The organism is Rhodococcus sp. T7 (genome assembly GCF_009872365.1).
Taxonomy (GTDB): Bacteria; Actinomycetota; Actinomycetes; order Mycobacteriales; family Mycobacteriaceae; genus Rhodococcus_F.
The window spans coordinates 1-55,814 of record NZ_WXYH01000327.1; the positions used below are offsets into that span (position 1 = coordinate 1).

Here is a 55,814-nt window from a genome sequence, read left to right on the forward strand (position 1 = left end):
AGGACACCGCCGAACATCCGTTACCGAAAGCCCCCCAACACTTGTTGGGGGGCTTTCGGCATTTCACAACAGTTTTGCCGATGGCGCAGCGAAAACCGTTGCGGCACGATCCTTGTCGACCGTGCCGCGCGTTCGTCAGTAGTTGCCGCAGGTGTCGGCGATCGTCAGCGCCTTCGCGCGCCACTCGACAGCCGGACCCTCGGTCGGGACGGTCTCCAGCCGGCTCCTCAGCTGCGGGTGCGCGTCGAGGACGGCCTGACGATCGGCAGGAGACTTCGAGAAGAAGTCCGCTAGCTGAGCCTTGCGCTCGGGTGCCTGATCCAGGCGCGCGGCGAGCTGCGGGGTCACGTCGTGCATCGCCGCATCGATCTGGGCGAAGCTGCAGGTGCTGTTCACGAGGCGGGCGGAGTCTGAGTCGGCCGGACCCGCGGAGGCGATCCCCGGTACCAGCACGGCGGCGGCGAGGGCGCCGGCCGCCGCGATGCCGAGGTGCAGACGTGCTCGTGAAACGTTCATGACGAGTCCTCCAATGTCGGTGGGTATGCCGGGACACGTTAGGGGCACGAGTTGTGATTCTTCTGAGGACCGTCTGAGAATTGGGGCCCGCCGTCACGTCGGGGCGGGTGAAATCATGGACACCACCGGACCCGTTGCGCGTCCGCGGTCGTCCAGGATGTGCCCGAGGTGTTTGCCGATCTGCATGACCACCGAGCGGTCCGCCACCCGCGACCCGGGCAGGAGTTTCTCCAGGAGCAGTTCGAACCGGTGGACGTCGTTGAGGGTGCGTAACCAGACGGCCATGATCAGGTTGTATTCGCTGGCTACGAGTACCGCCAATCGCACTTCCTCGATCTTGCCCAGCGAGCTCCTCAGTCGCTCGACGAGGGGTGCGGGAACCTGCATGAAGTACCAGGCGTAGATCGGCCACTCCGAGTAGCTCCGGGCGATATCGGTGCGCAGCCGGATTGAGCCGTCCCGCCGCATCGTCGCGATCGCGTCGGTGATGCGCTGATTGCTGACACCTGCACGTTCCGCGATCGCCGTGGTCGGTGCGCGGCCGTCGATGCCCAGTTGGTGATGGATCAGTCGCTTGAGGCCGGGCGCGACCGTCCGCGCTGCGCGGGGCCGCGGCGGACGGGCTGCGGGCACTTTGGCGACCTGCTCCGCGGACAGCGTCCGCAGCCGCCAGTTCCCGGCCTCGAAGAGCACCTCCGTGATGAGGTGCGTCCGGGCTCGCCGGATCGCCGGATACTCCCCGAGACGGTGGAGCAGGAATCGTGACGTGTCCGCCGAATCCTCGGCCATCAGGGTGAGCAGCAGGTCGCGTCCGCCCGCCGTGAAATCGATGCTCGCAACCATCGGGTCTTCGGAGATGGCCTCGGCGGTGGCGACGGATTGTCCGGGTGCGCATTCGATTTCGATCAGCGCACCACGCCCGGGCGTCCCGGCGTCGTACCCGGTGATCCAGATCAGGCCGGCGTCGCGGAGCCGCTGGTACCGCCTCGACAATGTCACGGGGTCGACGGCCAGTGCGGGCGCGAGCGCCTTCCACGATGCCCGCGGCTCGATCTGCAGTGCATGTATGAGTGCGAAGTCGACGTCATCTGGCTCGTAATCCTGCATGGGTCGCCCTTCAATGCCGAGAATGCTGCAAATTTACACGACGGAATTCACGCGGCGGCACTCTTCGATGAGTCACTTTCCACTCGTCCTCTTGGAGTCGACATGAGTTCTTCGCCCCACATCCGGGGAGGCGACGCTGCCACCGCAGCGGTCGGGTTCCTCGTGGTCATGGAGTTCGCGAGCGGGCTGCTGCAGGGGTGGTTCTCGCCGTTGCTGCCCGCGATCGGCGAGCGCTTCGACGCGTCGTCCGCCGCATTGAACTGGGTGAGCGCCATGTACCTGCTGGGAACGGCCGCCTGCGTGCCCCTGATCGCCAAACTCGGGGACCTCTACGGGCACAAACGCCTTCTCGTTCTCGCCACCACCTCCGTCGCGCTCGGCTCGTACCTCGTCGCGTTCGCGCCGTCCTACGAACTGCTGCTCGTCGGCCGGGCGCTGCAGGCACCGCTCGCGGCGTTCCTGCCGCTCGAATTCGCGATCGTGAGGGACCGCAACGCGGCCACGGCCGGCCGGAGCATCGGCCGGCTCGTCGGGTCGCTGACGCTGGGCGCCGCCGTCGGTGGCCTGCTCTCAGGCTTCCTCCTCGACTCCGTCGTCGACAATGTCGGGTTGGTCCTGCTCGTACCCGCCGTGCTCATGACGCTCTGCCTGCCCGTCGTCTATTTCCTCGTCCCGGAGACGACTGTGCGGAAGGAAGGAACCGTCGACTGGGCCGGTGCGGTCCTGCTCACGGTGGGCCTGCTCGGCGTGCTCGGCGGTGTGTCCAATGCGAGCACCTGGGGTTGGACGAGCGCGCTGACGTGGTCGGCCATCGGCGTCGGGGCCGCGGTTCTTCTCGTGTGGGTGTGCGTGGAGCGACGCGTCCGGCACCCCCTCGTGGACCTCGACGTCATCGGGCGAGGGATGCGGGTACCGATGCTGATGGCGTTGCTGTTCGGCGCACAGCTGTTCGGTGTCCAGACCCCGTGCGCCCTCTTCCTGCGTGCCGTGCCGGAGACGAACGGCTACGGGATGGGTGTCACCGCGTCGGTGACCGGACTGATCCTGGCGCTGTTCGCGCTCGCGATGTTCGTCGGCGCGTCCGTGAGCGACCGGCTCGCCCGATCCGCCCTCACCGTCCCCGGATCCCTCGCCCTGGGTGCGCTGCTCTCGGCGGCGGCCTACGGACTGATGATCGTCGTTCCGGGCAGCGCCCCGCTGTTCGCCCTGTGGCTCGTCGTCGCGGGCCTCGGCGGCGGAGTGGTGGTCGGGGTGCTGCCCACCGTCATCGTGCAGCAGGCACCGCCGGATTCGGTCGGCATCGCGTCCGGCCTCTACAACACGTCCCGCACCGCGGCGGGGGCGGTGTCCGGTGCCGTGTTCGCGCTCGTGATGTCGACGATGGTCACCCCGGCACTGACCGCCGGCGGCAAGCAGATCCCCTCCGCGAGCGCCTATCACGTGGTCTGGGCAGTCTGCGCGGCACTGTGCGTCCTCACGGCCCTCCTGGCGCGCAAACTCCGGTCTTCCTCTTCGACCCCCGCTATCGACAAGCCCACGCTCGCCGACGGCGAGCAAGTACACGCCTGACAACCCGTGACACCGAACGAAAGGACATCGAAGTGTCTGTCGATCCACAACTCCTCGGCACCATCGACGAGCTCGGCCCGCAGTACGCCGCGTTGAGTGATGCCATCTGGGACAACCCCGAATTGCGTTGGGAAGAGCACGCGTCCGTCGATGCGCAGATCGCTGCTGCCGAGGCAGAGGGCTTCACCGTCACCCGGTCGGTGGCGGGAATCCCGACCGCATTCAGCGCCGAAGCGGGAAGCGGGCAGCCGGTGATCGCGATCGTCGGCGAGTACGACGCCCTCGCCGGGCTGAGCCAGAAGTCGGGAAGTGCCGTGCCGGAACCGGAACCCGGCAACGAGTCCGGTAACGGACAGGGCTGCGGCCACCACCTGCTGGGCGGCGGTTCACTCCTCGCCGCGACCGCCGTCAAGCGCTACCTCGACGCGAACGGCCTGCCCGGAACCGTCCGCTACTACGGCTGTCCCGCCGAAGAGGCCGCCGCCGGAAAGACGTTCATGGTCAAGGAAGGTGCCTTCGACGACGTCGACGCCGCCGTGTCCTGGCACCCCGGCGACACCACCACCGTGCAACGGATCCGGACCCTCGCCTACGTCCAGGCGTACGTCCGGTTCACCGGCATCGCCGCGCACGCCGGAGTGTCCCCCGAACGCGGACGCAGCGCACTCGACGCACTCGAACTGATGAACGTGGGCACGAACTTCCTGCGTGAACACATGCCGTCGGACTGCCGGATCCACTACGCGATCCTCGACACCGGCGGCCGCTCGCCGAACGTCGTGCAGGCGTCCGCCGAGGCCTACTACCTGGTGCGCTCGCCCGACGTGGCCGGCATGCGCGAGCTGTTCGCCCGCGTGACGAAGATCGCCGAGGGCGCCGCCCTGATGACGGAAACGACGGTCGAGATCGAGATCGACGGCGGATGCTCGGACATCCTGCCCAACGTCGTCCTCGAGGATTCGATGCAGGAACGGCTCCGCGAGCTCGGGCCGGTGCCGTTCGACGACACCGATCTCGCGTCCGCGGAGGCGTTCACCACCAAGACGGCGTCGGGACGCACGGCGAGCACGCTCGGTGGTGAATTCGACGGCGACGGAAGCGCTCTGCACACCGGGATCGTCACGTTCGACGCGCGCTCGGCGCGGCCGACGATGACCGGCTCCAGCGACCTCGGCGACGTCAGCTGGGTGACACCGCTCGTGCAGTGCGCCACCGCGTGCGTCTGCGTCGGCACCGCCGCCCACTCGTGGCAGATGGTCGCGCAGGGCAAACTGCCCGCCGCGCACAAGGGAATGATCCACGCCGCCAAGATCATGGCCTCGACCGCCGTGGATCTCCTGACGGACGCCGAACTGCTGGCGTCGGCGCGTAAGGAGTTCAGCACCCGCACAGCGCAAACCCCCTACGACTCACCGCTTCCCGACGGGATCGTCGCGCCGCCTCTGCGCGAAATCGTCGCTGTCGCGCAGTGACCGTCGCTCACATCTACCAGGAAGGCACCCGCTCATGACTCTCGCCACCCCTGTAGGCGACACCACCGACGCACGCACGGTCGCGCTGAAGGACGCTGCAGCGCAGATCATCCGGAACAACGAGCAGGAGCTGCTCGAGCTCAGCCATCGTATTCACGATACCCCCGAGATCGCGTTCGAGGAGCACCGCGCGGCCGCGCTCGTCGGGGACGCGCTCCGGAACGCCGGCTTCGACACCACCGTCGGCGTCTACGGACTCGACACGGCAGTCGAGGCGACCTACGGCAGCGGCGACCTCACCGTCGCGATCTGCGCCGAATACGACGCACTGCCCGAGGTCGGGCACGCGTGCGGGCACAACATGATCGCGGCCGCCGGGGTCGGCACCGCCCTCGCGCTCGCGGCCGTCGCCGACGAGGCAGGGCTTCGGATCAAGCTGCTGGGCACACCCGCCGAGGAGCACGGCGGCGGCAAGATTCCCATGCTCGAAGCCGGCGCGTGGGAGGACGCGGCGCTGTCGCTGATGGTCCACGGCACGTCGGGCACGGACATGCCCTGTGCCTCACTGTGGATGCAGGCGGTCGACCGGTTCGAGGTCACGTTCACCGGCCGCGCCGCACACGCTGCCGGCGCACCCGAGCACGGGATCAACGCCGGGGCCGCTGCGACAATCGCGCTGAACGCCATCGGGCTGGTCCGCCAGCAGTTCCGGGCGAAGACCCGCGTCAACGCGTTCGTCTCGCACGGCGGCGACGTCACCAACATCATCCCGGCCAGGACGGTCGTGCAGGTCGAGGTGCGGGCACCGGAGATCGACGAGTGGCGTGAGGTGAAGGCGCGCGTGCTCGGCTGCTTCGAAGCGGGTGCAATCGCGACGGGATGCGAGTGGGCTTACGCGGCAACGGAACCGCCGTACGCGCCGATGGTGCAGAACCCGGTGCTTGCGGACATCTGGGACCGGAACCTGCAGGCCACCGGTCGCGAACTGACATCCGCCGCACTGGGCGGCGGGTCCAGCGATATGGGCAACGTGTCCCAGGTCGTGCCGTCCATCCACCCCGGGATCGCCGTCCTCGGGAGCACCGCGATCCCGCACAACGCCGACTTCGCGGACGCCGCGGCGACTGCCGCCGCCGACACGGCGATCATCGACGGTGCGACGGCGCTGGCATGGACCGTCCTCGACGCCGCGCTGGACGCCGGGGTTCGCGGCGAACTGCTCCGGCTGCAGGCGGAACGCCCGGAGGGATACACCCGGACCGCGAACTGGGCCTGAAAGCGTTGTGCCAGGGCTTCGCTGCGGAGATCGGCAACGACGCTCAGCTGCGCGAGGTAACGACGATGCCCACCGCCGAGATCGGGTGGTGGGCATCGTCGTGAAACGGTGGGGTGTCTAGTAGAACTGGGCGCCGGGCACGGCGGCCGGATCGTTGCGGACCTCGGCGGTATTGGTCTCGCGGAGCTTCCACGCGCACAGGAACGTGACCAGCCCCATCAGCGCGACGAAGACCGCGACGAACGTGGTGGTTCCGGTCTTGGCGATCAGCGCGGTCATGATGAACGGGGTGCCGCCGCTCACCGTGATCGCGGCCAGCTGGTACGCCAGCGAGGCGGCGGAGTACCGGACGTTGGGAGCGAACAACTCTCCCATGTAGGCGGCGATCGGCCCGTACGTCATGGACTGGAAGACGCTACCGACCGTGACGGCGACGAAGAACAGCACCAGGTTCCGGGTGTTGATCAGCCAGAAGTACGGAAACGCCCACACGATGATCATCGCCGCACCGATCAGGATCATCGGCCTGCGGCCGATCTTGTCGGACATGTGCCCGGACCACAGCACCACCCCGACCGTGAGTGCCGCGCTGAGCAACGAGATCGCGAGCAGGTCGTTGCGTTTCATTCCCAGTTCCGCGGTGCCATAGCTGAGCACCCCGGCGATGGAGATGTAGAACAGGGAGTTGGTGGCCGCGAGCAGTCCGCAGCCGAGCAGGATCTTGCGCCAGTGGTCCCTGATCGCCTGGGTCAGCGGTGCGCGGACGACGGTCTCGTTCTTCTTCTGCGCCTGGTCCTGCAGGTCCCGGAACTCAGGGGTGTCCTCGACCTTGGTCTGGATGTAGAGCACCACCGGGAACAGCAGTGCGCTGGCGAGGAACGGGATCCGCCAGCCCCAGCTGAGGAACGCCTCGTTCGAGATCGCGGCGGTGGCGCCGAGGAACACGAGGTTGCCGAGCAGCACACCGAACGAGACACCCATCTGCCCGAACGTGCCGGAGAATCCCCGGCGCTTGGGACTGGCCGATTCGGTCAGCAGCAGCACGATCCCACCCCACTGACCACCGCACGCGAGGCCCTGGACGAACCGCAGGACCACCAGCAGGATCGGAGCCGCTATCCCGATGGTCGCGGCGCCGGGCAGGCAGCCGATGAGGAACGTCGCCAGTCCCATGAACAGCAGGCAGGTCACGACCGCCGGTTTGCGGCCGTACTTGTCGCCGAAGTGACCGGCGACGAGGCCCCCGAGCGGGCGGGCGAGGAAGCCGGCCCAGAACGTGCTGAACGAGAGCAGGGTGCCCACCAACGCCGACGCGCCGGGGAAGAAGACGTGGGGAAAGACCAGTGCCGCAGCGGTTCCGTACAGGAAGAAGTCGTACCACTCGATCGAGCTGCCGACCAGTCCCGCCGCAAGCAGTTTCCGATGTGCACGCGTGCGTGAGACGGCTGTGTCCTTACTCGGCTGCACCGCGGATGAAGTCATCCGATCACTCCTCGAGGTAGGTCTCCGCTGGACTAGAACATGACGCCAACTTCAAGTTGTCGCGTGCCGGTTAGTGTCTTCGATCGGTGATGTGATGTCAATCACTTCCCGATGATTGGCTGGTTGCCGCCACTCCGGGCGTATCGGCCGAAACGGGCATATCGGGAGTGGCGGCTGAGCCTAGACTCCGAAGATGGAACGCAGTGCGAAGGCTGCGCGCGAGCAGCGCACCGATCAACGGTCGACGTTCGACAAGTTCGTCGAGCAGATCGAACTCCGGGTCAGCCAGGCGCCGTTCTTCGGGATCTGCGCCGGCGTCGTGGTCCTGTGGGTCGTCAGCATTCCGCTGTGGAAGGACCTCCACGAGTGGCAGATCGCCATCCATACTGTCGGCGCCGTGTTCACGCTGCTGCTCGTGGTTTTGCTCGAGAACGCGGCCAGGCGATCGGCCGAGGCGCTGCAGGAGAAACTCAACGTCATCGCCGAGGCCCTCGCCGCGCTGCTCGACTCCTCTGCCCAGGACGACCCCGAACTGAGGAAGGCGGAGGAAAAGCTGCGGGAGGCGGTCGGGCTCGAGGAGCGGCACTGATCCATCCGCCCTGTGACTCAGCCCACCGAACGGGTAAGTTATGTGTAACCGCGAAAACTACTAACCAGTAGGGGTACGAAATGCCTGTTCCGACCGCCGCCACGTTCGCGCGGCTCGCCGACCTCATCGCCATCCCGGACGCCGCGGATCGCCCGACGCGGTCCGTCGTCGAGGCGTTCACGGGCAAGGAACTGGCCACCGTCCCCGTCGGCACCGCCCAGGACGCCCAGGACGCCATTGCGCGGGCCCGGGTGGCGCAGAAGCAATGGGCCGCCCGCCCGGTCACCGAACGCGCCGCGATCTTCCACCGCTACCGCGACCTGGTGCTCGAGAACCGCGACGCCCTGATGGACATGGCGCAGGCCGAGACGGGCAAGTCCCGCGCCGCCGCGCAGGAAGAGGTCCTCGACATCTCGATGACCGCCCGCCACTACGCGCGCGTCGCCCCCAAGCTGCTGCGTCCCCGTCGCATCTCCGGCATGCTGCCCGGCCTCACCAAGACGGTGGTGCGGTACCAGCCGAAGGGCGTCGTCGGCGTCATCTCGCCGTGGAACTACCCCATGACGCTCGCGGTGTCGGACGCCGTCGCCGCGCTCCTCGCCGGCAACGCCGTCGTCCTCAAGCCCGACAGTCAGACCCCGTACTGCGCCCTGGCCTGCGTCGATCTGCTGTACCAGGCCGGGCTGCCGCGCGATCTGTTCGCCGTCGTCCCCGGGCCGGGCTCGGTGGTCGGCACCGCCCTCGTCGAGAACACCGAATACCTGATGTTCACCGGGTCCTCGGCGACGGGGCAGCTCCTCGCCGAGCAGGCCGGTCGTCGTCTCATCGGCTTCTCCGCCGAACTCGGCGGCAAGAACCCGATGATCGTCACCGCAGGCGCGAACCTCCGTGAGGTCACCGACGTCGCCGTGCGCGCCTGCTACTCCAACTCCGGGCAGCTGTGCATCTCCATCGAGCGGATCTACGTCGAGGAGTCCATCGCACCCGAATTCACCCGGATGTTCGGCGAACGCGTCCGCAACATGAAGCTCGGCGCCGGCTACGACTTCGGCATCGAAATGGGCAGCCTCGTGTCCGAGGACCAGGTCAAGGCCGTGTCCAGCCACGTCGACGACGCCGTCGTCAAGGGCGCCACCGTAGTCGCGGGCGGCAAGGCACGCCCCGACCTCGGACCGCTGTTCTACGAGCCGACCGTCCTGACCGGTGTCCCGGAAGACGCCGAGTGCTACCGCGACGAGACGTTCGGGCCGCTGGTCTCGATCTACCCCGTCGCCGACGTCGACGAGGCGGTCGAACGCGCCAACGACACCGAGTACGGCCTGAACGCCAGTGTGTGGGCGGGAACCAAGGCGGAGGGCGAGGCCATCGCCGCACGGATCCACGCCGGAACCGTCAACGTCGACGAGGGTTACGCGCCGGCGTGGGGCAGCACCGGAGCGCCGATGGGCGGCATGGGGGTGTCCGGTGTCGGGCGCCGCCACGGCGAGGACGGGCTCCTCAAGTACACCGAGCCGCAGACCATCGCGACTACCCGCGTCCTCAACCTCGGCGGCCCGCGCGGACTGTCGCCGAAGGTGTGGGCCAAGATCATGCCGCCCTTCGTCAAGGCGCTGCAGTGGATTCCGGGCCGCTAGACGTGGACAGCGCGAGCATCTCGATCGACGTCCCGCCCGCCAAGGTGTGGGGCGTGGTGACCGACGTCGAGGGCATGGGCCGGTTCAGTCCGGAGAACACCGGCGCGCGCTGGACGTCGGGCACCCCGGCGACGGTGGGGTCGCGGTTCGTCGGCGCCAACCGGCACGGGCCGGTGCGGTGGAAGACACATTGCACTGTCGTGGATGTGGTTTCGGGCCAGAGGTTCTCGTTCGAGGCGGACGAACCGAAGGCCCGCTGGACGTACCACCTCGAACCCGCCGGCTCCGGCACTCTCGTCACCGAAACGCGGGAGATCTACGCGACGCCCGTATGGTGGGTGCGGCTGGTGCAGAAATCGAAGGTGCTGGGCAGCAACCGCGACCGGCTGATGCAGGACGGGATGCGGCAGACCCTCGAGCGCATGAAAGTCGCCCTCGAGAGCTGATCTTCCACCCTGGGGTGCGGATTCGTCACCCTAGGGTGCCTGTCGCAGGTCTCCGAAGGACCCGAGACTGGACGGTGTCCACACCTCTCGGAGGCGGCTCCCATGAATCCTCGGCCGACACCCGTCGAAGCTGGTCGGTCGTGCCCTGACGTCCGCCGCGAGGACGTCTCGTTCACCTCGCGAGGGCAGCGCTGCGCCGCCTGGCTGTACCGCCGCCGGGCCGAAACACCCACGCCGGCACCCTGTGTGGTGCTCGCGCACGGCTGGAGCGGAGTGCGCGAGCAGCGACTCGACGCCTTCGCGGCGCGGTTCGCGGCCGCGGGAATCGCGGCGCTGGTGTTCGACTACCGGCACTTCGGCGCCAGCGAGGGCGAACCCCGGCAACTGCTCGACATCGACAGCCAGCTCGACGACTGGGACAGCGCCGTCGCGTACGTGTGCACCCGCCCGGACATCGACCCCGGCCGGGTCGCGCTCTGGGGGACGTCACTGTCCGGCGGGCTCGTCCTGACCACGGCAGCGCGGGACCGTCGCGTCGCCGCGGTCGTGTCGCAGGTTCCGTACGTCGACGGATTGACCAACCTCCCGCGACTCGGGCCGGCCGGGCTCGGCCGCATGGCGGTCGCCTACCTGCGGGACCGGTACGCCCAACTGCGACATCGGCCGCCGCACATGTTCCCCGTCGTCGGACCGCCGGGCTCGTTCGCGGCCATGGCCTCACCCGACGCGGAGGCGGGCTATCACGCGATGGATCCGCCCGGTTCGACGTGGCGCAACGAAACCCCGGGACGGGTGGCGTTGCAGGCGGCGCTGTACCGGCCGACGAGGACGGTCGCGAAGATTGCCTGCCCCGTCTTCTTCGCCATCGCCGACCACGACGTCGTCACGTTCACCCGCAGTGCGCAGAAGGCCGCGGCCAGAACTCCCGACGCCGAGGTGCACGTGTACCCGGGCGGGCACTTCGATCCCTACTTCGGTGAATTGTTCGAGCGGGTGGTCGAGGACGAGACCGACTTTCTCATCCGCCACCTCCTGCCGCCGACCGGTTAACTGCTCAGCGCGCCGAACTGTTCGCGCAGAACGCCTTTGACGACCTTGCCGCTGGCGTTGCGGGGCAGTTGGGGGAGGACCTCGACGAACCTGGGTCGCTTGTACCGGGCGACCCGGCCGTCGAGCCAGTCCGCGAGGGCGTCGACCCCGAGCGCGGCGCCGGCCCGCGGGACGACGACCGCGACGGGAACCTCGCCCCACCGCTCGTCGGCCCGCCCGATCACCGCGACGTCGAGAATGTCCGGGTGGGCGGCGAGGGCATTCTCGACCTCGGCGCAGTAGATGTTCTCCCCGCCCGAGATGATCATGTCCTTCTTGCGGTCCACCACGTACACGAATCCCTCGGAGTCCACCCGCACCAGATCGCCGGAGTGGAACCAGCCGCCGTCGAATGCGTCCGCGGTGGCCTCCGGGTTGCGCCAGTACCCCTCCATGAGTCCCGGCCCGCGGTAGACGATCTCACCGATCTCACCCTGCGGCACGTCGTGCATCGCCTCGTCGACCACGCGCATCGCGACCGTGTCGATCGGCTTCCCGACCGACCCGATCTTGCGCACGGCATCCTTGCCGTCGAGCATGCACGTCACCGGCGACATCTCGGTCTGGCCGAAGAAGGCCACGATCGCGGCGTCGGGGAACGCGGCGTTCAGGCGGTCGAGGAGCGTCGGGGTGGCAGGCGCGGCGCCCCATCCCAGCACCCGCAGGGCCAGATCCCGGCCCTCGGGACCGGTGTCGTCGAGGATGGCCTGCAACTGGGTGGGCACCATGAACACACTGGTCACCCGCTCGCGCTCGAGCGCGTCGAGTACCTCGGTCGCGTCGAACGCACCGGTCGGATGGATCACGACGGTCGCGCCGATCAGCAGGAACGGCCCGACGCTGCCGAGGGCGGCGATGTGGAACAGCGGCGACGAGACCAGATTGACCTCGGACTCGGTGTCGAACAGTCGCCATCCCCTGATGAGGGTCAGCGCCTGCGCCTGCAGATTCAGGTGCGACAGCACCGCGCCCTTCGGACGTCCCGTGGTGCCGGACGTGTACATGATGGCGGCGGGGGAATCCTCCGGCACGTCCGCGATCGGGACGTCGGGATCGGCTGCGCGCAACTGCTTCTCGAGCGACACGTCGTCGGCGGCGTCACCGACCACGAGCACCGGCACGGAGTCGTCGACCTCGGCGGCGAGATCGACGAGTGAATCCTCGACGACCACGACGGCGGCGTCGCTGTCGGCGACGATGAACTTCACCTCGCCGGGACTGAGCCGGAAATTGACGGGGACGGCGATCGCACCCAGGCGCGTCGCGGCGAGCATCACCTCGAGGAACTCGGGGCGGTTGGTGAGCAGCAGCACGACGCGGTCGCCGCGCGCGACACCGCGGGCGGCGAGCACCGCCGCGGTTCGCGCGCTGCGGTCGTCGAGTTCACGCCAGGTGGTCGAGGCGCCCCGGAACCGGAGTGCCACCGCGTCGGGTTTCGCGAAGGCATGCCGGGCAACATGATTGGCCCAGTGCGTCCGCCGCGAGGCGAACGGCTGAGCGTGCGACGATGCTGTCGCGGGGACGTCCGCTGTCACGGTGACCGTCCTCAGACCCGGCCGAACACTGCGGGACGCTTTTCCAGGAACGCTGCGACGCCCTCCTGGAAATCGGGGGCGGCGAGGAGATCGATCTGGCCCGAACGCTCGCGGGCGAACGCGTTGTCGAGTTCGACGAGAGTCGCGTCGTTGACGGCGTCCTTGGTGAAGTGGAAGGCCTCCGACGGTCCGTCGGCGAGACGTCGCGCGAGGGCGTCGACGGTCGTGGCGAACTCGTCGTCGGGGTACACGTCGGCGATCAGCCCGGCCGCGAGAGCCTCACGCGCGGGCAGTCGTTCGGCCAGGAGGGCCATCTTCAGCGCGCGGGCGCGGCCGATCGACGCGGCGACCAGCGCGGTCGCACCACCGTCCGGCATCAGTCCGATCTTCGTGAACGCGAGCAGGAAATAGCTCGACTCGGTGGCGATCGTGAGGTCGCAGGCCAGGGCGAGCGAGACCCCGACGCCCGCCGCGGGACCGTTGACCGCACCGATCACGGGCCGGGGGAACGCGCGAATCGCGGCTGCCACGCGGTTCGCGGCGTCGATAATCGCGGACGACGGCGGTCCGGTGATGTCGAAGCCGCCCAGATCGGCACCCGTGCAGAAGGCGCGACCGGCGCCGGTGAGGATCGCGACCCGCACCTCCGCGTCACCGGCGTGCTTGCCGAAGGCGTCGGCGATGGCGTCGAGGGACTCGGTGGTGACGGCGTTCATGCGGGACGGGCGGTCGATGGTGACGCGAAGGACGCCGTTGTCGACGGTCGTGTGCACGCCGGGAATGTCGGAGGTCATGAGGATCCTTAGTCAGGAAGGGCGGACGGAGAGGGCGATCTTGCCGGTGGCGGAACGGGTTTCGAGTGTCCGCAGTGCGTCGCCGGCGTGTTCGAACGAGTAGACGGTGGGTTCGGTGATCCGGAGCGCACCGGATTCGAGGAGCGGGCTCAGGGCCGCCCACTGCCGGCCCGTGTAACCGGGATGGGTGCGCACGTACTCGCCCCACCCCGCGCCGAGGACCGAGATGTTACGCAGCAGAAGCCGATTGACCTTGACGGTGGGGATCTCGCCGCCCGTGAAACCGAGGACCACGAGCCGCCCGTTGGGGGCGAGGCTGCGCAGACTGTCGGTGAACCGGTCGCCGCCCACCGGGTCGAGGATGATGTCGACGCCGCGGCCGTCGGTGAGGTCGCGGACCCGGTCCTTCCACCCGTCCACGAGGACGACGTGATCGGCGCGGTTGGCCTTCGCGATGCCGGCCTTCTCCTCCGTGCTGACCACGGCGATCGTCTCGAGCCCCAGCGCGGCCGCGACCTGCAGCGCGGCCACCCCGACACCGCCGGCGGCGCCGTGCACCAGCACCGTCTCGCCTGCGCGGTAGCGGGCACGCTCGTCGAGAGCGAAGTGCACGGTGAGGTAGTTCAGCAGGAATCCGGCGCCCGCTTCGAGCGACACCGAGTCGGGGAGCGGGAACACCGAGTCGGGTTCCACTGCGACCGTCTGCTGCCACGCCCCGTCCGCTGGGAGGACGGCCACCCGCTGTCCCGCCCGGATGCCGCTGTCCGCGGGGGCGCTGCGGACGACGCCCGCACCCTCGAGCCCCAGCACGAAGGGCATGTCGCGGACGACCTGATAGCTGCCGGTGGTCTGCAGCAGGTCGGGAAAGGCGACGCCGGCGGCGTGCAGATCGACGACGACGCGTCCGGTTCCGTCGGGTTCGTCGATCTCGGCGAGCTGCACTCCGGAAGGGCCGGAAGCGCTGGTCAGTTGCTGGGCATACACGTGGTGGTCTCCTCCGTCGGTCCCTGACTATCCATACCAGACGCTACTGAACGGGCGCTAGATAAAGTCGGCCATTGACCCTGCGCTCGGCGGCGTGGTAGTAACTTTAACGAGCGATCAGTAATCAGGCCGAGTCGGAGGATGAGACGTGCCAGAACAGACGGAGACGACGGAGGCAGCCGCACTGTGGGAGCGGCGCGGCGGCATCGGCATCATCACGCTGAACCGCCCCAAAGCGCTCAATGCGGTGAACGGCGCGTTGTCGACCGCCGTGGGCAATCTGCTCGAGCAGGCCGAGAACGACCCCGACGTGCGGGTGGTCGTGGTGACCGGGTCCGGCCGCGCGTTCTGCGCCGGCGCCGACCTCAAGGCACTCTCCACGGGCGGGAACATCGCTGCGGACGGGCACCCCGAATGGGGCTTCGCCGGATACGCGCAACACTGGATCAGCAAGCCGACCATCGCCGCGGTCAACGGCTTCGCCCTCGGCGGCGGCACCGAACTGGTGCTCGCCAGTGACCTCGCAGTCGTCGACGAGGAAGCGAAACTCGGGCTCCCCGAGGTCAAGCGCGGACTGTTCGCCGCCGCGGGCGGCGTGATCCGTCTGCAGCAGCAGATCCCCAAGAAGATCGCGCTGGAGATCGCGCTGACCGGTGAACCGATCACCGCGGCGCAGGGCAAGGAACTGGGCCTCGTCAACCGGGTCGCCCCGGCGGGCACCGCCCTCGAGGTCGCGCTCGAACTCGCCGAGCAGATCGCCGCCAACGCACCCCTGTCGGTGCGCGAATCGAAGGCCATGATCCACCGCACCGCAACCGAACCCGACTGGGGCAACGGGGCATGGGAGGCAAACACCGCCGCCATCGCCACCATTTTCACCAGCGCGGACGCCAAGGAAGGGCCGACGGCATTCGCCGAGAAGCGGCAACCGGTCTGGCAGGGCCGCTGACCCGTGAGTACTTGTTAACCGCGGGCGGTTAACAAGTACTCACGGGTGGCGGAGCCACACAATCGAAGGGAACATCATGACCAACGCTGTCATCGTGGACGTAGTCCGCCTCGCCTCCGGCAAGGGCAAACCCGGCGGTGCGCTGTCGGGTACGCACCCGGTGGAACTGCTCGCGCACGTGCTGCGCACCATCGTCGACCGTAACGGCATCGACCCCGTGCTGGTCGACGACGTCATCGGCGGCTGTGTCGGCCAGGCCGGCGAGCAGGCCCTCAACATCACCCGGACCGCCGTGCTGTCGGCCGGGTTCCCGGACTCGGTTCCGGCGACCACCGTCGACCGCCAGTGCGGCTCGAGCCAGCAGGCGGCGCACTTCGCGGCGCAGGGCGTGATCGCCGGCGCTTACGACATCGTGATCGCCGCGGGCGTCGAGTCGATGTCGCGTGTTCCGATGGGTACGACCACCATCGGGCAGGACGCGTCCGGCCCGGGCATCGCCGCGCGCTACCCGGAAGGCCTTGTCAACCAGGGCATTTCCGCGGAACTGATCGCCGCCAAGTGGAAGTTCGACCGCGACACCCTCGACGCGTTCTCCGCGCAGTCGCATCAGCGGGCCGCCGACGCCGCGTCGAAGGGGTTGTTCGCCAAGGAGATCATCCCGATCGACGTGACCAACGCCGCCGGGGAGACGGTCACGCACACCGTCGACGAGACGGTGCGCGCCACGACCACCGCCGAGGGTCTGTCCGGGCTGAAGTCGTCGTTCTACTCGGAGAAGTACGCGGCCCGGTTCCCCGAGGCGCAGTGGCACATCACCCCCGGCAACTCGTCCCCGCTCACCGACGGTGCGTCCGCCGCCCTGATCATGAGCGAGGAGATGGCGTCGAAGCTGGGTCTGACCCCGCGGGCGCGGTTCCACTCGTTCGCCGTCGCCGGTGACGACCCGGTCTTCATGCTCACCGCGCCGATCCCGGCGACGAAGAAGATCCTCGCCAAGTCGGGGCTGAGCATCGACGACATCGACGCCTACGAGGTCAACGAGGCGTTCGCGCCGGTGCCGCTGGCGTGGGCGCACGAGTTCGGGGCCGACCCGGCCAAGCTCAACCCGTGGGGCGGCGCCATCTCGCTCGGGCACGCTCTCGGGTCCTCGGGCACCCGCCTGCTGAGCACCCTGGTCAACAACCTCGAGGCCACCGGCGGACGCTACGGCCTGCAGACCATGTGCGAGGGCGCGGGCATGGCCAACGCCACCATCATCGAACGCATCTGACCCACACTTTCCCGAAAACCCTGCTTCCGAAAGGTAAGACATGATCGTCAACGACAGCGTCGCACTCGTCACCGGCGGTGCCTCCGGCCTCGGCCTGGCCACCACCAAGGCACTGCTCGCCGACGGCGCCAGCGTCGTCATCATCGACCTGCCCTCCTCCGACGGTGAGACCGTCGCCAAGGAACTCGGCGACCGCGTGCGGTTCGCCGCGGGCGACGTCACCAGCGAGGCCGACGTGTCCGCCGCACTCGACGTCGCGGAGTCGCTCGGGCCGCTGCGGGTCGCCGTGAACTGCGCCGGCATCGGCAACGCCGTCAAGACCGTCGGCAAGAACGGTGCGTTCCCGCTGGCCGACTTCACCAAGGTCGTCACCGTCAACCTGATCGGCACGTTCAACGTGATCCGCCTTGCCGCCGAGCGCATCTCGAAGAACGAGCCGATCGAGGGCGAGCGCGGCGTCATCATCAACACCGCCTCCGTCGCCGCGTACGAGGGCCAGATCGGTCAGGCCGCGTACTCCGCGTCCAAGGGCGGCGTCGTCGGCATGACGCTGCCGATCGCCCGCGACCTCGCGTCGCTGCTGATCCGCGTCAACACGATCGCTCCCGGCCTGTTCAAGACGCCGCTGCTCGGGTCGCTGCCGGAGGCCGCGCAGCAGTCGCTCGGTGGCCAGGTGCCGCACCCCTCGCGTCTCGGTGACCCGTCGGAGTACGGCGCTCTCGCCGCGCACATCGTGTCGAACCCGATGCTCAACGGTGAGACCATCCGTCTCGACGGCGCCATCCGCATGGCACCGCGCTGATCGGCGACCTGTGACTCTGCGCGAGGACGGGCCTGCCACCACCGAGACGGTGTACGCCGACTGGCGGACCTTCGAGGCCCTGACGCTGACGCCCATCCTCGAGCAGGCACTGGATCTGTTCAACGAGAACGGTTACCACGGCACGACGGTGCGGCAGATCGCCCGTCGTGTCGGGGTGACCGTCCCCGCCTTGTACTACCACCACGAGAGCAAGGAAGCCGTTCTCGTGGCTCTGTTCGAACTGCAGATGCGCGAACTGAACGAACGCGCCGAGGCAGCCGCCCGCGAGGCCGGCGACGACGTGGTGGCGCAATTCGCCAACGTCGTCGAGGCGATCGTCCTGTACATGACGCACCGGGTGCGGCACGTCTCCCTCGACACCGAGCTGCGGCACGTCTCGGCCGACAGCCGCAGTCGCTACGCCGCGACCCGCAAACGGCTCGAACTCATGATGGTCGACCTCGTCGCCGACGGCGTCGCCCGCGGCGTGTTCCACAGCGGGGACGTCCCCGAGACCGTGCGCGCGCTCCTCGGGATGTTGCAGTCGATTCCGCGGTGGTACCAGCTCGGCGGAGCACTGACTCCCGAGCAGGTCGCAGGCCGCTACGTCGACATCGCTCTCCACACCGTCGGGTATCTACCCGCTCACTGAACCGTTTCCCCAGAGGAGCTGTGCCTTGCTCTCCACCGCATTCACCAAGACCTTCGGCGTCCGCCACCCGATCGTGCAGGGCGGCATGCAGTGGGTCGGTCGCGCCGAACTCGTCGCCGCCGTCGCCAACGCCGGTGCGCTGGGTCTGCTGACCGCACTGACCCAGCCGACCCCCGAGGACCTCGCCATGGAGATCGCCCGCACCCGCGAACTCACCGACCAGCCCTTCGGCGTGAATCTGACGATCCTTCCCGCGATCACGCCGCCGCCGTACGACGAGTACCGGCAGGTCATCATCGAGTCCGGCATCAAGATCGTCGAGACCGCCGGCTCCAACCCCGCCCCGCACCTGCCCGACTTCCACGCCGCAGGCGTGAAGGTGCTGCACAAGTGCACCAGCGTGCGGCACGCGATCAAGGCCCAGGACAGCGGCGTCGACGGCATCAGCATCGACGGCTTCGAATGCGCAGGCCACCCCGGCGAGGACGACATCCCCGGGCTGGTGCTCATCGCCGCCGCCGCCGAACAGATCACCATCCCGATGGTCGCGTCGGGCGGATTCGCCGACGGGCGCGGGCTGGTCGCGGCCCTCGCGCTCGGTGCCGACGGGATCAACATGGGCACCCGCTTCATGTGCACCGCCGAATCGCCGATCCACCAGAACATCAAGGAAGCGATCGTCGCCGCCAAGGAGACCGACACCGAGTTGATCTTCCGGCCGCTGCGCAACACCGCCCGCGTCGCGAGCAACACCGTGAGCCGGGAGGTCGTCGAGATCCTCGACCGCGGAGGAAAATTCGAGGATGTCCGGGAACTCGTCGCCGGTGCCCGCGGGCGCACCGTGTTCGAGAACGGCGACCCCGAGGCGGGCATCTGGACCGCAGGCACCGTCCAGGGCATCATCCACGACATCCCGACCGCCGGTGAACTCGTCGAACGCATCGTCGCCGAGGCGGAGGCGCTGATCGCGGAACGCCTCGCCGGCCTGTCGGTTCCCGTCAGCGCCTGATCCGATCGTAGGAGAGAAGTCATGCAGCGCACCATCTTCGAGAAGGATCACGAAGCGTACCGGGAAACGGTGCGCGAGTTCCTCGCCCGCGAGATCGAACCGAAGTACGAACAGTGGGAAGCCGACCGGCTGATCGACCGCGCGGCGTGGTTGGCCGCCGGAAAGTCGGGGATCGTCGGACTCGCCGTGCCGGAAGAGTTCGGCGGCTCCGGAGTCACCGACTTCCGCTTCCGGTACGTCGTCGCCGAGGAGATCGCCCGCACCGCGACGACGTCATTCGGGTCGGGCCTGAGCGTGCACGACGACATCGTCATCCCGTACATCGTTAACCTCGGCACCGACGAGCAGAAGCAGCGGTGGCTGCCAGGCATGGCCGCAGGGAAGCTGATCGGCGCGATCGCGATGACCGAGCCGGGCGCCGGCAGCGACCTGCAGGGCGTCAAGACCACCGCGGTGCGGGACGGTGACGAGTGGGTGATCAACGGCCAGAAGACGTTCATTACCAACGGCATCCACTCCGACCTCGTCATCGTCGTCGCCCGCACCGACCCGAACGCCGGTTCCAAGGGGTTCTCGCTCTTCGTCGTGGAGCGGGGCATGCCCGGCTTCAGCCGGGGCCGCAAGCTGCACAAGGTCGGCCTGGCCGGTCAGGACACGGCGGAACTCGTGTTCGAGGACGTGCGGGTGCCCACGGCCAACCTGCTCGGCACCGAGGGGCGCGGCTTCGTCCATCTCATGGAAAACCTCCCCCTCGAACGTATCTCGATCGCGGTCAACGCGATCACCGCCGCCAAGGCCGCCTATCAGTGGACCCGGGACTACGTGTTCGAGCGGAAGGCTTTCGGCAAGCCGATCGGGGATCTGCAGAACACTCGGTTCGCGCTGGCGGAGATGCTCACCGAGATCGAGGTGACCGAATCCCACGTCGACCGTTGCGTACTCGCATCGAACGCAGGCGAACTCACCGCCGTCGACGCGTCGAAGGGCAAGTGGTGGGCCAGTGAACTGCAGAAGCGCGTCGTCGACCGCTGCGTCCAGTTGCACGGCGGCTACGGCTACATGATGGAGTACCCCATCGGCCGTGCGTACGTCGACAGCCGGATCCAGACGATCTACGGCGGAACCACCGAGATCATGAAGGAAATCATCGGTCGCGACATCGCGGCCGGGTAGGCGGCTTCGCCGCCCGTGCGCCTTTCTGGTTGTTCCCGCCACCAGAAAGGCGCACGAGCGCGTAGCGCCTATCCCAGGCGGGCCTTCGCGTCGGCGTACTCACGGCTGAGGCGTTCGACGATCTGTGCTGCCGGGACGACGGCGTCGACGGCGCCGATGCCCTGTCCGGCGCCCCAGATGTCGCGCCAGGGCTTGGCTTCCGGCTTCGCGCTGGTGTCGGCGTCTTCGCCGACGCCGAAGTTCATGGCGGTCGGGTCGGAGACGGCGAGGTTGTCGGGATCGAGTCCGGCGGCTTCGATGCTGCCGCGCAGGTAGTTGCCGTGGACTCCGGTGAAGAGGTTGGAGTAGACGATGTCGGATGCGGTGGAGTCGACGATCATCTGCTTGTAGCGCTGGTCGGCGGTGGCTTCTTGGGTGGCGATGAAGGCGGAGCCGATGTAGGCGAGGTCGGCGCCGGCGGCCTGGGCGGCGAGGACGGAGCGGCCGTGGGCGATGGAGCCGGAGAGCAGGACCGGGCCGTCGAACCATTCGCGGATCTCCTGGAGCAGCGCGAACGGGGACAGGGTGCCTGCGTGTCCGCCGGCGCCTGCGGCGACGGCGATGAGTCCGTCGGCGCCCTTCTCGACGGCCTTCTTGGCGAAGGTGTTGTTGATGACGTCGTGGAGGACGATGCCGCCGTAGCTGTGGACGGCGTCGTTGACGTCGGTGCGGGCGCCGAGGGAGGTGATGACGATGGGGACCTGGAATTCGACGAGGGTGGCGAGGTCTTCGTCGAGGCGGTCGTTGCTCTTGTGGACGATGAGGTTGACGGCGTAGGGGGCGGAGGGTGTTTCGGGGTTGTTGGCGTCGTGTTTGGCGAGTTCTTCGGTGATGCGGGTGAGCCATTCGCGCAGTACGGGTTGGGGGCGGGCGTTGAGGGAGGGGAAGGATCCGACGACGCCGGAGGTGGATTGGGCGATGACCAGGTCGGGGCCGGAGACGATGAACATCGGCGACGCGACGACGGGCAGGCGGAGCCGGTCTTGCAGGATGGGGGGCAGGCTCATGAATTTCTCCTTCATGCAGTGACGAGTGATGCGGTGTTATAGGAACGCAGTGTTGTAGGAAGGCACGGGTTTACGGCTGGGACAGCTGGGCGGCCATCAGTGGGATGAGCGCCTGCAGGCCCTTCACGGGCCGAACCATCACCTTGAACGACGTGATCTGGTCGCGGTTGTTCCAGTGGATCAGGTCGATGCCGTTGACATGGATGCCGTCGAGTTCGGTGGCGAATTCCAGGACCGCCGAACGGTCGCCGTACCACTCCTCGACGTACCGGAAACCGGTGCCGTCGAAGACGGTCAGGGCGGCGCCGAGGTAGGCCAGGACCTTCGGCTTCCCTTCCTGCGGAGTGAAGACCGCGGGGGAGGAGAACACGGCGTCGTCGGCGATCAGGGCGTCGAGGGCGGCGAGGTCGCGGTGTTCGACGACGTGGTGCCAGCGGTCGACGACGGCGGGCCGGGCCGGCTGTGCGGCGGTCATCCGCGGAACGCCGGGGCCGGGAGGTCGTCGCCGAACACGTCCGGCAGGTCGTCGCGGACGCTGTCCGGGAACACGGCGGGCCGCTTCTCCAGGAACGCGGAGATGCCCTCGCGCGCGTCCGGCCCGATGCCGCGGATGTTGAGGCCGCGGGTTTCGACGCGGTGCGCGATCATCGGATGTTCGGCGCCGAGCGCCCGCCACATCATCTGGCGGGACAGCGCCACGGACACCGGGGCGGAGTGTTCGGTCAGGCTCCGGGCCAGCGCGTAGGCCTCGTCGAGCAGGGACTCGCGCGGGTACAGCCTGTACACGAGGCCGGCGTCGTGGGCTTCGGTGGCGGGGAACACCCGGCCGGAGTACACCCAGTCGAGGGCCGTCTGCAGGGGGACGAGGCGCGGGAGGAACCACGTCGAGCAGGATTCGGGCACGATGCCGCGGCGGTTGAACACGAATCCGATGCGGGCGTCGTCGGCGGCGAGACGGAAATCGGCGGCGAGGGTCATCGTGATGCCGACGCCCACGGCGGGACCGTTGATCGCGGCGATGATCGGCTTGCGGGATTCGAACATCCGGAGCACCACCCGGCCGCCGCCGTCGCGGCGGGCGTCGGCGCCCTCGTCCTCGTCCTGCCACTGGTCGAACGTCGCGGCACCCGCCGACAGGTCGGCGCCCGCGCAGAACGCTCGTCCGGCTCCGGTGAGCACGATCGCCCGGACCGTGTCGTCCGCGTCGAGCTGGTCGTATGCGGCGATCAGCTCGTTCTCCATCGTGGTGGTGAATGCGTTGAGCTGGTCGGGCCGGTTCAGAGTGATCGTCGCGATGCCGCCGGAGACGGCGAGTCCGATGTGATCCATCGCACCAGCATGACATCGCTACCGAACGATCGCTAGAGCGGAATCTGTGACGGGACCCACTACGCTGGTGTCGTCGTGTGACGATCGGAGCGGGGACGGAGTACCAGGGATGTGCGCTGCAAAGGTGGCCGCTACGAGCACGGGTACCGGGCGGCAGGTGATCCTCGACTCCGCGGTCGCCAACATGAACGAACGCGGCTATCACGGCACGTCCATGCGCGACATCGCGCGCGGCGCCGACATCACCGTCGCGTCGATCTACCACCACTTCGCGTCGAAGCAGGAGATCCTGCAGGACATCATGGTGCGCGCACTGCACGACGCCATCGCGATGACCCGTGGCGCGCTGCTGCGTTCGGGCGGTGTGCCCGCCGACCAGTTGCAGGCGCTGATGCGGGCATGGGTCATGTTCCACACCACCCGGCAGCGGGACGCGATGGTCGGTGCCACCGAGATCCGCAGCCTCGACGACCCGGGCCGCCGACTCGTCGTGGCCCTGCGCGACGAACAGGAGCACCTCTTCCGCGACGTCATCGAGCGTGGCGTCGAGGAGGGCGACTTCGCGACCGAATACCCGCGGGACGCGGTTCGCGGCATCATCAACATGGGTCAGTCGGTGTGCACGTGGTGGCACGCCGACGGTCCCCTGAAACCCGAAGAACTCGCCGAGCGCTACGCCGACCTCGCCCTCGCGATGGTGAAACCGGCCGTCTGATCGCATGAAATTCGCCCGAAGACTCGACGCTCTCCAGCAGCGATATCCGGCGATGGGTTTCCCGATCGCCGTCGCGTACAAGTTCCTCGACGATCAGGGCGTGTATCTCGCGGCGTTGATCGCCTACTACGGGTTCATCTCGCTGTTTCCGCTCCTGCTGCTGCTGTCCACGGTGCTCGGGTTCGTGTTGTCCGGGCATCCCGAACTGCAGCAGGACATCATCGACTCGGCGGTCAGCCAGTTCCCCGTCATCGGAGCCGACCTGGCCGACCCGCACCGGATCGGCGGCGGAGTGACCGGCCTGGTGATCGGACTGGTCGGAGCCCTCTACGGCGGCCTCGGTGTGGCGCTGGCCTGCCAGAACGCCATGAACACGGCCTGGTCGGTGCCGCGCAACATGCGACCCGACCCGATCCGCGGCCGGCTGCGGGGTCTGCTGCTGCTCGGCACGATCGGGCTCGCGATCCTGGGGACGGCCGCGGTCGCCGGGATCGGTGCCGCGACGCACCTGTCCGGTTCGTTCACGGTGCTGCTGATGCTCGCCGCGATCGCGATCAACTCGGTGATCTTCGTCCTCGCGTTCCGGCTCGCGACCGCCCGCCCGCTGTCCGTCGCGGACGTGGCGCCCGGCGCCGTCGCGGCGGCCGTGCTGTGGCAGGTGCTGCAGTCGTTCGGTGCGTACTACGTCAGCAAGGTGGTGAGCACCGCGTCCGTGACGAACGGGGTGTTCGCCGTCGTGCTGGGACTGCTGGCGTTCCTCTTCCTCGCCGCCGCGGCCGTCGTCATGTGCGTGGAGATCAACGTCGTCCGCGTCGACAGGCTGCATCCGCGGGCGCTGCTCGTGCCGTTCACCGACAAGGCGGAACTCGTGGACGGCGACAAGCGGACGTTCACCGACCAGGCGAAGGCGCAACGCGCGGTCCCGCGCCAGGGAATTCACGTCACCTTCGACGAACTTTCTGGGACGATGGACGAGTCTGCACCGACGGACGAGTCCGCACCGACGTCGAAGGAGGAGCCGTGACCGATCCGATCTTCGACAAGTCGGAACAGCTGAAGCAGGTCCAGCAGGGGATTCTCCCCGGCGAGACGATCATCGCCGTGTACGACTGCATCGGCGCGGGCACCGGCTTCCTCGCGATCACGAACCTGCGCGTCGTGATCCAGGACAAGAGCTTCGTCGGCAAGCGGACCGCGATCACGTCGATCCCGTACAAGAACATCCGGTCCGTGTCGTTCCTCAGCAACAAGTCGTGGGCCGGCCAGTTCTTCTCGTCCAGCAGCATCGCCGTCGACGTCGCCCAGACCACGTACGAGGCCGATTTCCGCGGCATGGACAAGGCCCACCACGTCCACACGGTGATCCTGCAGCACATCACGTGACGTAGGTCGCTCCGGTCCGGTGCGCCGGTCCACGTCTCACCTGCGTACCCGGTGAGTGGAATCACGCCCGCGCGGATTGTTAATTCGCTTGCGGCCTCACCCATACTGGGACGAGCCGGTTTGCCACGATCTCGGCCCGGCTCTTTCCTCAGGCGAGTCCACGACATGTGTTCGCCGAACCTACGATCTGCCCCGATGGGAGTCCTGCTGCCATGACGCCGCCCTCCGTTCAGCTCACCGAACCCGCGGTCGCCGCTCCTTCGACGTCTCGGCGGCCGCGGATTCCGTCACCGAGCCGGCGCGGCGCGATGCTGGCGCTCGCGCTCGGTGGGTTCGGCATCGGCACAACGGAATTCGCGTCCATGGGACTGTTGCCGGCGATGGCGGCGGGCACCGGGGTGTCGGAGCCGGTGGCCGGGCACTTCGTGTCCGCGTACGCGCTCGGCGTCGTCGTCGGCGCCCCCACGATCGCGGCTCTGGCCGCGCGCGTCGAGCGGCGCACGCTGCTCATCGCGCTGATGGCCACGTTCGTGATCGGCAATCTCGCGACCGCCCTCGCGCCCGGATACGAGACGCTGCTCGCCGCCCGGTTCCTCGCCGGGCTGCCGCACGGTGCGTACTTCGGGGTCGCAGCATTGGTCGCCGCGCACCTCGCGGAACCGGGCAAACGGGCCAAGGCCGTCGCGACCGTGATGATGGGCCTGTCGGTCGCGAACGTGATCGGGGTGCCCGCCACCGCGTTCTTCGGCCAGATCCTCGGCTGGCGGTCCGCGTTCGTGCTCGTGGTGATCATCGGAATCGTGACGCTGGTGGCGTTGGCACGCCTCGTCCCGCCGCTGGCCGGGGTGCACGTGAGCAACCCGGTGGCCGAACTCGGGGCGCTGCGCCGGGTGCAGGTGTGGATGACGCTGATCTTCGCGACGGTCGGCTTCGGTGGTTCGTTCGCGGTGTACACCTACATCAGTTCGACGCTCACCGACGTGTCAGGGCTGCCGCACTCGATGGTTCCGGTGGCGTTGATGCTGTTCGGTTCGGGGATGATCCTCGGCAACATCGTGGGTGGGCGCGTCGCCGACAACGCGGTGGTGCCCGGGCTGTTCGGTTGCATGATCGCCCTGATCCTCGTCCTCGCGCTGTTCATCGCCGCCGCGCACAACCCGGTGACGGCGCTCGTCGTGCTGTTCTTCATCGGCATGGCGGTGACCGCGATCTTCCCGTCCGTCCAGGCACGGCTGATGGACTCCGCGGGTGACGCGAAGACGCTCGCGTCGACGCTGATCCACGGCGCGTTCAACCTGGCCAACGCGGGTGGTGCGTGGATCGGTGGGGTCGTGATCGCCGCCGGCTACGGCTACACCGCCCCGGCCGCCGTCGGTGCGCTCCTCGGCGTCGCCGGACTCGTCGTCCTCACGCTCGCGGTCCTCCTCGACCGCCGGCGCCGGCCGGAACCGGTCGCCGGCTGACGGTTCAGGCGTGCACCCCGGCGGCGTAGCGGTCCCGTAGCGTGCCCTTGACGAGCTTCCCCGTGGGGGTGCGGGGGAGGTCGTCGCTGAAGACGAGGTTCCGCGGGACCTTGAACCGGGCGAGCCGTCCCCGCACGTGGTCGAGGAGCTTCCCGGCCAGCGCGTCGTCCCCGGTCACACCCGGAACGGTCTGGACCACCGCCAGCACCGATTCGCCCATCTCCTCGTCGGGGACCCCGATCACCGCGACGTCGAGGACGGCGGGATGTTCGGTGAGGGTGTTCTCGATCTCCTGCGGGTAGATGTTGACGCCGCCGGAGATGATCATGAACGACTTCCGGTCGGTGAGGAACAGATACCCGCCCTCGTCGAGGTAGCCGACGTCGCCGGTGGTGGTCCACGTCGGGTGCTGCGGGTGCTGGGCGTCGCGCGTCTTCTCGGGGGCGTTGTGATATTCGAACGGCAGGGTGTCCCGCTCGAAGTAGAGGGTGCCGACCTGGCCCGGTGCGAGGTCGGCACCGTCGTCGCCGCAGATGTGCGCGACGCCGAGCGCGGCGCGGCCGACGGTCCCGGGCCTGCGTAGCCACTCCTCCGAGTTCACCAGGGTCATGCCGTTGAGTTCGGTGGACGAGTAGTACTCCGACAGGATCGGACCCCACCACTCGATCATCTGCCGCTTCACGTCCACCGGGCACGGTGCGGCGGCGTGCACGGCGACGCGCAGGCTGGAGACGTCGTACCGCTCCCGCGTCGGCGCGGGCAGTTTCAGCATGCGGACGAACATCGTGGGCACCCACTGGCTGTAGGTGACGCGGAACTTCTCGATGTACGCGAGCGCCCTCTCGGCGTCGAAGCGGTCCATCACGACGACGGTGCCGCCGAGGGCCTGCACCGACGCGCAGGTGCGGAGCGGCGCGGCGTGATACAGCGGGGCGGGTGACAGGTAGACGGTGTCGGGCGTGACTCCCCACACCGTGGCGTTCATCCCGGTCATGGTGTCGCCCGGGTCCTGGATCTGCCGTGCGGGCAACTCCGGTTTAATGCCCTTCGGGCGACCGGTGGTGCCTGAGGAGTACAGCATGTCCGCCCCGCGTGGCTGGTCGGGAAGCGGAACGTCGGACTCCGTGGCCGCGGCCGCGTCGAGCGAGTCGTAGCCGGGAATCGTTCCCCCGAACGCCAATCGGTGCTCGACACCGGGGGTGAGGGCGGGAAGTTCACCGGCGACCGCGTCGAGTGCGGCATCGACGATCAGCGCCCGGGCACCGCAATCGTCGACGACGTACGCGATCTCCGGTGGCGTGAGATGCCAGTTCACCATGGTGAGGTAGAGACCGGAACGCATGGCGGCCCAGTGGATGTCGAAGATGGCGGGGGTGTTCGTGGCCAGAACCGCGACGTGATCCCCGCGTCGCAGTCCGAGGGCGCGCAGGTGGCGGGCGATGCGGACCGAGCGGGACTCGAGTTCGGCGAAGGTGACCGTCTGCCCGGTGCCTGCCATGATCACGGCCGGTTTGTCGGGTGTGGTGGCAGCATGAGCGCCGGGATACATGGTTACTCCCATTCGTGGTGGATCTCGGGTGGTGAATTCGTCTCGGCGTCAGCCGAGTTGCTCCTGCGCGACCTTGGAGCGGCGTGCCACGCCGGCCACCGAGATCAGTCCGATCACCGCCGCCACGATCACGAAGACGGCGGGGGAGAGGATGTTTCCGGTTTTCGCCACGAGCCAGACGGCGACGAAGGGGGCGGTGCCGCCGGCAATGACGACACCGAAGTTCCAGCCCATCGCGACACCGGTGAAGCGGACGTCCTTGTCGAACAGCAGCGGCATGAGCGTGTACGAGCCGACCTGGGCTCCGGGGTGCGTTCGTAGCCGAGGCTCTTCATCAGATGGATGCTCATGTAGGTGAGGCCGATGTACGCGGTTCCGTTGCACGCCACTCTGATTCCGACCGACTGCAGGAGGGCGAGCGGCTGACGCCGGAAGACGGCGACAACGGGTGCCTGCGCCGGTCCGGAATCGGCGTCGTCATCGTGGGTTTCCTGGACCCGGGTGCGGGCCCACAGGCAGAGCAGCGTCAGCGGCAGCGCGAGAAGGAACGGCACCCGCCATCCCCAGCTCTCGAGTTGCACGTCGGTGGTGAATGCCGACACCGTGCCCGCGACCGCGGTGGCCATCGCGAACCCCATCGTGGAGCCGAGCGGGGTGAACGCGCCGTAGGTGGCCTCGAGATGCCGCGGCGCCGATTCGGAGATGAACGTGGCCGAGCCGCCGACCTCGCCGCCGGCCGAGAATCCCTGGACCATCCGGACGAAAACGAGCAGCACGGTGGCCCAGATCCCGGCCTGCGCGTGGGTGGGCAGGAATCCCATCGCCATGCTGCCGAGGCCCATGCAGGCGAGCGTCGCGAGGAGGGCCTTCTTCCGTCCGAACCGGTCGCCGATGTGCCCGAACACGATGCCGCCGAGCGGACGCATGAGGTAGGCGGTGCCGAACGCGGCAGTCTTCGGCACGCCATTCGGTGGTGGCAGCAGACCCGGTCAACTGGTCCGTCATAGGTGTCCTGACCTTTCGGGATGGCTGAGACGTGCATCACTTCCGGTGGATCATGCCAACTGAACGATCGCTTGGCAAGCACTTCGACTTCGAGGATTCGCAGCTGGTATTTGCAGAATATCGGGATGTTGACTTCCGGAGCTCGTTCGGCTGATGATGGGAACTGGCCGAACGAGCGTTTGGCTGAGCATCGAAGCACTGGAAAGGACGCAGCGGATGACGACGTCCCACGCCGAAGCGGACACCCACCAGGGCCGGGAGGATTCGGCAGGCGTCGATCTCACCGCCCTCACCCACTACCTCGACGGCGCACTCGACGGCGGCGTGAGCGGCGACCTCACCGTCTCGCTCATCAGCGGCGGCCGCTCCAACCCCACCTACCGGGTCGCCGACGCCGACCGGACGTGGGTCCTGCGACGGCCCCCGTACGGGCATGTCCTGCCGAGCGCCCACGACATGAAACGCGAGTTCACCGTGATCCGGGGGCTGGCCGGCACCGCCGTCCCGGTGCCCGAAACGGTGCTGCTGTGCGAGGACGCGGACGTGCTCGGCGCGTCGTTCTACCTCATGGAACTCGTGGACGGCATGTCCGTCGGGACCGTTGAGCAGGCGTCCGCACTCACCCCCGGCGAGCGTCGCCGGCTCGGACTGGATCTGGCCGACACCCTGGCCGCACTCCACGACGTCGACCCGGACGCGGTCGGGCTCGGCTCGTTCGGCCGCCCCGACGGCTACCTGGAACGCCAACTCGACCGGTGGTCCCGGCAATGGGAGGCCTCGCGCGGCGCCGATCGTCCCGAGGTGGCCGTGCTGCTCGACAAACTGCGCCGCGCGCTGCCCACCTCGCACTTCCCGGGCATCGTCCATGGCGACGTCAAACTCGACAACGTGCTCGCGTCCCGGGGCGACGCCGGGAAGATCGTCGCCGTCCTGGACTGGGAAATGGCAACCCTCGGCGACACCCTCGCCGACGTCGGGATCATGCTGAGCTTCTGGGACCAGCCCGGAGCGGTCGACAACCCGGTGACCAAGGGCCTCGCCCGACTCGACGGATTCCCCACCCGCGCCGAACTTCTCGACCGCTACGCCGGCAAGCGTGGCATCGAGATCCCCGACATCGACTGGTACACGGTGTTCGCCGACTTCAAGATCGCCGTCATCCTCGAGGGCATCAACGCCCGGCACGCGCAGGGCGACACCGTCGGTGGGGGTTTCGACGACGTCGGCGACATGGTCGGCCCGCTGCTGCAGCGCGCGCTCGATCTCGCCGCGGCGTCGCCCGTGTCCGAACTTCGCCGCTGACCGCGGCATCACCGAAACAGATTGGAGCCACCGAAGTGGAATTCGAGTACAGCCCGAAAGTCGTGGAACTGCAGGCGAAGCTGACGAAGTTCATGCAGGAGCGGGTGCTGCCCGCCGAGGCGATCGCCGAGGAGCAGCTCGCGTCCAAGCCGGACCACTGGGGTGCGCCGCCGATCGTGGCCGACCTGAAGGCCGCCGCCAAACGCGAGGGCCTGTGGAACCTCTTCCTCCCCGCCCGCGAGGGCGCGGGCCTGACCAACCTCGAATACGCGCCGCTCGCCGAACTCACCGGCTGGAGCCCGCTGATCGCCCCCGAGGCGTTCAACTGCAACCCGCCGGACACCGGCAACATGGAACTGCTGCACCTCTACGGCACCGACGAGCAGAAGCAGGAATGGCTCGCCCCGCTGCTCGACGGCGAATTCCGCTCGTGCTTCTCGATGACCGAACCGGACGTCGCGAGCTCGGACGCCAACAATGTCCGCCTCGAGATCGCCGAGGACGGCGACGACTGGGTGCTGACCGGGCGCAAGTGGTGGTCCACGGCGGCGCTGCGCGACGACTGCCGGGTGGCCATGGTCATGGGTGTCACCGATCCCGACGCCCCGATCGGCAACCGGCACAGCATTGTTCTCGTCCCGATGGGCACGCCCGGCCTGACCATCGTCCGGTCCACCACCGTGCTCGGTTTCGCCGACCGTCACGAGGGCGGCCACGGCGAGGTCGTCTTCGACAAGGTCCGCGTCCCCAAGGCGAATCTCCTCGGTCCGCGCGGCAAGGGCTTCGCCGTCGCGCAGGCCCGGCTCGGTCCGGGGCGCATCCACCACTGCATGCGACTGATCGGGATGGCCGAGCGGGCCATCGCACTGATGACCGAACGCGCGCGCACCCGCGTCGCGTTCGGTAAGCCCCTCGCGGACGAGGGTGTCGTGCAGGCGACCGTCGCGGACGCGCGGATCCACCTCGACGCCGCCCGGCTGCTGGTGCTGCGGGCCGCGTGGCGGATGGACGTCGAGGGGACGAAGGCGGCCCGCCACGACATCGCCGCCGCCAAGGTGATGGTCCCGCTGACGGTCAAGCGGATCGTCGACGACGCGATGCAGATCTTCGGCGGCGCCGGGCTGTCGCAGGACACGATCCTGCCGGTCCTGTACGCGCAGGCCCGGTTCCTGCAGATCGCCGACGGCCCCGACCAGGTGCACCGCCGCTCGCTCGCCCGCGCGGAGTTCGCCGCCACCCCCGTCCTGAGAGAAGTCCGCGGGTGACCGACGACAGGACGCGCGCCCGGCAGCAGAGCATCGGCGACATTCCCCGTCGTTCCGCGGCGCGTTTCCCGCACAAGCTCGCCGTGGTGCATCGCGACGTCCGGCTGACGTTCGCCGAATTCGACGCCGTGATCGACCGGGTCGCGGCGGCCCTGCACGCCGAGGGGCTGAAACAGGGCGACCGGCTGGCGTTGCTGTCGCACAACTGCTGGCAGTACCCGGTGCTGAACTTCGCGACCGCCCGGCTCGGGGTGGTCCTCGTCCCCATCAACTTCATGCTCACCGGCGGGGAGATCGGGTACATCCTCGACGATTGCGCCGCCGACGCGTTCGTCGTCGAGGACGCACTGGTGCCCGTCGCCGAGACGGCCCTCGCGGAATCGAAGGGAAGCGTCCGGGTGCGGGCGGCGATCCCGCTGTCCGGGGCGGTGGTTCCGGACGGGTGGGTCTCGGTGGCCGGTTGGACGGACGGTGCGTTCGGTTCGCCACCCGAGGTGTTCGTGGAGGACGACGACGTCGTCCGCATCATGTACACGTCGGGCACCGAATCGCGGCCGAAAGGCGCGATGCTCACCAGCCGGTCGCTGATGTGGCAGTACATCAGTTGCATCGTCACCGGCGGCATGAGCAGCGACGACGTGGAGGTGCACGCACTGCCGCTGTACCACTGTGCTCAGCTCGACAACTTCCTCAGCACCGACATCTACCTCGGTGCGACGAGCATCATCGTCGACGGACCCGACCCCCGAGTGTTGCTGCGCACCATCGAGACCGAGCAGGTGACCAACCTGTTCTGCCCTCCGACTGTGTGGATCTCGCTGCTGCAGTCGCCCGACTTCGAGAACACCGACCTGCGGTCGCTGCGCAAGGGCTACTACGGGGCGTCGCCGCTGCCGCTGGAGATCCTGCGGGAGATGAACCGCCGACTGCCGGGCATCCGGTTGTGGAACTTCTACGGGCAGACGGAAATGGCGTCGCTCGCGACGGCACTCGGGCCGGAAGACCAAGAGACACGCGGTGGTTCGGCGGGGAAGCCCGCCCTCAACGTGGAGACGCGGATCGTGGACGACCGCAACCAGCCGCTGCCCGCGGGCGAGGTCGGCGAGATCGTGCACCGCAGCCCGCACGCCACCGTCGGCTACCTCGGGCAACCCGAGAAGACCGCGGAAGCGTTCGCCGGCGGCTGGTTCCACTCCGGCGACCTCGGCTACCTCGACGAGGACGGCTACCTGTGGGTGGTCGACCGCAAGAAGGACATGATCAAGACCGGCGGCGAGAACGTCGCCACCCGCGAGGTCGAGGAAACGCTGTACGAACTCGACGGCGTCGGTGAGGCCGCCGTGTTCGCGGTGCCGCACCCCCGGTGGATCGAGGCGGTCGCCGCCGTCGTGGTCCCGTCCGCCGGCGTCCAACTCGACGAGAAGGACGTCGTCGAGCACTGCCGCACCCGGCTCGCCGGCTACAAGGTGCCCAAATACGTGATCGTCGCCGACTCCCTACCGAAGAACCCGAGCGGCAAGATCCTCAAACGCGTCCTCCGAGACACTTTCGGTTCCATTGCCCAAGACTGAGGTGACGTGAGTGGCAAAGCGTGGTCGGGCACGCTTTGCCACTCACCTGGGGATCAGCGGGACAGCCGGCGCTGCCTCGCATAGGCCACGCCGACGAGCGCACGCAGTGCCTGCGGTGCCCGTTTCGCGGTCCGCAGGACGGCCTGGTCGATCATGCTCAGCTTCGGTGCGAGTCGCGGGACGGTCCGGGGCGCGTGGTCGGCGTCGGTGAGCGAATACAGGGGCCACCGGCCCGGCACGCCCTTCAGTTCGCGTTCGCCCACGTCGGCGAACCGCAGTCCCGACCCCACCACGAGGTCGCGCACGGTCCGCGACACCAGTACCTCCCCGGCCCCGGCCGCGGAACCGATGCGCGCGCCGACGTGGACGGTCATCCCGCTGACGTCGGGTCCGTTCCGCTCGACCTGTCCGGTGTGCACGCCGGCCCGCACCTCGAGGCCGAGGGGGCACGCGTCGTCGACGACAGTCTGCGCGCACCGAACCGCCGCGGTGGGGCCGTCGAAGATGCTGAACGTGCCGTCGCCCGCCACGTTGAGGAGGCGTCCGCCCGCGTTCTCCACCGCGTCGCGGACCTGCCGTTCGTGGGTCGCGCGGAGTTCGCGGTAGGCGGCGTCGCCGATCCGGGCGAGCACCTGCGTCGACCCGACGACGTCGGTGAACAGCACGGACGCGACGAACTGTCCGGCGTCCGGTGTCGGGTGCCCGCCGGTGGCGACTTGCTCGACGTGGTCGATGATCGGCTTCCACGCCTCACCGAGCGACGCGCCGGATTGCGCAGGCGGCAGCAGGTGGAAGGTGCCGCGCGGAATATGGGTGGCGACGTACTGCGAGGCCGTCGCGGGGACAGGACTACCGGAGACGAGCAGCACCCGGGCCGGGCACTGGATCGACGGCAGAATGTCCGAGTAGTCGAGGCGGAAGATCCACTCCATGTGGGCGCGCGCGACGGCCGGCGTCGCGGAGTTCCGCTCGAGCATCGCCATCAGCCGCCGGTTGAACGGGGAATCCTCGCGGGGATCCCACAGCGGCACGCTGGCGCCCGACCCCCACGACTCCGTGGCCGCGCGCCATGCGGCGACGAACTGGTCCCGCTCGGTGACCGTCCAGCCGTCCGGTACGTGGTCGCCGCCGATCAACCGCTCGGCGAACGGCTGGATCAGCACCACCCCGGTGACCCGCTCCGGCGTCCGCGCCGCCACGAGCGCCACGGCGCCGCTCGCGCTGGCCACACCCACCAGCATTGCCTCGCGCATCCCGATCGCGTCCATCACCGCGACGATGTCGTCGGCCTGCTCCTCGAGCGTCGGCAGGTGGTCGACCGGTTCGGACAGCCCCAGCCCCCGCTGCTGGAAATACGCGGTGCGGGCGAACGTGCTGCCACGTTCCATCAGGTAGTGGATCTGCGGGTCGGTCCACATGAGGTCGAGATGCATGTTGATCTCGAACAGCCACACGACGTCCAGCGCGCCGCCGCCCACCACCTGATACGCCAGCGCGTGTCCGTCCCGCTGGATGTACTGGACGACCGGTGGGTCCATTTTCCCAGCGTAAACGCATGTGAGCGGCAAAGTGTGCGTCCGGACGCTTTGCCGCTCACCTGGGGATGGTGCCGAGCTCCCGGGCCCGGGCGATTGCGGAGGTCCGAGACTTGACCCCGAGTTTGCCGAAGATGTGGACGAGATGGGACTTCACGGTCGTCTCGGAGAGGAACAGTTCCTTCCCGACCTCCCGATTGGATCGCCCGGCGGCCACCAGTGTCAGCACCTGGATCTCCCGCGGGCTGAGGCTGGTGGCCGGTCGGCGGACGCGTGTCATCAGTTTCGACGCCACGGCGGGGGACAGCACGCTGTCGCCGGCCGACGCGGCCCGGACGGCGGCGAGCAGTTCGGGCGGGGGCGTGTCCTTCAGGAGATACCCGGCGGCGCCGGCGGCGATCGCGTCGAGGATGTCCGCATCCGTGTCGTAGTTCGTGACCACCAGCACGTGCGGCGGGTTCGGCAGCGACCGCAGGTTCCGGGTGGCGTCCACCCCCGACGTGCCTGCGCCGAACCGGAGGTCCATGAGCACGAGGTCGACGGGGGTCGTCGCACACAACGCCACGGCGTCGTCGGCGATGGCTGCCTCGCCGACCACCTCGATGTCGTCCTCGTGCTCGAGCAGGGCGCGCAGTCCCGCGCGCACGATCGCGTGGTCGTCGGCGAGCAGCAGTCGGATCATGCGCCGGCCTCGAGCGGGAACGACACCGCGACCGCGGTCAGTCCCGGCTCCGACTCCACCGACATCGACCCGTCGAGCAGCTCGACGCGACGGCGAATCGAATTCAGCCCGAACGCTTTCGGCGGTTCGCGGTCGAGAAGTTCGACGTCGAAGCCGATGCCGTCGTCGACGACGTCCAACCGGACCGCATCCTCGTAGTACGTGAGGGTGACCGCCATCCGGGACGCCTGCGCGTGCCGGACCACGTTCGAAACCGCACCCTGCGCGATCCGCACCAACGCCGCCTCGACGGGCATCGGCAACCGCACCGGATCCCCCACGACGACGGCGATCGTGTCAAAGGTGTCGCTCCGCGCCTGCGTGCAGATCCGCGCGAGCGCGTCCGCCAGCGACTGCCCGTCGAGGACGGCGGGTGTGAGATCGCCGATGAGCTGCCGGGTTTCGGCGAGGCTGTCGGCGGCGGTCTCCCGCGCCAACCGGATACGGTCCCGGGCGGGGTGGCCGGGATCTGCGCGTTCCGCGGCGTGGAGCAGCATCAGAATGCTCGACAGGTCCTGCGCGACGGTGTCGTGGATCTCGCGTGCGAGCCGCTCGCGTTCGGCCAGGGAACCGGCGGCGCGTTCCTGCTCGGCGAGTTCGGCTCGGGTCCGGGTCAATTCGTCGATGAGGCGATCGCGTTCGACCGCCTCCCGGTACAGCGCCCGGTAGCCGAGGCCGATCGCCACCGCGACGCACGCACCGATCACCGGACCGACGACACCCGCGACGCTCCAGCCGCGGTGCATTGCGGTACCTGCCACCGCAACCACGGTCGCGGCTGCGACCGCCAGGACTCCCCAACGTCGCGGCAGCAGGTGCAGGTACAGGAAGAACAGTCCGAACGCGAGATAGGCGGCGTCGGGGGCGAGGACCATCAGTGCCACCCACAGTGCCGTCAGCGCCGCGAGCCACCAACCCCCGCGCAGGCGTCGCGTCGCCCCCGCCGCGTACACCGCGAGAAACGCCAGCGACAGCACCACGATGGCCGGCGCGTTCGGCGCGTCCAGGAGGACGGCACGCAGGATCACGACTGCAATGAGCGCCGCGGTCAGCGCGTGCAGTCCGAGTTGGAGTCCCGCGAACACGGGAGTGAGCGGGGAGTGGTGCACCCCGTCCAGCTTATCGACGTGAGCGCACCCGGCATCCATCGAAAGTCGGAACTCGCACCCGACCTTCGACCGCCGGGAATTCCATCCCACGTGCGATGGAACCGCGCCGCGCCGGGGGCACGGTGAGTTCGGAGGCCGTGAGCGCCGCCCCGGCCCGCATCGACTGCGGCGCCGGTCGTGATCTGGAGAGGACCATCTGTGTTCGTCGCATCGAGAGACCTGCGTGCCGCGCGTGGTCGCTTCGCGCTGATATCCGTCGTCGTGGTGCTGATCGCGCTGCTCGTCACGTTCCTCAGCGGACTCACGGCCGGACTGCGCCACCAGAACGTGTCCGTCGTGGAACGAATCGACGCCGAGTCGGTGGTCTTCGCGGCCTCCGACGACGGTCCGTCGTTCGACGAATCCGCGCTGACGTCCGAGCAGGTGGCCGTCTGGCAGCGGAGTGCCGACTCGGTGCACCCGATCGGCGTGGGACGAGGCTCGGCGTCGGCACCAGGAGGTGCGACGAAGGGGGTGGCACTCGTCGGCGCGGACGGCGGTGTGGGCGACCGCGCACCGTCCACGCCGGGAACGGTGATCCTCGGGGACGGCGCGGCCCGGTCGCTCGGGGTATCCGCCGGCGACACGGTGACGATCGGTGGCCGGGCGTTCACTGTCGCCGCGATTCGTGGCGACGACTGGTACGGCCACAGCCCGGCCGTGTGGATGACGCTCGCCGACTGGCAGCACGCGAACCCGCGCGGGGGTGCCGCGACGGTGCTCGCGGTGTCGGGCGGGGACGACGCCACGAACTCCGTCGCGGGGACGACGTCCCGCACCGTGGCCGACTCCTTCTCCGCCATCGGCTCCTACACGTCCGAGAACGGGTCGCTGACGTTGATGACGGTGATGCTGTTCGCGATCTCCGCGCTGGTGATCGGCGCGTTCTTCACGGTCTGGACACTCCAGCGCACCCCCGACGTCGCGACGCTGAAGGCGCTCGGTGCGTCGACTGCATCGCTCGTGCGGGACGCGCTCGGGCAGGCGCTCGTCGTCCTGCTCGCCGGCGTCAGTGGCGGTGTCGGGTTGGCGGCGGTGGCCGGGTCGATGATCGGCGACGCGGTGCCGTTCGTGCTCGACCTCTCCACCACCCTCCTGCCCGCCACCGCCCTCGTCGGACTGGGCCTCCTCGGCGCCGCCTTCGCACTCCGCTTCCTCTTCACCACCGACCCCCTCACCGCCCTCGGGAGCACCCGATGACCACACCCGCCCTCACCCTCGACGACGTCACCCTCACCTACCCGGACGGCGCCGGACGCGTCACCGCCCTCGACTCGGTGTCGCTGACCCTCGGCCGGGGTGAGATCGCCGCGATCACCGGTCCGTCCGGTTCCGGAAAGTCGACGCTGCTCGCGGTGGCGTCGACCCTGATCCGGCCCGACTCGGGCTCCGTCCGGTTGGGCGACACCGAACTCACCACGCTCAGCCGGCGCGAGGCGTCCACACTGCGCCGCGACCGGATCGGCATCGTGTTCCAGCAGTCCAACCTGGTGTCGTCGCTGACGGCCCTCGAACAACTCGAGGCGATGGCGCATCTCGGGCAGCGGTTGTTCGTGCCGCGGCGGGCGGGGCGCGCGAAGGCTCGCGACCTGCTCGACGCCGTCGGCCTCGCAGATCACGCCGGGAAGCGGCCTGCGCAGTTGTCGGGTGGGCAGCGGCAGCGGGTCAACCTCGCCCGGGCGCTGATGAATGATCCGTCGCTGCTGGTCGTCGACGAGCCGACCAGCGCGCTCGACCAGGAACGGGGCGCCGCGATCATGGATCTGATCCTCGGCGTCGTGCGAGAACGCGAGGTCGCGACGCTGCTGGTGACCCACGACCGCACGCATCTGTGCAGAATGGATGCAGTCCACCGCGTGGTCGACGGCTCACTCACCTGTGAGTACTTGTTAACCGCGGAGGGTTAACAAGTACTCACGGGTGTGAAATGTATGTTTCGTTCAAAGTCAAGGGTTGACGTTTCTCATGTGCGTGAGATTACATCTTAGCGGTAAGCCTTTAAGGGCTTAAGTAAATGCCTCGACCCGACCCTGAGGATGCTCATGACGACGGTATCGCCCGCCATGGCTGCCACAGCTGAGATGATCAGCGCACGACTCGAACGCCTGCCGATGAGCAGGTGGCACATCAAGGCCCGCGTCATCGTCGGCGCCGTCACGTTCTTCGACGGCTTCGACCAGCTGATGATCGCGTATTCGCTCCCCGTCCTCACCCCCAAGTGGGGCCTGACCCCCGGCGACATCGCCTGGGTGATCGCCATCGGCGGCATCGGCATGCTCATCGGTGCCCTTGCCGGCGGCTGGTTCGCCGACCGCGTAGGCCGGCTCAACGTCATCATCGCCTCGCTCGCGCTGTACGCCGTGATGAGCCTCGGCATGGCGTTCACCGACTCCCTGGAACTCTTCCTCGTCTTCCGATTCGTGCAGGGCATCGGCCTCGGTGCCGAGGTCCCGGTGGCCGCGAGCTACATCGGCGAGATCACCAAAGCCCACAAGCGCGGACGATTCGTGCTGCTCTACGAGGTGATCTTCCCGATCGGGCTCGTCATGTCGGCGATCGTGTCGGCGTGGGTGGTCCCGAACTTTGGCTACAAGATCCTGTTCGCGCTCGGCGCCCTGCCCGTGATCCTGCTGCCCATGCTGTGGAAGTTGCCGGAGTCGCCGCGCTGGCTCGCCTCCCGCGGACGCCACGAAGACGCCCACGACGCCATGACGCGCATCGAGAACGAGATCACCCAGAAGTACGGCAAGACGCTCCCGGCTCCGCAGCCGTTGCCCGCCGTCGCCGTCGACGATCGCCACGGGCGGTTCCGCGAAGCGTTCCAGGGCGTCTACCTGCGCCGCACGCTGATGCTCGCCGCGATCTGGGGCTGCGCCTACTTCGTCAACTACGGCATCGCGTCCTGGCTGCCGACGCTCTACCACTCCGCTTTCAATGTCAGCGTCGGCACCGCGCTGCACTACAGCATCGTCACCAGCGTCGCCGGTCTGATCGGCTGCGTCCTGGTCGCGTTCCTCATCGACAACCTCGGACGCCGCATCTGCATCACCGCGTCGATGGTCCTGTGCTCGTCGCTGCTGTTCCTGCTCGCCGCCACCGGCGCCGACACCGCGACGAAGGTCCTGTTCTGGTCGGCCGGATCGGCCCTGTTCGTCTTCGCCGTCAACATGGCGCTCTACGTGTACACCGCGGAGCTGTACCCCACCCGGATGCGGGCCATCGGCTGCGCCATCGGCGGAGCCAGCGGACGCCTCGGCATCATCATCGGACCCCTGGCCGTCGGAGCCATCCTCGACGGCGGCGGCACGCTCACCGTCGTCTTCGGAATGTTCTCCGCCGTCGCCCTGATCGGTGCCCTCGTCGTCGGCTTCTTCGCCGTCGAGACCCGCGAGAAGACCCTCGAGGAGATCTCCCAGTGACCGTTCTCGACACCGCACCACAGACACTGCCGTTCGTCCCGGTCGCCGACCGGATCCTCGTCGCCGGAGAGTGGCGGCAGGCGAGCGGCCCCGCCTTCGCCGTCACCGACCCGTCGAACGGCGACACCCTCCAGGTGATCCACCAGGCGACCGCCGACGACGCCGACGAGGCGGTCCGGAAGGGCCGCGCCGCCGCCGACGACCCGGCGTGGCGCGCGCTGCTCCCGCACCAGCGGGCGAAGTACCTGCACCGCATCGCCGACGCCATCGAGGCGAACACGTCCCGGCTCGCGCTGCTGCAGAGCTACAACACCGGCAAGACGGTCGCCGAGACCACCGCACTCGTCGGCAGCGCGGCGGGCACGTTCCGCTACTTCGCCGGCGTCCTCGAAACCGCGGACGACGACCTCACCGCCCCGCGCGGCAACTTCCTGACGATGAGCGTTCTCGAGCCCATCGGCGTGGTCGGCGCCATCGCACCGTGGAACTCGCCGGTGGCCAGCGACGCGCAGAAGATCGCCCCCGCCCTGGCGGCAGGCAACGCCGTCGTCCTCAAGCCCGCCGAGTGGACGCCGCTGGTGTCGCTCGAACTGGCGCGGCTGATCGACGAGTCGGGATTGCCGAAGGGCCTGCTGTCGGTGCTGCCCGGCAAGGGTTCGGTGGTCGGCGACGCCATCGTCACCCACCCCGGCGTCGGGAAGGTGACGTTCACCGGCGGCACCAACACCGGACGCTCCATCGCCCACGCGGCAGCCGACAAGCTGATGCCCGTGTCGCTGGAACTCGGCGGAAAGTCGCCGACGATCGTCCTCGATGACGCCGACCTCGACGCCGCCGTGAACGGCGTGATGTACGGGATCTTCTCGTCCACCGGACAGAGTTGCATCGCCGGATCCCGCCTGTTCGTCGACCGCCGCATCTACGACCGGTTCGTCGAGAAACTGGTGGCCAAGACGACCCGGCTCCGCCTCGGACCCGGCCGCGACCCCGACACCCAGGTCGGGCCGATGGTCCACCGCAAGCACCGCGACAGCGTCGCCGCCTACGTGGACCTCGCTCGCGAAGAAGGCGGTCGGGTGCTGTGCGGCGGGGTGATCCCCGACGACGAGCGGCTGCGCGACGGCGCCTACTACCTGCCGACGATCATCGACGGGCTGCCCAACAGTTCACGCACGTGCCAGGAGGAGATCTTCGGACCCGTCCTGGTGGTGCTGCCGTTCGACGGCGAAGCGGATCTCGTTGCACAGGCCAATGATTCGGTGTTCGGGCTGGCGTCGGGAATCTGGACCGGCGACTACCGCCGCGCCTGGAAACTCGCGCGTCGACTCCAGGCCGGCACCGTGTGGATCAACACGTACAAGCAGTTCAGCATCTCCACGCCGTTCGGCGGCGTCAAGGAGAGCGGACTCGGGGTGGAGAAGGGGCGCAGCGGTATCGCCGCCTACTCCCGGCAGAAGAGCATCTACTGGGGCCTCGACGAGGAACCCAACCCGTGGGCTGATTGAGCGACCCGCTCGTGGGCTGATTGAGCGACCCGCTCGTCGGCAAATTGATCTAGTAGGTCGGCCGGAAAGAAATTCGCGTCACCTCTGTACGACCTATTACTTTAGCGCTAAGATATTGAGACCTAAGCAACTGGAGGCTTGCGATGAACCAACCCATAGCCCGGCTGCGGTGCCTGCGCTCCGTCGAACTGCGCACACAGGCCAGCCTCGAATCCACCGATTTCTACTCGGAGGTGTGGGGACTGCGCGTGGTCGAACAGGGCGCGAACGGTGCCTGGCTGCGGGGAACCGGTGAGCACCACCACGCGCTGCAACTCACCCAGGCCGAGCGGAACGGCCTCGGCCGCATCACGTTCGCCGTCGCCACGCCGGCCGAGGTCGACGAGGCCGCCCGCAGGCTCGAACTGCGCGGCGTCCCGATCGTCAGCGGTCCTGGGCCGGTCGACGACCTCGGCGGCGGCTACGGCGTGAGCCTGGTCGACCCCGAGGGGCGCGTCGTCGAACTGCTCGCCGACGCACTCGCGGTCCCCAGGCTCGGCCGCGACGACGCCGTCCCGGTCGGTGTTACGCACGTCGTCCTCAACACCGTCGACATCGATGCCGCGGTGAAGTTCTACTGCGACATCCTGGGCATGCGGGTCTCCGACTGGTCCGAGCACCAGATGGCGTTCCTGCGTTGCAACACCGACCATCACAGCATCGCGTTCAACCAGGCCGAGTGGACGTCGGTGAACCACGTCGCCTACGAGATGCCCACCGTGGACCACTTCATGCGCGGCATCGGCCGGTTGCGGCACCACGGCACCGTGCCGCTGTGGGGTCCGGGCAAGCACGGTCCGGGCGACAACACGTTCTCCTACTTCGCCGATCCGGCGGGGCTGGTGTGCGAGTACACGTCCGGCATCGCGCAGGTCGACGAGGACCGGTGGCTGTGCAAGGTGTGGCGCCGGGTTCCGGAACTCTCCGACCTGTGGGGCACCGCGGGCCCGCCGTCCACGCAGGTTCGCGACCACATGGCCGGCATCCCGGACCCCGGGGCGTTCGAGCGGTTCGACCTCGGGCGGGCGTCGTGACGCACGTCGTCGAATCCGGGTCCGGTCCCGCGCTGCTGATGCTGCACGGGATCGGCGGCAGCGCCGACAGTTTCGCGCCGCAGTTCGACGAACTCGCGGGATCGCTGCGACTGCTGGCCTGGGACGCTCCCGGCTACGGTCGCAGTGAGGATCCCGGACGTCCGTTCGACCTCGACGACTACGCCGACGCCGCCGCCGACGTGATCCGCGACCGGTGCGGCGACGCGGGGGCGCACGTTCTCGGAATGTCGTGGGGCGGCGTGATCGCCACCCGGCTGGCGTTGCGTCACCCCGGCCTCGTGCGGAGTCTGCTGCTCGGCAGTTCCACCGTCGGCTCGGGAACGGATGGCGAGGCCGCCGACCGGATGCGCGCCCGGGCCGCGACCCTCGAACGGGAGGGTGCGGAAGCCTTTGCTGCCGAACGGGCCCCGCGACTGCTGTCCGGAACCGCCGGCGACGAACTGACGGCGAAAGCAGCGGCCATCATGGCGTCGTCCATCCGGCTGCCCGGCTACGGGTACGCCGCGGAGTCGATGGCCGCCACCGACCACACCGCCGATCTGCCGAAGATCGACATCCCCACCCTCGTCCTCGGCGGCGACGAGGACCGGGTGACCGGGATTCCCGCGAGTCAGGTTCTCGCGGGCGGAATTCCGGGCGCCGTGTTCGTCACCATCCGCGGTGCCGGACACCTCGCCAACCAGGAGCGACCGGACGCGTTCGACGCCTGGGTCGAATCCTTCATCCACATCACCGAACGCCTGCGCAACCACGTCTAGAGAAGGAGCACAACATGACACTCGAATACGGCACCGCCGACCTGAAGGAATTCACCGACTCGCTGATCCTCACCCGCGGCTCCCGCCACGAGGACTGGGACACCCTGGGCTTCCAGGCCAAGGCAGGCGACCAGTTCAAGCGCGCGCAGATCCGCTACGTCGGCTCCGGCGCGACCGGCAACCACGAGAACGACAACCGCACCATCGCGTCGCAGGGATTCACGTTCTCCAACATGCTGCTCCCCCCCGGCGCCGAGGGCCCGGAGCACACCCACCACGACGCCGAAGAGGCCTTCTTCGTGCTCGAGGGTGAGGTGGAGGTCGGCGTCCACCGCGACGGCCAGGTCGAGAAGCGCACCCTCGGCTACCGCGACATGATCGTCGTCCCCGCCGGCGTACCCCGCAGCCTGAAGAACAACGGCGACAAGGACGCCCTGTTCTGCGTCATCATCGGAGCCCAGAAGCCGCAGATCCCGACGTACCCCGAGACGTCGGCCATGCACGGCGTGACCCGGGACTGATCGTGAGTCTCGACGGACGCAGCATCCTCGTCACCGGGGCGGGGCGGGGTCTCGGCCTCGCCCTGGCCCGCCGGCTCGGCGAGGACGGCGCCACCCTGTGGCTCGCCGACATCCGCGAGGACTGGGGCGAGGCCGCGGCGGAAAGCCTGCGCGCGGACGGCGTCAAGGCGCAGTTCGCGCGGGTCGATCTCCGCGACGCGGAGTCCGTCGACGCGATGGCGGCCACCGTCACCTCCGGTGGCCCGCTGTACGGCCTCGTCAACAACGCGGCCCTCGCGGACGGCGTGGGCGGCAAACCGATTCACGAACTCGACATCGACGAGTGGGACCGTGTGCTGGGCGTGAACCTGCGCGGCACGTTCCTCGTGAGCAGGGCGATCGTTCCCGCCATCATCGGGAACGGAGGCGGACGCGTCGTCACCATCGGCTCCGACGCCGCCCTGTACGGTTCGCCGAGGCTCGCCCACTACATCGCATCCAAGGGCGGGGTGGCCGCACTGACCCGCGCCATGTCACGCGACCTCGGCCCGCACGGCATCACCGTCAACACCGTGTCGCCCGGTCTGACCGAAAGCGAATCGGCGCAGAAGGTTCCGGAGCACCGGCACGAGCTGTACAGACTCAACCGCGCGCTCGAACGGCCGCAGCAGCCGTCGGATCTCGTCGGCGCCGTCGCGTTCCTGATGGGACCGGAGGCTTCGTACATCACCGGCCAGCAACTCGTCGTCAACGGCGGATTCGTCCTGCACTAGAGAAGGGGACCACGTCGTGGACCTGCAACTGAAAGACCGCACCCACCTGGTGACCGGCGGAAGCTCGGGAGTCGGGCTCGCCACCGTCGCACTGCTGCTCGAGGAGGGTGCCAACGTCGTCACCTGCGCGCGCGACCGCGACCGGCTCGACTCCGTGCTCGCGCCGCTGCCCGGCAGCGACCGCGTCCTGACCGCGTCCTGCGACGTCCGGGACCCGGCCGCGGTCGCCGCACTGGTCGAGGCGGGTGTCGCCCGGTTCGGCGGCCTCGACGGTCTGGTCAACAACGCAGGCAAGTCCCGCATGGTCCCGCGCGGTGAGACGACGCTCGACGACTGGCGCGACGAACTCGACCTCAAGTTCTCCAGCGTCCTCAACACCGTCGACGCGGCACTGCCGGCGCTGCGCAAGTCCGACGCCGCCTCCATCGTCAACATCTCGGCGGTGCTCGCGCGTCAGCCCGAGCCGCGGCTGGTCACCACCAGCGCCGCCCGCGCCGGTCTGCTGAACCTCAGCAAGTCGCTGTCGCTGGAACTCGCGGCCGACGGCATCCGCGTCAACTCGGTGTCGCTCGGACTCGTCGACACCGGTCAGTGGCGACGCCGCTACGAGGAATCCGGCACCGACGCCACCTTCGCCGAATGGGAGGCGGAGATCGCCCAGGACCGCGGCATCGGCCTCGGCCGGTTCGGCCGCGCCGACGAGGTGGCCGCCATGATCGTGACCCTGCTGTCCCCCCGCTCGTCGTACGTGACGGGCACCAGCCTCGACGTCTGCGGAGGCGTCGCGCGCTATGTCTGAGAGGAACACCATGTCGGTAGGAAACGGGGGCGACCTGCTCGTCCAGGTGCTGCGTGAGGCCGGTGTCGATACCGTCTTCGGCATCGTGAGCGTGCACAACCAGCCCCTGGTGCAGGCGGTCGCCAAGCACCTGCGGTTCGTGCCGGTCCGGCACGAGGCCACCGCCGTCAGCGCCGCCGACGGATACGCCCGGGCCACCGGGGGATTGGGCTGCGCTCTCACGAGCACCGGGACGGGTGCCGGTAACGCGGCCGGGTCGCTGATCGAATCGCTCAGCGCCGGAACGTCGGTGCTGCACGTGACGGGCAACGTCGAGAGCCGCTACCTGGGATCGGGTCGCGGGTTCATCCACGAGACCAAGGATCAGCTGGGGATGCTGACGGCGACGTCGAAGCACGCCGCCACCATCCTCGACACCGACAGTGCCGGAAAGGTGTTGCGGGAAGGCGTCGCCGCCGCACTCGCCGCGCCCGGCGGGCCGTCGAGCATCGAATGGCCCATCGACCTCCAGTACGCGGACCACGTCCTCGACGTGGTCGAGCCGGTGACGGAGTCGCCGCGCACCCCGGACGCCGACGAGTTGGCCGTCGCGTTCGCGTTGCTGCGGTCCGCGGAATGTCCGGTGATCTGGGCGGGCGGCGGTGTCGCACGCGCAGGGGCAGAGCTGATCGCACTGGTGGAGCAGTGGGGAGTCCCGTTGCTCACCAGCAACTCCGGGCGCGGTGCCGTGCCGGAGGACCACCCGCTGTGCATCGGCAACTACGGCAACACCCCGGCCGGGCGCGAACTCCTCGCGGACGCCGACCTGCTGCTGTCGCTGGGCACCCACTTCCGGTCCAACGAGACCGGCGACTACTCCATGCCCGTCCCCGCCGTGCACGTGCAGGTCGACCTCGACGCGGCCGCGATCGGACGCGTCTACCCGGCGCAGGCCGGCGTGACCGCCGACGTCGCGACGTTCCTGCGGTCGCTGCCCGAACTGGCCCCGGTCGACGCGTCGTGGACCGAACGCGGCCGGGCGACACGGGAACTGGTCCGCACCCGGCAGCGCGACGGGCTCGGCGACCACGCCGTGCTGTGCGACGCCGTCCGCGCCGCGTTCCCCAAGGACTCCGTGATCGCCCGCGACGTCACCATCGCGTCCAGTTCCTGGGGCAACCGGCTGCTGCCGATGTTCGACCCCAGGTCCAACGTCTTCCCCCGCGGCGGCGGCATCGGGCAGGGCCTGGGCATGGCCATCGGTTCCGCACTGGCCGACGAGACCCGCCCCACCCTGGCGCTCGTCGGCGACGGCGGCCTGGCCGTCCACTTCGGCGAGATCCTCACCATGGCGCAGGAGAAGCCGTGGCTGGTGCTGCTCGTGTTCAACGACGGCGGCTACGGCGTGCTCCGCAACATGCAGCAGGGCGGCGGCGAAGACACGTACGCCGTCGACCTCGTCACCCCCGACTTCCCGTTGCTGGCACAGTCGATCGGCGTGCCCTACCTGCGGATCGGTGGTGCGGCCGAGGCGCACAGCGTGCTCGCCGACGCCGTGTCCCGGCAGGCCCCCGTGATCGTCGAGGTCGACCTCGCCGCGTACGGCGAGATGCCCGCCCCGTTCACGCCGCCCGTCACCGTCCCCGGAAAGGACCCGAAATGACCACAGTTGCGGTGTGCGGCGGCGGAATCGGCGGGCTCGCCACGGCGATCGCCCTCCGGAAGTTCGGCCTCGACGTCACGGTCTACGAGCAGACGCGGCAGTTCGCCCGCGTCGGCGCCGACATCAACCTCACACCCAACGCCGTCCGGGCGCTCGACGGACTCGGTGTCGGGCCGGCGATCCGCGACTCCGCCGCCCGGCCGCAGTTCCGGATCAGCCGCACGTGGGACACGGGCGCCGAGACGTCCCGGCTGCCGATGGGCGACAGCGCGGAACAGCAGTACGGCGCACCACAGTTGACCATGCACCGCGGCGATCTCATGACCGCGCTCGAGGACCGGCTGCCGTCGGGGACCGTCGAAATGGGCCGCCGAGTCGGCGGCGTCGCGGACGGGCGCATCGAGTTCACCGACGGCAGCACGGCTTCGGCCGACGTGATCGTCGGTGCCGACGGCATCCACTCCGCGGTCCGGACGGCGCTCCTCGGGCCGGATCAGCCGACGTTCACCGGCGTCGTCGCGTTCCGGGCCGTCGTGCCCGCCGATCGCGTGGGGACGGTGCCGAACCTCGACTGCTTCACCAAGTGGTGGGGGCCCGACAGTTCGACGCAGATCGTCACGTTCCCCCTCAACCAGGGCAAGGACATCTTCGTCTTCGCCACCTGCGGCCAGGAGGAGTGGACCGAGGAATCGTGGACCACTCCCGGTTCCGTCGCCGAACTGCGCGAGCTGTACCGCGACTTCCACCCGGAGGCGCGGGCCTTGCTCGACGCGTGCGACGACGTCCTCAAATCGGCTCTCTACGTGCGGGACCCGCTGGCGTCGTGGACCGATGGCCGGTCGGTGCTCCTCGGCGACGCCGCGCACCCGATGATGCCGTTCATGGCGCAGGGCGCGGGCATGGCCATCGAAGACGCCGTCGTCCTCGCCCGCTGCCTGAGCCTGTTCGACGACCCCGCGGTTGCGCTGCAGACCTACCAGGAGACCCGGCTGGAGCGGACCTCCCGCATCCAGCGCGGCTCACGGTCCAACGAATGGCTGAAGGTGGCCGGCAACGGCGACTGGGTGTACGAATACGACGCCTGGCAGGTGCCGTTGGAGTTGGCCGCGGCCCGAGCGGACGCGTAGGTGGAACCGGTTGGCCGACACACGCTGTCGAGGCGCCGGGCGCTGGCCCTGCTGGGTTCCGCCGCCACCGCCGTCGCCGCGACCAGTTGCGCGTCGCACACCTCCGATGCGCAGCCGAGCGGGGCGACGCCACCGGACGCCTACGAGCTGTCCGGTGACGTCGACGGCTACACGACGACGCTGACTCTGCTCGGAACCGCGGCCGGACCCATCGCCGTGCCGGGACGCAGCGGCGCGTCCAGCGTGCTGGTCGTCGGAGACCGGCCGTATCTCATCGACGCGGGTCCGTGGTCGAGCCGCAAGCTGATCCAGGCCGGCATCTCCGCCGATTCGCTCGGCGGCGTCTTCGTCACCCACATGCACAGCGATCACATCGCCGACCTGGTCAACGTGTTCTGGCTGGTCGGTGGCACGCCGTCGTACACGGCCCGGGGTGTCGTGCCCGTCTACGGACCCGGTTCGGCGGGAGCCCTGCCGACGCCGCGGGCGGGCAAGACCATTCCGGTCCGGAATCCGCTCACACCCGCGCCCGGGCTGAGCCAGCTCTTCACCGGCGTCCTCGACGCCTACGCGTACGACATCAACATCCGGAACGCGGAGAAGGGCGCCGGCACCGACTACAACCGCATGTTGTCGCTGCACGACGTGCTGCCGCCGGATTCGTCGGGCGCGTCCGCCGAGAACACCGCGCCGGAGATGGAACCGTTCCCCGTGTTCGAGGACGACCGGGTGCGGGTCACCGCGACGCTGGTCCCGCACGGTCCCGTCTACCCGTCGCTGGCCTACCGGTTCGACACCGAGGACGGTGCCGTCACGTTCTCCGGCGACACCGCGAAGTCGCCGAACCTGGTTCGGCTCGCGCAGGGATCCGACATCCTCGTCCACGAGGTGATCGACGTCGACTTCTACGCCGCGACTTCGGGTCCGGCGCTGGTCGAGCACATGATTCAGGCGCACACCACCGCGCAGGACGTCGGACGCGTCGCCACCGACGCCGACGTCCGCCAGGTGGTGCTCTCCCACATCGGGCCGGGCGACCCCCGGCAGGTCACCGACGACCAGTGGGAGCGTGGCGTGAAGTCCACGTTCGCCGGTGCCGTCACCGTCGGGCACGATCTGGTCCGGATCGGCGTCGGGCAGCGGCGGTAGCGGCCCGGCTGCATCTTGCGCGGTGCTGCCGTCCCGAGAAAGCTTGACGTCACGAGACCGCGACGTGATCGGAGCCAGGGATGGACACCACGATTACCGAGATCGCTCCCGACATCTACCGGCTGTCCACGTATCTGGACGAGCCGAACCTGATCATGAACCAGTTCGTCGTCGACGGTGAGGAACCGCTGCTGTTCCACACCGGTCAACGCGCGCTGTTCCCGGCCGTGTCCGAGGCGGTCGGCCGGCTGATTCCCCTCGACCGGCTGCGGTGGATCACGTTCGGGCACGTCGAGGCCGACGAGTGCGGCGCGATGAACTCGTGGCTGGCGGCCGCGCCGAACGCGGAGGTCGCGCACGGGGCGATGGGGTGTTTCGTGCAGGTCAACGACCTGGCCGATCGCGCGCCGCGTCCCCTGCAGTACGGCGACGTGCTGGAGACCGGCACCAGGCGGGTCCGTCACCTCGACACCCCGCACGTTCCGCACGGGTGGGACGCCGGGCTGATATTCGAGGAGACGACGCAGACGCTGTTCAGCGGCGACCTGTTCACCGCGTTCGGCCATCACCCTGCGATCACCGAGGAAGAGATCGTCGGACCGGCCATCGCGGCCGAGGACATGGGAAGCGCGACGTGCCTGACGCCGGCGCTCGGGCCCACGATCCGGGCGCTCGCCGATCTGGAACCGCTGCTGCTGGCGCCGATGCACGCGCCGGTGTTCGCCGGTGATTGTGCGCGGAGTCTGCGTGACCTCGCGCAGGCGTACGAGGAGCGGATGGCGGCCGAGACCGCGCGGTACTGCGAAGCCGAATAATTGCCCCGCGAATTTCCCCTCGACTGTGGCGCAGAATACATCTTAGTGCTAAATTATTGAGCACTAAGGAACTACGCCTTCGGGTCGAGCTTGGGAGTGAGCGATGACAACAGACGCAGACACCGTCCCCATGATGGTGCGTCAGATGCGGGTCGAGTCCTCGGGCGTCGTCTCGCTCCGTCTCGAACGGCAGGACGGCGGCGCGGTCGACCGGTGGACGCCCGGCGCCCACCTGGACCTGCACCTGAACCGCGGGATCGTCCGGCAGTACTCCCTCTGCGGAGACCCTGACGACAAGACCGGGTACCGCGTCGCGATCCTCCACGAGGTGAGCGGCCGCGGCGGTTCCCGGCACGTCCACGAGACGCTGCGGCCCGGCGACAGCCTGTCGGTGAGCGCGCCCCGCAACAACTTCGAACTCCTGCCGTCACCGCGCTACGTGTTCATCGCGGGCGGCATCGGCATCACGCCGATCCTCGCGATGATCGGCGAGGCCGAACGCATGGGCGCCGAGTGGGAACTGCACTACGGCGGCCGCGCCCGCACGTCGATGGCGTTCCTCGACGAGCTGTCCCCGTACGGCGACCGCGTCCACGTCGTCACCGAGGAGGCCGACGGCATCCTCGACCTCGGCGGCATCCTCGGCACCGCCCGCGAGGAGACCCTCGTCTACGCCTGCGGTCCCGAGGGTCTGCTCGGCGCGGTCGAGGGATTCGCCGGCTCCTGGCCGGACGGCGCGATCCGGCTCGAACGGTTCAAGGCCAAGGAGATCCCCGCCGACACCCTCGCGGGCGACCGTCCAGTCCGCGTGATCTGCGAACGATCCGGCATCTCGGCCACCGTCGCGCCCGACCGGACCATCCTCGAAACCCTCGAGGAATCCGGCGTCGACGTCCCCAACTCCTGCCGCGAAGGCATCTGCGGAACCTGCGAAACCCGCGTGCTCGCCGGCACCCCCGACCACCGCGACTCCCTGCTCTCCACCTCCGAGCAGGAGTCCGGCACCACCATCATGATCTGCGTTTCCCGCGCCCGCTCCGACGAGCTCGTGCTGGATCTCTAGAAGGGAAGAACCATGAGCCTGTATCTGCAACCACGCCAGTCCGGCACGGCGCCCACCCCGTACGAACGGAAATTGGCCGGGGCGATCGAAGAGGTCTTCGGCACCGGGGTGCACCACCTCGAGGGCCTGGTGAAGGGGCTGAACGCCCTCGGCATCCACAGTCCCGGCGGCGACGCCTGGACCACCGACACTTTCACGGACGAGATCCGACGGATGGGGGCCTGACCATGGTGAACCGACTGCACAAGGCGGCGCTGACCGGCGACGAGATCTTCGCGACCGGGATGCGCGACCAGTGGCACGCGGTGTGCCCGTCCGACTTCGTCGCGCGCGGCGACATGAAGAAGATCCGCCGCCTCGGCGAGGACTGGCTGCTGTTCCGTCAGTCCGACGGCACCCTCCGCATGCTCGCCGACCGCTGCCCGCACCGCGGCGCCCCGCTGTCGCAGGGGCAGCACCTCGGCGACCGCGTCGCCTGCCAGTATCACGGTGTGCAGGTCGACGGCGACGGCACCGTCGTCTCCGTCCCCGGAATGCCCGGGTGCAACCTCGAAGGCAAGCGGCTGGTGACCAGTCTCCCCGTGCGGGAAGTGGCCGGCGCCGTGCTCGCCTGGTTCGGCACCGACCCCGACGCCGAACCCGCACCCCTCGAACTGCCCGAGCGCCTCACCGACGACGGCATCTCGCACTTCCTCTGCTACGCGGAGTGGAAGGCGCCGTGGCGGTTCACGCTGGAGAACCTGCTCGACCCGATGCACGGGGCGTTCCTGCACCGGGAATCGCATTCGATGTTCGGCGGGGAGACGTCCGCGAAGTTCCGGATCCGCGAGACCGACCGCGGGTTCTTCTTCGAGAAGACCGACCAGCGGGGCGTGAACTTCGACTGGGTCGAATTCTGCCGGACCGGCATCGACTGGGTGGATCTCGAGATCCCGTACCCGCCGACCGCGGGCCCGGGCGGATCGTTCGGCATCGTCGGCATGGGAACGCCGATCGACGCCGAGACCACCGCCGTGTTCTTCTGGCGCTACCGCCGCGTCGAGGGCTGGGAGCGCGACGTCTGGCGGTTCCTGTACCGCACCAAGCTCGAGGAACGGCACTGGGTGGTGCTCGAGCAGGACCGCACCATGCTCGAGGCGATGGCATTCGACGCGGACCAGGCGGAGAACCTGTACCAGCACGACCTCGGCGTCATCCGGCTCCGCAGGCTCTACCGGGCGCAGGCCGAGGCCCAGGCGAAGGCGCTCCAGGAGGCGTAAGGTCGCGCGGGTTGACTCGAGTGAAATGTCAACTAAGAATGTGTGACGGCCGACACGTCGGGCGCCGGCCGGGTGCGAGGAGGCGCGAGCGGTGCTTACGAACGGTGACGATCGGGGTCGGCCCGCGCTGGTCGAAGCGGCGGGGCGGTGCTTCGCCGAACTGGGATACGAGCGCACCACCGAGGCGGTCATCGCCGCTGCCGCCGGAGTGTCCGAGGCCGAATTCCGCGCCCGGTTCGCGTCCCGCGACGACGCCTTCCGTGCCGTCGCCGCGGAGGTGTTCGACACGTTCGTCGAGGCTCAGCGGATTCCGGTCCCGCCGGACGCGGACCCGCGCAGCATCCTGCGCGCCGCCACCGCCGCGTTCATCGAGACCGTCTACAGCAGCGGCCGACTGTTCACGATGATCGAGGACCGCGCGGCCGTCGACCCCGTGATCGGTGAACAACTCGAAGCGGCGCACAACCGGATTCTCGGCCGGTACATCCGGTTCATCGAACGACTCAACCAGGCCGGCATCGCGACGCCGTGCGCCGAACCCGCCCAACTCGCCCGGAAGCTGTCCGAGGCGCAGTGGACGGGTGCGGCGCGCCTGATCGATGCGTCGCCGGACGAACAGCGGCGGTTCATCGTGGAGATGACGGCGGCCTCCGAACGATTCATCGGATTCGGTGAGGTCGCCGATCTGACGTCCCGCGCGGCCAGTTGAGTTACCGGCTCAGGCGGTGGGGTCCTGGTTCTCGACGATCGAGTGCTCGAGCTTGCGGAGCAATTCCGCCAGTGACGCCTGATCGTCCTTCGACATCCCGCTGAGGATCTGGGACTCGTTGGCGAAGTGGGCCTCCGCGACCTTGTTGATCACCCGCAGGCCCTCGTCGGTGAGTTGCGCGTGCACGATGCGACGGTCCTCGGCGTCGCGCTCCCGCTGCACGAGGCCAGCCTTCTCGAGGCGGTCGACGCGCAGCGTGACGCCCCCGGTGGTGACGAGCGCGGACTCCGCCAACTGTCCGGACGTCATCCGGTACGGCGGACCCGAACGTCGGAGGGCGGCCATGACGTCGAACGACGCCATATTGATGCCGTGCTCCTCGAACACCGCGGCGAGGGACGACTGGTAGCGCAGATACGAACGGTGCAGGCGGCCCAGCACTTTCAGCGGACTCACATCCAGTTCGGGCCACTGGTGGGCCCACTGGTCGACGATGTCGTCGACGGCATCGCGAGCTGGAACGGGGCGTTGCGTCACCGGGCGCACCTCCTGAATTCTCGAGGGTCTCATCTGTTTAGTACCAAGATATCGAAACGAGCATAGGTGACGGCGACGCGCCGCGGGTCCCCGCCGATTGCTCGGAACGGGGACCCGCGGCGCGGCTGGGCGTCGGTGCCGTCAGTGACCCGCGACCGCCGCGACTGCGTCGATCTCGGCGATGGCACCGTAGGGGAGGCTGCTCACCTCGAGGAACGTGCGCGCGGGACGCGGCTCGTCGAAGATGCGCTCGAACTGGCGGTTCGCCTCCTCGCGCAGCGACAGGTCGGTGACGTAGTAGGTGAGCTTGACGACGTCCTGCAGCTGCCCGCCGACGGTGGCGAGGCGATCGACCATGCGGTCGACGGCGGCGTCGAGCGCCTCGGTGCGGCCGGGGACGGCGGTGCCCTCGGCATCGACGGACAGCGCGCCGGAGACGAACGCCAGTCCGCCCGCGACCACGGCCGGGCTGTAGGGGTGGTGGGCGGTGACTTCGGTGAGGGACATGGAGGCTCGCTTTCTCGGTGGGCTTCTCCGGCCATTATATCTTAGCGCTAAACTAATTGACAGGGTTGTGGGAATGAAGTCGCGCCCGACGGGTACTCGGCCCCCATGTCCCGAGCCTCCAAACCCTCGGCCGCACCGTTCGTTCCGGACGCCGTCGACCTCGACACGCTGTCCCAAGCGGCGCAGGGGTGCCGCGGCTGCGACCTGTACCGCGACGCCGGGCAGACCGTCTTCGGCGCAGGTACACGATCCGCGCGGATGATGCTCGTCGGCGAACAGCCCGGCGATCAGGAAGACCGCGCCGGACAACCGTTCGTCGGTCCGGCGGGGAAACTCCTGAACAAGGCACTCGACGCGGCGGACATCGACCGCGACCTCACCTACGTCACCAATGCGGTCAAGCACTTCAAATTCGTCCCCGCCGAACGCGGCAAACGCCGAATCCACAAGAAGCCCAACCGCACCGAGATCGTCGCGTGCAGACCGTGGCTGATAGCCGAACTGGCGGCCGTGCAACCCGACGTCCTCGTGTGCCTCGGCGCCACCGCCGCGCAGGCGCTGCTCGGACCGTCGTTCCGCCTCACCGAACACCGCGGGGAGTTGCTGCACCTCGACGGCGAAGTGGAAGTTGACGCACACCCGGACGTCTTCGCCACCATCCACCCGTCCGCCGTGCTCCGCGGACCGTCGGACAAACGGGACGACGCCTTCGACGCCCTCGTCGCCGACCTGAAGAAGGCCGCCGCCGCCCTGTGAGGATCAACCAGCCGAACTCCTGGCGCGACGGACCGCCGAGGACGAGATTGAGGGCATGACGAATTCGAACCAGACCATGAAGGCAGTCTCCTACTCGTCCTACGGCGGTCCCGAGGTGCTCGAGATCCACGACGTGCCGGTGCCCGAGCCCACCGGCAACCAGGTGCGCCTCGACATCCGGGCCGCCGGCGTGAACCCCATCGACTGGAAGCTGCGGTCGGGGTCGATGGCCGAGGTGATGTCCGTGCAGTTCCCGAAGATCCCCGGCAGCGAGGTCGCCGGCGTCGTCGACGCGGTCGGGCCGGACGCGACCGGTGTGCTGGTGGGCGACGAGGTGTTCGGCTGGTCCGACACCGGTGGCTACGCCGAATACGCGCTCGCCTCGATCGTCGTGCCGAAACCGAAAGGGCTGAGCTGGACGGATGCGGCCACCATCCCCGTGGCCGGCGAGGCCGCGGATCGCGGGCTGCGGTTCCTGCGGCTGAAGTCCGGGGAGACGCTGCTGGTGAACGGTGCTTCGGGTGCGGTGGGAACCATTGCGGCGCAACTGGCGGCGGACACCGGCGTCACCGTGATCGGCACCGCCAGCGAAAAGCACCACGACGCGCTGCGGGAGCTGGGCGTGACCCCCACGACGTACGGCGAGGGAATGGCGGACCGGGTGCGTGAACTCGCCCCGAACGGCGTCGACGCCGTCCTCGACCTCGGCTTCGGCGGGCTCGACGCCGCGGTGGACCTGCGCGGGGGCACCGACCGGATCGTCACGCTGTCCGACGGTGCCGCGTTCGGTCTCGGAATCACGTTCTCCTCCGGCAACGCCGGCGACCGGAGCGCGGAAACCCTCCGTCGGCTCAGCACCCTCGCCGTCGCCGGAAACGTGACCCTCCCGGCCGCCCGCACCTTCCCGCTCACCGACGCCGCCGACGCCCAGCGGGCCGGCGAGAGGGGCGGGAGCCGCGGGAAGCTGCTGCTGCGCCCGTGAGTACTTATCAACCGCCCGACGTTAAGAAGTACTCACGGGT

General features: G+C 68.8%; 57 protein-coding genes (1 of these 57 running past the window's edge). 39 read left to right on the forward strand and 18 right to left on the reverse strand.

The features are described from left to right. Nucleotides 1-135: 135 nt before the first annotated feature. Together MLGJGCBP_RS27510 and MLGJGCBP_RS27515 are read right to left on the reverse strand one after the other, a co-directional pair. Nucleotides 136-516: a hemophore-related protein gene (locus MLGJGCBP_RS27510; RefSeq protein WP_160099440.1), complete on the reverse strand. Its 381-nt coding sequence runs from the start codon at nt 514-516 to the stop codon at nt 136-138. A 93-nt stretch (nt 517-609) separates the two neighbouring features. Then, nucleotides 610-1,623 carry an Lrp/AsnC family transcriptional regulator gene (locus MLGJGCBP_RS27515; RefSeq protein WP_160099442.1) on the reverse strand — a complete coding sequence of 338 codons (1,014 nt, stop codon included), beginning with the start codon at nt 1,621-1,623 and terminating at the stop codon, nt 610-612. A 102-nt stretch (nt 1,624-1,725) separates the two neighbouring features. Between MLGJGCBP_RS27515 and MLGJGCBP_RS27520 the strand changes: the two genes are divergently transcribed. The 3 genes from MLGJGCBP_RS27520 to MLGJGCBP_RS27530 are packed head-to-tail and all read left to right on the forward strand — an operon-like array spanning nt 1,726 to nt 5,940. Then, nucleotides 1,726-3,192: an MFS transporter gene (locus tag MLGJGCBP_RS27520; RefSeq protein ID WP_160099444.1), complete on the forward strand. Its 1,467-nt coding sequence runs from the start codon at nt 1,726-1,728 to the stop codon at nt 3,190-3,192. A gap of 32 nt (nt 3,193-3,224) precedes the next feature. Next, entirely contained in the window at nt 3,225-4,664 is a 1,440-nt protein-coding gene (locus MLGJGCBP_RS27525) for an amidohydrolase (RefSeq protein ID WP_160099446.1), read from the forward strand. Nucleotides 4,665-4,698: 34 nt separating this feature from the next. Next, complete coding sequence (locus MLGJGCBP_RS27530) at nt 4,699-5,940, forward strand: amidohydrolase (RefSeq protein ID WP_160099448.1); 1,242 nt, start codon at nt 4,699-4,701, stop codon at nt 5,938-5,940. 117 nt (nt 5,941-6,057) lie between these two features. Here the strand turns inward: MLGJGCBP_RS27530 and MLGJGCBP_RS27535 are convergent, their stop codons facing one another. Further along, entirely contained in the window at nt 6,058-7,422 is a 1,365-nt protein-coding gene (locus MLGJGCBP_RS27535; RefSeq protein WP_087562294.1) for an MFS transporter, read from the reverse strand. A 193-nt stretch (nt 7,423-7,615) separates the two neighbouring features. On the opposite strand from MLGJGCBP_RS27535, the gene MLGJGCBP_RS27540 reads away from it, so the two are divergent. From MLGJGCBP_RS27540 to MLGJGCBP_RS27555, 4 genes are all read left to right on the forward strand, one after another. Further along, nucleotides 7,616-8,011, forward strand: coding sequence for a low affinity iron permease family protein (locus MLGJGCBP_RS27540; RefSeq protein WP_087562293.1), 396 nt, complete (start codon nt 7,616-7,618; stop codon nt 8,009-8,011). Between the two features lie 80 nt (nt 8,012-8,091). Beyond that, nucleotides 8,092-9,645 (forward strand): succinic semialdehyde dehydrogenase, encoded by a 1,554-nt coding sequence (locus MLGJGCBP_RS27545; protein WP_160099450.1) that lies wholly within the window; start codon nt 8,092-8,094, stop codon nt 9,643-9,645. A gap of 2 nt (nt 9,646-9,647) precedes the next feature. Continuing rightward, the gene (locus tag MLGJGCBP_RS27550; RefSeq protein WP_160099536.1) at nt 9,648-10,091 is read left to right on the forward strand and encodes an SRPBCC family protein; all 444 of its coding nucleotides are present in this window, start codon (nt 9,648-9,650) and stop codon (nt 10,089-10,091) included. Between the two features lie 102 nt (nt 10,092-10,193). Beyond that, nucleotides 10,194-11,141 carry an alpha/beta hydrolase gene (locus MLGJGCBP_RS27555; RefSeq protein ID WP_160099452.1) on the forward strand — a complete coding sequence of 316 codons (948 nt, stop codon included), beginning with the start codon at nt 10,194-10,196 and terminating at the stop codon, nt 11,139-11,141. On the opposite strand, the gene MLGJGCBP_RS27560 is transcribed toward MLGJGCBP_RS27555, so the two are convergent. The 3 genes from MLGJGCBP_RS27560 to MLGJGCBP_RS27570 are packed head-to-tail and all read right to left on the reverse strand — an operon-like array spanning nt 11,138 to nt 14,493. After that, nucleotides 11,138-12,715 carry a long-chain-fatty-acid--CoA ligase gene (locus MLGJGCBP_RS27560; RefSeq protein WP_160099454.1) on the reverse strand — a complete coding sequence of 526 codons (1,578 nt, stop codon included), beginning with the start codon at nt 12,713-12,715 and terminating at the stop codon, nt 11,138-11,140. The genes MLGJGCBP_RS27555 and MLGJGCBP_RS27560 overlap by 4 nt on opposite strands. Before the next feature lie 11 nt (nt 12,716-12,726). Further along, on the reverse strand, nt 12,727-13,509 hold the full coding sequence (locus MLGJGCBP_RS27565) for an enoyl-CoA hydratase (protein ID WP_160099456.1): 783 nt from the start codon (nt 13,507-13,509) through the stop codon (nt 12,727-12,729). 12 nt (nt 13,510-13,521) lie between these two features. After that, on the reverse strand, nt 13,522-14,493 hold the full coding sequence (locus MLGJGCBP_RS27570; RefSeq protein WP_160099458.1) for an NADPH:quinone oxidoreductase family protein: 972 nt from the start codon (nt 14,491-14,493) through the stop codon (nt 13,522-13,524). A 148-nt stretch (nt 14,494-14,641) separates the two neighbouring features. On the opposite strand from MLGJGCBP_RS27570, the gene MLGJGCBP_RS27575 reads away from it, so the two are divergent. The 6 genes from MLGJGCBP_RS27575 (at nt 14,642) to MLGJGCBP_RS27600 (ending at nt 20,348) form a co-directional block, all read left to right on the forward strand. Beyond that, entirely contained in the window at nt 14,642-15,442 is an 801-nt protein-coding gene (locus tag MLGJGCBP_RS27575) for a crotonase/enoyl-CoA hydratase family protein (protein ID WP_087562287.1), read from the forward strand. 76 nt (nt 15,443-15,518) lie between these two features. Then, entirely contained in the window at nt 15,519-16,712 is a 1,194-nt protein-coding gene (locus MLGJGCBP_RS27580; RefSeq protein ID WP_160099460.1) for a thiolase family protein, read from the forward strand. 40 nt (nt 16,713-16,752) lie between these two features. Further along, nucleotides 16,753-17,514, forward strand: a complete 762-nt coding sequence (locus MLGJGCBP_RS27585; protein WP_160099462.1) for a 3-hydroxyacyl-CoA dehydrogenase — start codon at nt 16,753-16,755, stop codon at nt 17,512-17,514. A 10-nt stretch (nt 17,515-17,524) separates the two neighbouring features. After that, the gene (locus MLGJGCBP_RS27590; protein WP_160099464.1) at nt 17,525-18,166 is read left to right on the forward strand and encodes a TetR/AcrR family transcriptional regulator; all 642 of its coding nucleotides are present in this window, start codon (nt 17,525-17,527) and stop codon (nt 18,164-18,166) included. A 25-nt stretch (nt 18,167-18,191) separates the two neighbouring features. After that, a complete protein-coding gene (locus MLGJGCBP_RS27595; RefSeq protein ID WP_160099466.1) occupies nt 18,192-19,175 on the forward strand; it encodes an NAD(P)H-dependent flavin oxidoreductase in 984 nt (327 codons plus the stop codon). A gap of 21 nt (nt 19,176-19,196) precedes the next feature. Further along, the gene (locus tag MLGJGCBP_RS27600) at nt 19,197-20,348 is read left to right on the forward strand and encodes an acyl-CoA dehydrogenase family protein (protein ID WP_160099468.1); all 1,152 of its coding nucleotides are present in this window, start codon (nt 19,197-19,199) and stop codon (nt 20,346-20,348) included. 68 nt (nt 20,349-20,416) lie between these two features. Here the strand turns inward: MLGJGCBP_RS27600 and MLGJGCBP_RS27605 are convergent, their stop codons facing one another. From MLGJGCBP_RS27605 to MLGJGCBP_RS27615, 3 genes are all read right to left on the reverse strand, one after another. Further along, complete coding sequence (locus MLGJGCBP_RS27605; RefSeq protein ID WP_160099470.1) at nt 20,417-21,394, reverse strand: NAD(P)H-dependent flavin oxidoreductase; 978 nt, start codon at nt 21,392-21,394, stop codon at nt 20,417-20,419. Nucleotides 21,395-21,464: 70 nt separating this feature from the next. Then, entirely contained in the window at nt 21,465-21,869 is a 405-nt protein-coding gene (locus MLGJGCBP_RS27610) for a nuclear transport factor 2 family protein (protein WP_160099472.1), read from the reverse strand. Continuing rightward, complete coding sequence (locus MLGJGCBP_RS27615; protein ID WP_160099474.1) at nt 21,866-22,723, reverse strand: crotonase/enoyl-CoA hydratase family protein; 858 nt, start codon at nt 22,721-22,723, stop codon at nt 21,866-21,868. Before MLGJGCBP_RS27615 ends, MLGJGCBP_RS27610 begins: the two co-directional genes overlap by 4 nt. A gap of 109 nt (nt 22,724-22,832) precedes the next feature. Between MLGJGCBP_RS27615 and MLGJGCBP_RS27620 the strand changes: the two genes are divergently transcribed. The 4 genes from MLGJGCBP_RS27620 to MLGJGCBP_RS27635 all read left to right on the forward strand — a co-directional run bounded on the left by MLGJGCBP_RS27620 (nt 22,833) and on the right by MLGJGCBP_RS27635 (nt 26,284). Then, the gene (locus MLGJGCBP_RS27620; RefSeq protein WP_087561911.1) at nt 22,833-23,438 is read left to right on the forward strand and encodes a TetR/AcrR family transcriptional regulator; all 606 of its coding nucleotides are present in this window, start codon (nt 22,833-22,835) and stop codon (nt 23,436-23,438) included. Between the two features lie 4 nt (nt 23,439-23,442). Continuing rightward, on the forward strand, nt 23,443-24,462 hold the full coding sequence (locus MLGJGCBP_RS27625; RefSeq protein ID WP_087561912.1) for a YihY/virulence factor BrkB family protein: 1,020 nt from the start codon (nt 23,443-23,445) through the stop codon (nt 24,460-24,462). Then, nucleotides 24,459-24,821: a PH domain-containing protein gene (locus MLGJGCBP_RS27630; RefSeq protein ID WP_087561913.1), complete on the forward strand. Its 363-nt coding sequence runs from the start codon at nt 24,459-24,461 to the stop codon at nt 24,819-24,821. The genes MLGJGCBP_RS27625 and MLGJGCBP_RS27630 overlap by 4 nt, the downstream gene beginning before the upstream one ends. Before the next feature lie 308 nt (nt 24,822-25,129). Then, nucleotides 25,130-26,284, forward strand: a complete 1,155-nt coding sequence (locus MLGJGCBP_RS27635) for an MFS transporter (RefSeq protein ID WP_087561947.1) — start codon at nt 25,130-25,132, stop codon at nt 26,282-26,284. Between the two features lie 4 nt (nt 26,285-26,288). On the opposite strand, the gene MLGJGCBP_RS27640 is transcribed toward MLGJGCBP_RS27635, so the two are convergent. The 3 genes from MLGJGCBP_RS27640 to MLGJGCBP_RS27645 are packed head-to-tail and all read right to left on the reverse strand — an operon-like array spanning nt 26,289 to nt 28,795. Then, nucleotides 26,289-27,833, reverse strand: coding sequence for an acyl-CoA synthetase (locus MLGJGCBP_RS27640; RefSeq protein ID WP_160099476.1), 1,545 nt, complete (start codon nt 27,831-27,833; stop codon nt 26,289-26,291). A gap of 48 nt (nt 27,834-27,881) precedes the next feature. Then, nucleotides 27,882-28,004, reverse strand: coding sequence for a hypothetical protein (locus MLGJGCBP_RS53280; protein WP_268960778.1), 123 nt, complete (start codon nt 28,002-28,004; stop codon nt 27,882-27,884). Continuing rightward, entirely contained in the window at nt 27,962-28,795 is an 834-nt protein-coding gene (locus tag MLGJGCBP_RS27645) for an MFS transporter (RefSeq protein WP_236581402.1), read from the reverse strand. The genes MLGJGCBP_RS53280 and MLGJGCBP_RS27645 overlap by 43 nt, the downstream gene beginning before the upstream one ends. A gap of 259 nt (nt 28,796-29,054) precedes the next feature. On the opposite strand from MLGJGCBP_RS27645, the gene MLGJGCBP_RS27650 reads away from it, so the two are divergent. From MLGJGCBP_RS27650 to MLGJGCBP_RS27660, 3 genes are read left to right on the forward strand one after another with little or no spacing between them, the layout of a single operon-like run. After that, on the forward strand, nt 29,055-30,140 hold the full coding sequence (locus MLGJGCBP_RS27650; RefSeq protein WP_160099478.1) for a phosphotransferase family protein: 1,086 nt from the start codon (nt 29,055-29,057) through the stop codon (nt 30,138-30,140). Between the two features lie 35 nt (nt 30,141-30,175). Further along, nucleotides 30,176-31,405 (forward strand): acyl-CoA dehydrogenase family protein, encoded by a 1,230-nt coding sequence (locus MLGJGCBP_RS27655; protein ID WP_160099480.1) that lies wholly within the window; start codon nt 30,176-30,178, stop codon nt 31,403-31,405. Continuing rightward, the gene (locus tag MLGJGCBP_RS27660; protein ID WP_160099482.1) at nt 31,402-32,976 is read left to right on the forward strand and encodes an acyl-CoA synthetase; all 1,575 of its coding nucleotides are present in this window, start codon (nt 31,402-31,404) and stop codon (nt 32,974-32,976) included. The genes MLGJGCBP_RS27655 and MLGJGCBP_RS27660 overlap by 4 nt, the downstream gene beginning before the upstream one ends. A 53-nt stretch (nt 32,977-33,029) precedes the next feature. Here the strand turns inward: MLGJGCBP_RS27660 and MLGJGCBP_RS27665 are convergent, their stop codons facing one another. From MLGJGCBP_RS27665 to MLGJGCBP_RS27675, 3 genes are read right to left on the reverse strand one after another with little or no spacing between them, the layout of a single operon-like run. After that, nucleotides 33,030-34,514 (reverse strand): adenylate/guanylate cyclase domain-containing protein, encoded by a 1,485-nt coding sequence (locus MLGJGCBP_RS27665; protein ID WP_160099484.1) that lies wholly within the window; start codon nt 34,512-34,514, stop codon nt 33,030-33,032. 55 nt (nt 34,515-34,569) lie between these two features. Then, the gene (locus MLGJGCBP_RS27670) at nt 34,570-35,193 is read right to left on the reverse strand and encodes a response regulator (protein ID WP_160099486.1); all 624 of its coding nucleotides are present in this window, start codon (nt 35,191-35,193) and stop codon (nt 34,570-34,572) included. Next, the gene (locus MLGJGCBP_RS27675; RefSeq protein WP_160099538.1) at nt 35,190-36,380 is read right to left on the reverse strand and encodes a sensor histidine kinase; all 1,191 of its coding nucleotides are present in this window, start codon (nt 36,378-36,380) and stop codon (nt 35,190-35,192) included. Before MLGJGCBP_RS27675 ends, MLGJGCBP_RS27670 begins: the two co-directional genes overlap by 4 nt. A 159-nt stretch (nt 36,381-36,539) precedes the next feature. Here MLGJGCBP_RS27675 and MLGJGCBP_RS27680 point away from each other — a divergent pair, with 159 nt between their 5' ends. From MLGJGCBP_RS27680 to MLGJGCBP_RS27760, 17 genes are all read left to right on the forward strand, one after another. After that, nucleotides 36,540-37,580 carry an ABC transporter permease gene (locus MLGJGCBP_RS27680; RefSeq protein ID WP_160099488.1) on the forward strand — a complete coding sequence of 347 codons (1,041 nt, stop codon included), beginning with the start codon at nt 36,540-36,542 and terminating at the stop codon, nt 37,578-37,580. Then, entirely contained in the window at nt 37,577-38,287 is a 711-nt protein-coding gene (locus MLGJGCBP_RS27685) for an ABC transporter ATP-binding protein (RefSeq protein ID WP_160099490.1), read from the forward strand. The genes MLGJGCBP_RS27680 and MLGJGCBP_RS27685 overlap by 4 nt, the downstream gene beginning before the upstream one ends. Nucleotides 38,288-38,416: 129 nt before the next feature. After that, nucleotides 38,417-39,799, forward strand: a complete 1,383-nt coding sequence (locus MLGJGCBP_RS27690; RefSeq protein ID WP_160099492.1) for an MFS transporter — start codon at nt 38,417-38,419, stop codon at nt 39,797-39,799. Then, a complete protein-coding gene (locus tag MLGJGCBP_RS27695) occupies nt 39,796-41,304 on the forward strand; it encodes an aldehyde dehydrogenase (protein ID WP_160099494.1) in 1,509 nt (502 codons plus the stop codon). Before MLGJGCBP_RS27690 ends, MLGJGCBP_RS27695 begins: the two co-directional genes overlap by 4 nt. A 143-nt stretch (nt 41,305-41,447) precedes the next feature. After that, complete coding sequence (locus tag MLGJGCBP_RS27700; RefSeq protein WP_160099496.1) at nt 41,448-42,377, forward strand: VOC family protein; 930 nt, start codon at nt 41,448-41,450, stop codon at nt 42,375-42,377. Then, the gene (locus tag MLGJGCBP_RS27705; RefSeq protein WP_160099498.1) at nt 42,374-43,156 is read left to right on the forward strand and encodes an alpha/beta fold hydrolase; all 783 of its coding nucleotides are present in this window, start codon (nt 42,374-42,376) and stop codon (nt 43,154-43,156) included. Before MLGJGCBP_RS27700 ends, MLGJGCBP_RS27705 begins: the two co-directional genes overlap by 4 nt. A gap of 14 nt (nt 43,157-43,170) precedes the next feature. After that, the gene (locus MLGJGCBP_RS27710; protein ID WP_087561927.1) at nt 43,171-43,677 is read left to right on the forward strand and encodes a cupin domain-containing protein; all 507 of its coding nucleotides are present in this window, start codon (nt 43,171-43,173) and stop codon (nt 43,675-43,677) included. 2 nt (nt 43,678-43,679) lie between these two features. Next, nucleotides 43,680-44,429: a 3-oxoacyl-ACP reductase family protein gene (locus tag MLGJGCBP_RS27715; RefSeq protein ID WP_160099500.1), complete on the forward strand. Its 750-nt coding sequence runs from the start codon at nt 43,680-43,682 to the stop codon at nt 44,427-44,429. A gap of 16 nt (nt 44,430-44,445) precedes the next feature. After that, entirely contained in the window at nt 44,446-45,228 is a 783-nt protein-coding gene (locus MLGJGCBP_RS27720) for an SDR family oxidoreductase (protein ID WP_160099502.1), read from the forward strand. Continuing rightward, nucleotides 45,221-46,870 (forward strand): thiamine pyrophosphate-binding protein, encoded by a 1,650-nt coding sequence (locus MLGJGCBP_RS27725; RefSeq protein ID WP_160099504.1) that lies wholly within the window; start codon nt 45,221-45,223, stop codon nt 46,868-46,870. Before MLGJGCBP_RS27720 ends, MLGJGCBP_RS27725 begins: the two co-directional genes overlap by 8 nt. Then, a complete protein-coding gene (locus MLGJGCBP_RS27730) occupies nt 46,867-47,997 on the forward strand; it encodes an FAD-dependent monooxygenase (RefSeq protein WP_160099506.1) in 1,131 nt (376 codons plus the stop codon). The genes MLGJGCBP_RS27725 and MLGJGCBP_RS27730 overlap by 4 nt, the downstream gene beginning before the upstream one ends. Beyond that, nucleotides 47,998-49,146, forward strand: a complete 1,149-nt coding sequence (locus tag MLGJGCBP_RS27735) for an MBL fold metallo-hydrolase (protein WP_160099508.1) — start codon at nt 47,998-48,000, stop codon at nt 49,144-49,146. A gap of 80 nt (nt 49,147-49,226) precedes the next feature. Further along, complete coding sequence (locus MLGJGCBP_RS27740; RefSeq protein ID WP_160099510.1) at nt 49,227-49,961, forward strand: MBL fold metallo-hydrolase; 735 nt, start codon at nt 49,227-49,229, stop codon at nt 49,959-49,961. Between the two features lie 103 nt (nt 49,962-50,064). Further along, nucleotides 50,065-51,024 carry a PDR/VanB family oxidoreductase gene (locus MLGJGCBP_RS27745; protein ID WP_201453216.1) on the forward strand — a complete coding sequence of 320 codons (960 nt, stop codon included), beginning with the start codon at nt 50,065-50,067 and terminating at the stop codon, nt 51,022-51,024. 12 nt (nt 51,025-51,036) lie between these two features. Continuing rightward, nucleotides 51,037-51,249 (forward strand): recombinase-like helix-turn-helix domain-containing protein, encoded by a 213-nt coding sequence (locus tag MLGJGCBP_RS27750; RefSeq protein ID WP_005248918.1) that lies wholly within the window; start codon nt 51,037-51,039, stop codon nt 51,247-51,249. Between the two features lie 2 nt (nt 51,250-51,251). After that, complete coding sequence (locus MLGJGCBP_RS27755) at nt 51,252-52,283, forward strand: aromatic ring-hydroxylating oxygenase subunit alpha (protein WP_087561932.1); 1,032 nt, start codon at nt 51,252-51,254, stop codon at nt 52,281-52,283. Between the two features lie 91 nt (nt 52,284-52,374). Then, nucleotides 52,375-52,992 (forward strand): TetR/AcrR family transcriptional regulator, encoded by a 618-nt coding sequence (locus MLGJGCBP_RS27760; protein ID WP_087561933.1) that lies wholly within the window; start codon nt 52,375-52,377, stop codon nt 52,990-52,992. A 9-nt stretch (nt 52,993-53,001) separates the two neighbouring features. Here the strand turns inward: MLGJGCBP_RS27760 and MLGJGCBP_RS27765 are convergent, their stop codons facing one another. Together MLGJGCBP_RS27765 and MLGJGCBP_RS27770 are read right to left on the reverse strand one after the other, a co-directional pair. Continuing rightward, nucleotides 53,002-53,562 (reverse strand): MarR family winged helix-turn-helix transcriptional regulator, encoded by a 561-nt coding sequence (locus tag MLGJGCBP_RS27765; protein ID WP_201453217.1) that lies wholly within the window; start codon nt 53,560-53,562, stop codon nt 53,002-53,004. Nucleotides 53,563-53,670: 108 nt separating this feature from the next. Next, on the reverse strand, nt 53,671-54,036 hold the full coding sequence (locus MLGJGCBP_RS27770) for a RidA family protein (protein WP_072949157.1): 366 nt from the start codon (nt 54,034-54,036) through the stop codon (nt 53,671-53,673). Nucleotides 54,037-54,141: 105 nt separating this feature from the next. Here MLGJGCBP_RS27770 and MLGJGCBP_RS27775 point away from each other — a divergent pair, with 105 nt between their 5' ends. Further along, complete coding sequence (locus MLGJGCBP_RS27775) at nt 54,142-54,792, forward strand: UdgX family uracil-DNA binding protein (RefSeq protein ID WP_160099514.1); 651 nt, start codon at nt 54,142-54,144, stop codon at nt 54,790-54,792. A 55-nt stretch (nt 54,793-54,847) separates the two neighbouring features. Beyond that, nucleotides 54,848-55,774 (forward strand): NADP-dependent oxidoreductase, encoded by a 927-nt coding sequence (locus MLGJGCBP_RS27780; RefSeq protein ID WP_160099516.1) that lies wholly within the window; start codon nt 54,848-54,850, stop codon nt 55,772-55,774. Nucleotides 55,775-55,813: 39 nt separating this feature from the next. Here the strand turns inward: MLGJGCBP_RS27780 and MLGJGCBP_RS27785 are convergent, their stop codons facing one another. Further along, on the reverse strand, nt 55,814 holds a 1-nt sliver of the coding sequence (locus MLGJGCBP_RS27785) for a CopD family protein (RefSeq protein WP_160099518.1). 938 nt of this gene lie beyond the right edge of the window; only 1 of the gene's 939 nt is visible here; its start codon lies beyond the right edge, outside the window; its stop codon straddles the right edge of the window (only 1 of its three bases is visible, at nt 55,814).

What these genes read in the sequence shown, in the direction of transcription:
- MLGJGCBP_RS27510 (WP_160099440.1), bottom strand. Translation starts at nt 516, where the DNA reads ATGAACGTTTCACGAGCACGTCTGCACCTCGGCATCGCGGCGGCCGGC.
- MLGJGCBP_RS27515 (WP_160099442.1), bottom strand. Translation starts at nt 1,623, where the DNA reads ATGCAGGATTACGAGCCAGATGACGTCGACTTCGCACTCATACATGCA.
- MLGJGCBP_RS27520 (WP_160099444.1), top strand. Translation starts at nt 1,726, where the DNA reads ATGAGTTCTTCGCCCCACATCCGGGGAGGCGACGCTGCCACCGCAGCG.
- MLGJGCBP_RS27530 (WP_160099448.1), top strand. Translation starts at nt 4,699, where the DNA reads ATGACTCTCGCCACCCCTGTAGGCGACACCACCGACGCACGCACGGTC.
- MLGJGCBP_RS27535 (WP_087562294.1), bottom strand. Translation starts at nt 7,422, where the DNA reads ATGACTTCATCCGCGGTGCAGCCGAGTAAGGACACAGCCGTCTCACGC.
- MLGJGCBP_RS27540 (WP_087562293.1), top strand. Translation starts at nt 7,616, where the DNA reads ATGGAACGCAGTGCGAAGGCTGCGCGCGAGCAGCGCACCGATCAACGG.
- MLGJGCBP_RS27545 (WP_160099450.1), top strand. Translation starts at nt 8,092, where the DNA reads ATGCCTGTTCCGACCGCCGCCACGTTCGCGCGGCTCGCCGACCTCATC.
- MLGJGCBP_RS27555 (WP_160099452.1), top strand. Translation starts at nt 10,194, where the DNA reads ATGAATCCTCGGCCGACACCCGTCGAAGCTGGTCGGTCGTGCCCTGAC.
- MLGJGCBP_RS27565 (WP_160099456.1), bottom strand. Translation starts at nt 13,509, where the DNA reads ATGACCTCCGACATTCCCGGCGTGCACACGACCGTCGACAACGGCGTC.
- MLGJGCBP_RS27580 (WP_160099460.1), top strand. Translation starts at nt 15,519, where the DNA reads ATGACCAACGCTGTCATCGTGGACGTAGTCCGCCTCGCCTCCGGCAAG.
- MLGJGCBP_RS27585 (WP_160099462.1), top strand. Translation starts at nt 16,753, where the DNA reads ATGATCGTCAACGACAGCGTCGCACTCGTCACCGGCGGTGCCTCCGGC.
- MLGJGCBP_RS27600 (WP_160099468.1), top strand. Translation starts at nt 19,197, where the DNA reads ATGCAGCGCACCATCTTCGAGAAGGATCACGAAGCGTACCGGGAAACG.
- MLGJGCBP_RS27605 (WP_160099470.1), bottom strand. Translation starts at nt 21,394, where the DNA reads ATGAGCCTGCCCCCCATCCTGCAAGACCGGCTCCGCCTGCCCGTCGTC.
- MLGJGCBP_RS27610 (WP_160099472.1), bottom strand. Translation starts at nt 21,869, where the DNA reads ATGACCGCCGCACAGCCGGCCCGGCCCGCCGTCGTCGACCGCTGGCAC.
- MLGJGCBP_RS27615 (WP_160099474.1), bottom strand. Translation starts at nt 22,723, where the DNA reads ATGGATCACATCGGACTCGCCGTCTCCGGCGGCATCGCGACGATCACT.
- MLGJGCBP_RS27620 (WP_087561911.1), top strand. Translation starts at nt 22,833, where the DNA reads ATGTGCGCTGCAAAGGTGGCCGCTACGAGCACGGGTACCGGGCGGCAG.
- MLGJGCBP_RS27625 (WP_087561912.1), top strand. Translation starts at nt 23,443, where the DNA reads ATGAAATTCGCCCGAAGACTCGACGCTCTCCAGCAGCGATATCCGGCG.
- MLGJGCBP_RS27635 (WP_087561947.1), top strand. Translation starts at nt 25,130, where the DNA reads ATGCTGGCGCTCGCGCTCGGTGGGTTCGGCATCGGCACAACGGAATTC.
- MLGJGCBP_RS27640 (WP_160099476.1), bottom strand. Translation starts at nt 27,833, where the DNA reads ATGTATCCCGGCGCTCATGCTGCCACCACACCCGACAAACCGGCCGTG.
- MLGJGCBP_RS27650 (WP_160099478.1), top strand. Translation starts at nt 29,055, where the DNA reads ATGACGACGTCCCACGCCGAAGCGGACACCCACCAGGGCCGGGAGGAT.
- MLGJGCBP_RS27665 (WP_160099484.1), bottom strand. Translation starts at nt 34,514, where the DNA reads ATGGACCCACCGGTCGTCCAGTACATCCAGCGGGACGGACACGCGCTG.
- MLGJGCBP_RS27670 (WP_160099486.1), bottom strand. Translation starts at nt 35,193, where the DNA reads ATGATCCGACTGCTGCTCGCCGACGACCACGCGATCGTGCGCGCGGGA.
- MLGJGCBP_RS27675 (WP_160099538.1), bottom strand. Translation starts at nt 36,380, where the DNA reads ATGGATGCCGGGTGCGCTCACGTCGATAAGCTGGACGGGGTGCACCAC.
- MLGJGCBP_RS27685 (WP_160099490.1), top strand. Translation starts at nt 37,577, where the DNA reads ATGACCACACCCGCCCTCACCCTCGACGACGTCACCCTCACCTACCCG.
- MLGJGCBP_RS27690 (WP_160099492.1), top strand. Translation starts at nt 38,417, where the DNA reads ATGCTCATGACGACGGTATCGCCCGCCATGGCTGCCACAGCTGAGATG.
- MLGJGCBP_RS27700 (WP_160099496.1), top strand. Translation starts at nt 41,448, where the DNA reads ATGAACCAACCCATAGCCCGGCTGCGGTGCCTGCGCTCCGTCGAACTG.
- MLGJGCBP_RS27710 (WP_087561927.1), top strand. Translation starts at nt 43,171, where the DNA reads ATGACACTCGAATACGGCACCGCCGACCTGAAGGAATTCACCGACTCG.
- MLGJGCBP_RS27725 (WP_160099504.1), top strand. Translation starts at nt 45,221, where the DNA reads ATGTCTGAGAGGAACACCATGTCGGTAGGAAACGGGGGCGACCTGCTC.
- MLGJGCBP_RS27730 (WP_160099506.1), top strand. Translation starts at nt 46,867, where the DNA reads ATGACCACAGTTGCGGTGTGCGGCGGCGGAATCGGCGGGCTCGCCACG.
- MLGJGCBP_RS27740 (WP_160099510.1), top strand. Translation starts at nt 49,227, where the DNA reads ATGGACACCACGATTACCGAGATCGCTCCCGACATCTACCGGCTGTCC.
- MLGJGCBP_RS27745 (WP_201453216.1), top strand. Translation starts at nt 50,065, where the DNA reads ATGACAACAGACGCAGACACCGTCCCCATGATGGTGCGTCAGATGCGG.
- MLGJGCBP_RS27750 (WP_005248918.1), top strand. Translation starts at nt 51,037, where the DNA reads ATGAGCCTGTATCTGCAACCACGCCAGTCCGGCACGGCGCCCACCCCG.
- MLGJGCBP_RS27755 (WP_087561932.1), top strand. Translation starts at nt 51,252, where the DNA reads ATGGTGAACCGACTGCACAAGGCGGCGCTGACCGGCGACGAGATCTTC.
- MLGJGCBP_RS27765 (WP_201453217.1), bottom strand. Translation starts at nt 53,562, where the DNA reads ATGAGACCCTCGAGAATTCAGGAGGTGCGCCCGGTGACGCAACGCCCC.
- MLGJGCBP_RS27770 (WP_072949157.1), bottom strand. Translation starts at nt 54,036, where the DNA reads ATGTCCCTCACCGAAGTCACCGCCCACCACCCCTACAGCCCGGCCGTG.
- MLGJGCBP_RS27775 (WP_160099514.1), top strand. Translation starts at nt 54,142, where the DNA reads ATGTCCCGAGCCTCCAAACCCTCGGCCGCACCGTTCGTTCCGGACGCC.
- MLGJGCBP_RS27780 (WP_160099516.1), top strand. Translation starts at nt 54,848, where the DNA reads ATGACGAATTCGAACCAGACCATGAAGGCAGTCTCCTACTCGTCCTAC.